Here is a 57,162-nt window from a genome sequence, read left to right as displayed (position 1 = left end):
GAGGCCGTCGGACACGACCTGCCACACCGTCTTCTTCGGGTCGATGCCGCCGCGGCCCTGGTCGACGTACGAGACCTTGACCGTGCCACCGACCCGCAGCTCACCCGCGTCCGGCTGCTCCTCGCCCACGACCATGCGGAACAGCGTGGTCTTGCCGACGCCGTTCGGGCCGATGACACCCACGATGCCGTTCGGGGGCAGGGTGAACGACAGGTCGTCCATCAGCAGCCGGTCGTCGAAGCCCTTCGTCAGCTTGTCGGCGACGATCACCGTGTTGCCCAGACGGGGACCCGGCGGGATCTGGATCTCCTCGAAGTCCAGCTTGCGGTACTTGGCGGCCTCGGCGGCCATCTCCTCGTACCGCTCCAGCCGCGCCTTGCTCTTGGTCTGCCGCGCCTTCGGGTTCGACCGGACCCACTCCAGCTCGTCCTGCAGGCGCTTCTTGCGCTTGGCGTCCTTGTTGCCCTCGACCTTCAGCCGGTCGGCCTTCTTCTCCAGGTAGACGGAGTAGTTGCCCTCGTACGGGTAGCAGCGCCCCCGGTCGAGCTCCAGAATCCACGTGGCCACGTTGTCGAGGAAGTACCGGTCGTGCGTGACGGCCAGGACGGTGCCCTCGTACTTGGCGAGGAACTGCTCCAGCCACTGCACGCTCTCCGCGTCCAGGTGGTTGGTCGGCTCGTCCAGCAGCAGCAGGTCGGGGGCTTCCAGGAGCAGCTTGCACAGCGCGACGCGCCGGCGCTCACCACCCGACAGGGTCGTCACCTCGGCGTCCCCCGGCGGGCAGCGGAGCGCGTCCATCGCCTGCTCCAGCTGGCTGTCGAGATCCCACGCGTTGCGGTGGTCGAGCTTGTCCTGGAGCTTGCCCATCTCCTCCATCAGCTCGTCGGAGTAGTCCGTCGCCATCTTCTCGGCGATCTCGTTGAATCGGTCGACCATCGCCTTGGTCTCGGCGACGCCCTCCTGCACGTTCCCGAGGACGGTCTTCTCCTCGTTCAGCGGGGGCTCCTGCTGCAGCATGCCGACGGTGAACCCGGGCATGAGGCGCGCATCGCCGTTGGAGGGCTGTTCCAGACCGGCCATCATGCGCAGCAGCGTCGACTTACCGGTGCCATTCGGCCCCAGAACACCGATCTTGGCGCCCGGAAGAAAGTGCAGGGTGACGTCGTCGAGGACGACCTTGTCGCCATGTGCTTTGCGCACACGCTGCATCGTGTAGATGTACTCGGCCATATCGTCAAGCCTAGAGGGTCCCGAGGGGTGTTTATTGCAGTGCTCGCCGGCTTCAGCCCGAAGGCCACCACCGCCGAACCGCATGCGATCACCACAGCCCTCACCGCAGCCCTCGCCGCAGCACCCCTCCTTCGAGGCCTGACGGCCCACCACCGTCGGCCACCGCATGCGATCACCGCAGTGCTCACTGCAGCGCACACCTCTTTCAGGCCTCGACGGCCCTCCACCGTCGGGCGCTGAGTCCGATCGCTGAATCGCTGCGGCTCGCCTTGACAGCTCGCTGCGCGGTCGGTTCTCGGAAGCTTGAAACCGGCGTCGGGCGCGATCGCGACGGTTGGAGTCGTGGCTGAGGCGGTGGCTGAGGTTTGCGCGATGGCAATTACGTTGATCTCTCGGCGGGCACCGTTCAGCCGCCGGACGGCTTCGGGCGGCCCTCCAGGGCGGGGAGGCAGACGCGGTCGCGGCCGGAGGACTTGGCCCGGTAGAGGGCCAGGTCGGCGGACGCCAGGAGTTCCAGCAGGTCCTGGCCGTGCGTACGGAAAAGCGCGACGCCCACCGACACCGTGACCGTCACCGTGCCTTCCTCGGCGGGGACCGCCAGCCGGCGGACGCGGCCGCGCAGGCGCTCGGCCACCCGGCACGCCTCGACGGTGTCGGCGCCCGGCAGGAGCACCACGAACTCCTCGCCGCCGAACCTGCCCACCACGTCGTAGTCGCGCAGCTGGTGGCACAGCGTGCTGGCCACCCCGACCAGTACCTGGTCGCCCATCAGATGCCCGTGGGTGTCGTTGACCCTCTTGAAGTGGTCGATGTCGATCAGCAGCAGCGCCACGGCGTCATGCGTGCGCTGCGCCCGGGACAGCTCGGTGTCGGCCTCGCGCTGCCAGGCCGCCGCGTTGAGCAGCCCCGTCTTGGCGTCCGTCCGCGCCGCCGCCTGCAACTGCTGGTGCAGCAGGCTGCGTTGCAGCAGCATCACCGGCGGCAGCGCCAGGAGGAGCATCCCCAGCGACAGCGCGCTCGTGATCGCGACGATGGTGCCGACGCACAGCTCGACCACGTCCAGGAGCAGGCTCTCCCGCGTCCACAGGACGTCCCGCCAGCGGCTCTCGGGGTTCGCCGCGTGCGCCGCGACCGCGACTATCGCGGTGTTCACCACGGTGAACAGCGCGGCGCACGCCACGGCCGCCGGGATGCCCGGGTACGCCTGGACGACCCACTCCGGGGCCCCCTCCAGCGGCTCGGGCACCACCAGGTGGAACATCAGGGACGCGCACGCGCCGGCGATGCCGTAAGCGGCGGAGACCAGCGCCCGCCGGTAGATCAGCGTGCGGCGCACCCGGAACTGGAGCAGCGCCTGCAGCGGTATCGGCATCAGCAGCGAGTACACCGGGGGCAGCAGCAGCGCGACCGGCAGCCACCACGCCGACAGCAGGTCGCGCGCGACCCCGGCCGGCATCCCGAGCCGCCGCGACGCCTCGATGCACACCGCCCCGCACGCCAGCAGGGCGGCGAACGTCGCCACGTCGCCGCCCTGGAACGGCGTCTCGAGCAGCCCCGCGACGGTGAGCCCCATATGAACGGCCACGACCACCGGCACATAGATCACGAGCAGGGACGGACGCCCCAGTAGCGCCCGTCGCCCGGGCCGGCGGGCCAGCTCCCCACCGCGGTCCTCGGCGGACGACTGCACTGCCGTCATCCTTCCCCCTTACGTGCATCACCTTCTGTAACACGATAGTTGCAACGTGTGCGGAAGGGGCGTGAAACAGGTACGTTCGGGAACGCACATGCGGGTGGCCGTTGGGACCACCGGCATCAGGGCCCGCGGATTCGCGGTCCCGGCACATCCTGAGGGGGATACGACCATGCGCGGCATTTCCTGGATCTGACGCCGCAGAAACCGTTCCTGAACAGTGTCCGGGAGTGAGTCTTGGGCCCACGTCCTGGTACCACGCGCATCCCGAGCGGTGTTGGATGCGGGCGCATGGGAAGGCCATGGTCGCCGGCGGTGGCCTGATCGAGACTGTCAGGCGGCCTTGGGTTCCTTTTCTTCTTCTGTGGGGGCTGCCAGGGCCCATTCGTCGGCGGCGTCGCGGGCCAGTTGGCGGTCCTCCTCGCTGAGGGGGCCGCCACGCTGGACGGGGCGGAAGTCGGCGGTGCCGCGCAGGAGGTCCGGGCCGAGGGTGGTCGCCTCGATTTCGGCGGAGAACCGCCACTGGCCGTCACGCTCGTACTGGCGTATTCGCAGGCGGCCCGTGACCAGGACCGGGGTGCCGCGCGGGAACTCGGACGCGTTGACGTTGTCGGCGAGGCCCCGCCAGCAGTTGACGGTCAGGAACAGCGTCTCCACGTCCTGCCATTGGCCGGTCTGCCGGTCATAGCGGCGGGGCGTGCAGCCGACCCTCAACGAGAGGAACGGGGTTCCGTTGGCCGTCACGGCGTAGCGGGGCTCGGCGGCGACCCAGCCGGTGATCGTGATGTGCGCCTCGTTCACTGCGTCCTCCGTCGTCTCGCGTACGGGTCTGTTCCGCGTACACGTCAACGGTGGCGCAGCGGGCGCCGGCGGCGGAAGCGGCCGCGAAATTGTGGATAACCGGCCGGGCGCGGTGGCCGGTCAGCTTCGGCCGAGAGCCACGTCCACGTTTTCGCGGAAGCGGGCGTAGACCTGCAGATCGTCCTCGATGGGCCCGATCACCTTTTCGTACGCGACGCGCTCGATGCCCACGCGCATGTGGTGCTCCATCTTGTCGCCGTGCTTGGCGGACGACAGGGCCACCAGGTTGCGGCAGGCGGACGAGGTCAGCCAGCCCATGCCGAACGTGCACACCACCAGGACGGCGACGTACGGGATGAGGCCCGCCTCTCCGATGAGGCCCGGGTTGTCGCCGCCGAGGCCGAGCAGGCCGTAGGCGACGAGGAAGCCGATCCACACGATGCTGAGGGCGGCGACCAGGACCAGGAAGTACTGCCAGGTCTTGACCAGCCACCACCAGCGGGGCACCACGTTGAACGTGGGCAGGGCGTTCTTGAGCGACTCGCCGAGGGCCTCGGGGATCTCGGTGGCGTGCGAGCGGGCGGCGGTGCGGACGGAGCGTCCCCAGTGGGTGGGCAGCTCCTGGGACAGGCCCTCGGTGACGTTCTGGAGCGCGTTGTCCACGTCGCCCTGCTGGGCGCCGATCGGGCCGGTGAAGGCGTTGCGGAGTTCCTCGCGCAGCTCGGTGAGGCGCATCCGGCGGAGCGGGTCGGAGCGCAGCCGGGCGACGATGGCGGCGACGGGCCAGCCGACGAAGTCGGAGGCGCGCAGCTCGTAGGCGCTCTCCATGGCTTCGGCGACCGCGGGCGCGCCGGCGGCGTCGGTGAAGGCCTGGACGAGGTCGGTGCGGCGGCCGTCGTCGACGGTGGTGGGCGGCTCGGCGGTGAAGCGGTAGTCCGTGAACCGCTCGGCGACCCGGTCGACGTCGGCGGACAGGCGCTCGGTGCGGGCGCGGCGGGCGGCGACGGTGTCGACGAGGACGTCGCGGAAGCCGTAGGTGCCGTCCTCGGCGACCGCGGAGGTGGTCACGATCCGCGGGTCGGCGAGGCCCTCGGCCTCCAGCAGCCGGCGCAGGTCGGCGACGCAGTCGTCGATCTCGTGCGGGGTGAGCCGGTCGACCTGGTTGAGGACGATGAGGGTGACGCCGGTGTGCCGGGCGAACGGGACGATGTAGTTGCGGTGCAGGGCCGCGTCGGCGTACTTCTGCGGATCGACGACCCAGACGAGCAGGTCGGCGATGGTGACGAACCTGTCGACCTCGGCGCGGTGCATCGCCTGGATGGAGTCGTGGTCGGGCAGGTCGATGAGGACGAGGCCCTGCAGGGAACTGTCGGCGCGCTCCATGTCGAGCGCGCTGGCGCGGGCGTAGCGGTGGCGCTTGTCGACGTCCAGCCAGTCGAGCAGGGGGCCCGCGCCGTCCAGCCCCCAGACGCACGCGTGGGCCTGGGACGTCATGGGGCGGCGCATCCCGGTCGGCGACAGTTCGAGACCGCAGATGGCGTTGAACAGGGACGACTTGCCGCTGCCGGTGCCGCCGGCGAGGGTGACGACGGTGTGCTCGCCGGACAGCCGCAGCCGCTGGCCGGCCCGGTTCAGCAGCGCCGCGGCGTCGTCCAGGACGGGCTGGTCGAGCCGGCCGATGCCCGCGTGGACGAGCCGGTCGAGGCCGTTGAGCCGGTCGGTCAGTCCTGGCGGGTCGGCGGGTCCGCCGTTGCGGGCCATGTCCGGGGCGGCGATCGGGAACCCGCCGGTTCCGGCCGGCGAGTTCGCGGGGAGGGCCGAGGTAGTCATCGGGCGACCTCGAGGTTGTAGGTGGCCTGGTACAGCTGGACGGGGACGGTCTCGTCGGGGATGCCGGCGGAGTCGAGCACCTGCCCGAACCGGATGGCCTCCTCGTCGAACAGCATGCCGATGCGGCTGCGCAGGTCGGCGCGGGCCTTGGCGCCCATGCCGCGCAGCGACTCGGCGCCGAACAGCGCCTTGAGCAGCCGCTGCGGGACGGCGCTGTTGCCGCCCTCGACGGCCACGTCGGACGTGCCGTACCCGAGCAGGCCGATCATCAGGACGAGCGAGACGGCCTCGGTGTCGAACGAGACCAGCTTCGCGACCGAGCGCTTGGTGACGCCCTCGGTGCGGATCAGCTCCTGGACGTGGTCCTGCCAGGAGCTGACGGCCCGGGTGACGCGGCGCGACAGCTCCGGGGAGACGTGCCCGATGTCGGCGCCGGCCCCGGCGAGGACCTGGCGCCCGGACGGGTGGCCGCGCCAGCGGCCGAGGACCTCTTCGGCGCCGTGCTCGGCGGACGCCATGATCAGTGATTCGAGCCCGCTGCGCAGCGCGGCCTTGAGGGCGCGGACGCGGGCGGGGCTGCGGCGGTTCCGGCGGTCGGCGGAGCGGCCGCGCCGGCCCCGCTGGACGTGCAGGGAGCGCAGCAGGTCGCCGGTGCCGGCGAAGTCCTGCCAGCGGGCCAGCACCTCGCCGCGCAGCAGGGAGCCGTTGCGGGTGGCCTCGTCCAGTTCGGCGAGGGCGGTGCCGTAGCCGGCCTCGACCTCCGCGGCCAGCTCGCTGCGCTGCTCGACCTGCGCCTCGACCTGCCGGGCGAGCTCGGGGACGCGGGTGCGGAAGCTGTCCAGGACGGCGGCGAGGGTGTCGCTGATGACGATCTCGCGGTCCTCGGCGTCTTCGGCGACACCGGTGAGCCAGGCGCGGATGTCCTCGACGGTCTCCTCGGGGAGGCGGCTGTTCTCGATGCGCGTTTCGGGGACGGTGAAGCGGCGGGCGTCGCCGACCTCGTGTTCGTCCAGCATCTCGCCGAAGTGCTCGACGACCTCGGCGCCTTGAGGCCCGGCGCCCTGGGGGACGCGGGACAGGACGACGCCGATGGTGGCGCCGTTCTCCTTGGCGCGCTGGAGCATCTGCCACACCTGGGCGTCGGCGTAGCGGGCGGCGGTGGTGACGCACAGCCACAGGTCGGCGGCGGCCATCAGCTTCGTCGCGAACTCGTAGTGGTCTTCGAAGACGGAGTCGAAGTCGGGGCTGTCGAGGAGGGCGAGGCCGGGCGGGAGGACGTCGCTCGCGATGATGACCAACTGGTCACCCGCGATGGCGTCGGGCGCGGGGCCGCGGACCCGTCCCATGCCGGGCAGCAGCGGCCCCTCCATGAACCACTGCACGTGGTCGGGGTGGCACACCAGGATGGGGCTGCTGGTGGTGGGGCGCAGCACGCCGGTGGCGCTCACCCGGGCGCCGACGAGCGTGTTGACCAGCGTTGACTTGCCCGCTCCCGTGGACCCGCCGAGCACCACGAGCATCGGCGCGCCGGCGGCCTGGATGCGCGGGAGGACGTAGTCCTCCAGCTGGCCGCGCAGCTCGTCGCGGGCCTCACGGGCCTCCTCGGCACCCGGGACGTCCAGCAGAAAGTCGAAGGCGCCGAGCTGTTCGCGCAGGCTGGTCAGCGCCCGGGTCAGCTCGCCCTGGCGCACCGTCCCGCCGCCGGGCTTGGCGACCCGCCGGCCGCGCCTCGGCTTGGCGTCCCCGGCGGCGCCGGTCTCCGAACCGGCCCGCGCCTCGTTCCCGGCGCCCTTCCCGGACGTTTCCTTCTTCGGCTTCTCCTTCTCGCGCACCTCGTCCTTTTCGCGCGCATCCTGCCCGCGCGCCTCGTCATCGGGCGCGGCGTCCTCGCCGGGGACCGCGGAGTCCTCGATTCCGCGTCCCGGACCGGCGCCGGCCTCCTCGTCGTGGACCGCGCTTCGCTCTGCCGGGGGTGTCACGGATCCCGTCCCATGTCCGCTCGAATCATGTCGATCTCTCGTGCCACGTTCACCACGTCGCCCACGACCACGATCGCCGGCGGCCGGACTTCACCGGCGGCCATCGCGTCGGCCACCGTGCCCAGGGTCGCCGTCAGGGACCTCTGGCCGGGGAGGGTGCCGTCCTGGATCACGGCGACCGGCGTGTCGGACGACCGACCATAGCGCATGAGGGCCGATGCGATGAGCTTCATCCGTTCCACCGCCATGAGCAGCACGATGGTGCCGTTCGCACGTCCCAGCGCCTCCCAGTCGACGGTCGAGTCCTCGTGGCCGGGAGGGACGTGCGCCGAGACGACGTGGAACTCCTGCGCGACGCCCCGGTGAGTGACCGGGATGCCCGCGGCGGACGGGACGGCGACCGCGCTGGTGATGCCGGGAACGACCGTGACGGGGACGCCGTGGCGGGCGCAGTACAGGGCCTCCTCGCCGCCGCGCCCGAACACGAACGGGTCCCCGCCCTTGAGGCGCACGACGAACCTGCCCTCGCGGGCGTGCTCGACCAGGTACTCGTTGATGACGTCCTGCGTGACCGTCCGGCCGTAGGGGATCTTGGCCGCGTCGATCACCTCGACGTCGGTGGCCAGCTCGTCCAGCAGCCCGCCGGGGGCGAGCCGGTCGGTGACGACGACGTCGGCCATCGCGAGGAGCTGCCGCCCGCGGACGGTGATCAGCCCCGGATCGCCGGGGCCGCCGCCGACGAGGGCGACTCCGGCGGGCTTGCGCCGGGAGTGCCGCGATTCCAGGGCGCCGTCGCGCAGGCCGGCCACCACGGCGTCGCGGATGCCCGCGGCGCGCCGGGGGTCGCCGCCGAGCAGGACGCCGACGGTCGCGTCGCCCGCGTGCCCGCTCGCGGGCGTCCAGGCGGGCGAGGACTCGGCGTCGTCAGCGCGGACGGCCCAGATCCGCGCGGCGTCCGCCTCCGCGACCACGTCGCCGTTGACCTTCGCGTCGTCGGTGACGGCCTGCACCAGCCAGGCCCCCGCGCAGTCGCCGCGCTCGTACGGGCGCCGGTGCCAGGTGATCTTCCCGCGTCCGGCCAGGCCCTCCAGGGAGGCGGTGACCTCCGGTGAGACCAGGACGACCGAGGCGCCCGCGTCCAGCAGGGCGGGCACACGGCGCTGGGCGACCCGTCCCCCGCCGACGACGAGGACGCGTCGCCCGCCGAGTCGCAGGCCTAGCAGGTACGGGGGCACGTGGGTGATTCTCTCGATCGGATGTGCGGAGCAGGTTGCGGACGCAGGGGACGGACACGTGTCTTTGTCGAACAAAGGTACTCGGGTTCACAAGTGCATGGAGAGGGCCTCCGCCCAGTCGATAGCCGAGCGTGACTCATTCCGTGATCATTTGGTGACGGGGTCCGGCGTCCTTGCCGCTGACCCCGGCCGAGTCGAATGTGGCGACCTCGTGCAGCACCCGCACCGCGCCCTGGACCAGCGGCAACGCCAGCAGCGCGCCGGTCCCCTCGCCCAGCCGCAGTTCCAGGTCGACGAGGGGGCGCAGGCCCAGCGCGTCGATGGCGGCGGTGTGGCCCGGCTCGGCCGAGCGGTGTCCCGCGACGCACGCGCCGACGGCCCGCGGGCACATCGCGGCGGCGACCAGGGCGGCGGCCCCGGCGATCACCCCGTCGAGGACGACCGGGACGCGCAGCGACGCCGCGCCGAGGATGAACCCGGCGATCGCCGCGTGCTCCAGCCCGCCGACCGCGGCGAGGACCTCCATGGGGTCGGCGTCGTCCCCGGCGGGCAGGCCGTGCAGGTCCAGGGCCGTCCGGACGACCTCGACCTTGCGGGCGTGGGTGGCGTCGTCGATGCCGGTGCCGCGGCCGGTGACCCGCTCGGGCGGCAGGCCGGTGAACGCGGCGACCAGCGCGGCGGACGCGGTGGTGTTGGCGATCCCCATGTCACCGGTGATCAGGCACGCCACACCGGAGGCGGCCAGGTCGCGGGCCACCTCGATGCCGGCCGTCACGGCGCGGCCGGCCTCGCCGGCGGTCATCGCGGGCCCGCGGGTCATGTCGGCCGTGCCGGGCGCGATCTTGCGGAGGAGCAGCCCGGGCGCCGGGTCGAGGTCGGCGGCCACGCCGATGTCGACGACGCTGACCCCGGCGCCGACCTGGGCGGCGAACGCGTTGACCACGGCGCCGCCCGCCAGGAAGTTGGCCACCATCTGCGCGGTGACCTCCTGCGGCCACGGGGTGACGCCCTGGGCGTGGACGCCGTGGTCGGCGGCGAACACGGCGACGGCGGCGGGCTCGGGCAGCGGCGGCGGGCACTGCCCGGCCAGCCCGGCGAGCTTGACCGACACCTCCTCCAGGACGCCGAGTGATCCGGGAGGCTTGGTGAGACGGGCCTGATGGTCGCGGGCGTCCCGCATGGCGGCCTCGTCCGGCGGCGCGATGGAGGCGATGGTCTGCTCGATCAGGTTCACGGTGTCCTTTCTGGGGGCGGCGCTCGGACGAATCGTGCTCAGATGCCCAGCTCGCCGAGCACGTCTAGCAAAGCGTCATTGGACGACCGGTCGCGCACGGCGATGCGTAGCCAGTCTGGGCCGAGTCCCGGGAATGTGTCGCCTCGCCTGACGGCGTAGCCACGCTGCCTCAGCAAGGCCCTGATGCCGAGGGCGTCCGGCACGCACAGGCACAGGAAGGACGCTCGTGCTTCGGGCACGACATAGAGGCCACGCGCGCTCAGTTCCGCCGCAAGCCTGTCGCGCTCGGCGCCGAGTTCCGCTGCCCACGTTTCGGCTTCGGCGACCGCCTCCGGCGTGGAGCACGCTTCGACGGCGACGAGCGCGGGCGTGGACACGGCCCAGAGCGGCTGCGCCTCGCTGATCGTTTTCACCAGATGGGGATCGGCCAGGATGTACCCGGCGCGCAGCCCGGCGAGCCCCCACATCTTGGTCAGCGAGCGGACGACCACGATCCCGGCGGGCAGCCGGGACGCCAGGGACTCCGGCTCGCCGGGGACGCAGTCCATGAAGGCCTCGTCGACCACGACCGTCCGGCCGGGCCTGGCCAGCGCGGCGACGGCGTCGGCCGGATGCAGCACCGACGTGGGATTGGTCGGGTTGCCGATCACGACGAGGTCGGCGTCGGCGGGAATCGATGAGTCCTGCCGGGGGGCCTGGGAGGTCGTCCCCCCGGAGAGGGACACGGGGTCGAGGGTGAAGTCCTTGGTGAGGATCACCCGTTCCACGGCGTGCCCGGCCGCCCTCAGCGCCGCCTCGGGCTCGGTGAACTGCGGATGCACGACCACCGCCTTGCGCGGCGCGAGAACCCGCGCGAGCAGGACGAACGCCTCCGCTGCGCCGGCGGTGAGCAGCACCTCGTCGGCGGACCTGCCGTGCCGCCTCGCGACCGCCCGGCGGGCCGGGCGCGGGTCGGGGTAGGCGGCCAGGTCCGCGATGGACGCCCGGAGCCGCTCGGCCAGCCACTCCGGGGGCGTGCCCGTCCGGACGTTCACGGCGAAGTCGGCGAGCCCGCCGCCGATCTCGGCGTCCCCGTGATGGCGCAGGTCGACCTCGCCGGACTCGAAGGGGGCCGCGGTCACCGGAGCCCCGCCTCGTCCAGGTACAGCAGCGCGTTGACGGCCGCCGCGGCGACGGCGGAGCCGCCCTTCTCCGAGACGTTGCTGAGCTGCGGCAGCCCGCTGGCGCGCAGCGCCTCCTTGGCCTCGCAGGCGCCGACGAAGCCCACCGGCATGCCGATGACCAGCGCCGGGCGCACCCGGCGGGCGATGATCTCGGAGATCGCCTCCGGGGATGAGCCGACCGCCCAGACCGCGCCGGGGCCCACGTCCGCGTACGACAGCCGGACCGCGGCGGCCGACCGGGTGATGCCGGCGGCGCGCGCCATCCGGGCGGCGGCGGGGTCGGAGGCGTGGCAGACCGTCTCCCGGGCGGTGATCCCTGCGGCGACCATCCCCTCGTCGGTGACGATCGGCGCGCCGTCGCGCAGCGCCGCCCAGCCCTGCCGGAGGGACTCCTCCTTGGTGACCAGGTCAACCGCGTACTCCAGATCGGCGGTGGCGTGGATCACCCGCTCGGTGACGGCGCGCCACAGCGGCGGCATCGGGGACAGGTCGACGCGGGACCGCAGGATCTCATACGACCGGACCTCGATCGGGTGGGGTTGACGGACGGTCAACTGCGCCTCCTGCTTCGCTTCCAGGACAGGGCATCAGCGTTTCACGGCTCGCCGGGGGGTTACGCCCCTTGGCCGGGTTCATCCAGGTCGTCCGGCTCGCCGGGAAGGGCGGGGATGGTCTCGATGGGACGGGTGGTCCGGGACGGCCGCCGTCCGGGGACACGGGCGTCCCGCGCACCCCAGACGACGATCACCGGGTCGCCGGGCGGCCCGGAGGAGTTCAGCGGGGTCGCCTGGAGCCGGACGGCATCGGCCGTGAAGCCCTGCTCGGCCAGCACGTCCAGCGTCTTCTGGGCCTCGTCGGCGGCGGCGATGGCGACGAGGCGGGCGGGCTTGAGGCCGGCGCAGGCGCGGACGGTCTCCGGCCCGCCGCGTCCGGCGAACCCGGGACCGATGAACACGGCGTCGGGCCTGGGCAGGTGGCCGGCGGTGGACCGCACGTCCCCGGACGCCATCGCCGCCTTGACGCCGTGGAGGCGGACGTTCTCCCGGATCCGCTCGCATGCCGCGTGGTCGCGGTCGACGGCGATCACGGCCGCGCCGAAGCGTGCGCATTCGATGCCCACGGAGCCGTCGCCGGACTCCACGTCCCACACCATGTCGCCGATTCTCGGGCCGAGCCTGGCCAGGACGAAAGCCCGGACGTCCGGCGGCAATCCCGGGCCGTCGCCGAAGGCGTCCGCAGGCAGCGCCCATCCGGCGGGGGCCGGAGCGGGCCCCGAAATCCAGCTCGTTTCACCCAGTGCGTGACGGTTGTCCAAGACGAGCACCACATCCGGGTCGTTCCAGGGACGGGTGGTGGCCTCAGCCGGCCGGACGTACACGACGCGCTCCCCAGGCCCGTCCAAGTTCTCGCAGACCACGAACGAACGCGGCGTCACAGGAAACAGTGCGCGCGCCAGTTCCGCCGGCCCCGCACCAGGCCCGGTCAGTACCGCGACCTTGGGGTGGGCTCGGCAGGCGTTCACGGCCTGTCGCAGATGTCCGTCCCGGGCCGAGACGACCAGCGCGTCCTCCCAGGGCAGTCCCGCTTGGGCGAAAGCCCGCGCCACCAGGGGCGCGGCAGGCAGGGCCTCCGGCGCATGGCCTTGTTCGAGAAGCAAACGGAGAATCCCGAAGTAGCCGGGATCGCCGTCCACGATGAGCACGACGTCCTGGTCTGACACGTCGACGCCTTTCAGCGCGCCCACGAGATCCTCGGTGGCGACCTTGCGGGCGCCGGGCGCCAATGGGAGACCGTCCAGACGACCGGGTTCTCCCACCACCAGCGCAGCGCTCTCCACAGCCGCCCGGGCCGCCTCGGAAAGCGGCGAACCGTCGCGGCCGACCACCGTCAACATCGCTTGACCCGCCGTCTCCTACCGGGCCATTCGCCCGAACATGCCGACCATGCGCTCTCCTGCCGCGTCGACCAGCACCACCTGCGCGGCGACCGGGCTGACGGCCGAGCCGGCCGTCTCGGCGGCGAGACGCTCCAGTTCACCGGCGGTCCGGCGGCACAGCTCCCGGCCGCACGGGCCGAGTTTGCCGGCGGCCTCCCACAGCTCGTAGGCGTGCCGGGCCGTCGGGGCCCCGGCCACCTCGGCGGTCAGCGCCGCACCTCCGTCCATGTAGAAGGTGATCGATTCCAGGACCCCGGTGTCGTCCAGGAGGGCGAGCTGTTCCTCCATGCCGGCGACCAGGACGACCTGCGCGATCCCGTCCTTGACCGCCGTGCGCAGCTCGCCGCTGCCGGCCGGGACGAAACACGCGTCCGGCAGCTTCGGCAGCATCCGCCGGGCCGCGTCGCGTACACCGTCCCCGTACATCACGAGCGTCCTGTCTTCAGCGGTCACTGGGGCCGTCCCTTCTCGTCCTGGGCGACGAGCCTTCCGGAGTGGCCCTCGGAGCGCCGGTGCGGCACGCCGGGAGGCGGCGATCCGGGGTGCGGGTCGGTCGCGACGCGGCTGAATACGATCATGTCCCGGCTGACGCCGCCGGCGTCGCGTTCCGCGCCCCGCGCGACGCCCTCGCGCACGTAGCCGGCCTTCTCGGCGACGCGGATGGACGCGTGGTTGGTGACCATGGCGCGCAGTTCGACGCGGAAGAGCCCGCAGTCGTGCAGCGCCCAGTCGGACACCAGCGACAGGGCCTCCGTGGCGTGGCCGCGCCCACGCACGCCCGGCCGCATCCCGTAACCGACCTCGCTCGTCAGGTGCTCCCAGTTCACCTTGAACAGCCCGATGGTGCCGAGCAGGTCGCCGGTGTCGCGGTCCGTCGCCGCCAGGTGGATGCCCAGCCCGAAACGCTGCACCTTGTGGACGCCCTCCCGCAGGAACCACGCGATGGGCTCGGCCTCCAGCACGCCCGGAAAATTGGGCGGCAGGAAGTCCTCCCCTGCACGGATCACATCGATCAGCCCGGCCGCGTCGTCGATGCCGAACGGGCGCAGCACGAGCCGTTCACCCTCAAGGCGGACACTTCCCTCGAAGGCGTTCACGCGCGCTCCCCTCTGCAGGCGTTGACCAGCCTGCTCGCGAACCAGGGCGACCCGGCCCAGTGCAGATGAAGGTAGGACGCTACACAGTCGCCCTGCACGAAGCCCACGGGGCCGGACGCGGTCCACTGCCAGGCGGCCGTGTCCCCGTGGACGGGTCGGGTGACCGTGCTGTGGAACTCGTGGCCGCGCACCCGTTCGCCCGCGCGGGCGACGACCGAGTCGGCCACCGCCACCGCGGCACGATAACCCAGCGTCAGCCGCGAGGCCATGGCCGCCCGGACACCGTCCAAGACCCCGCACATGGGCGCACCGTCCAGCTCTTGCGCGAGGTAGAGGAGGCCCGCACATTCGGCGTACACAGGCCGGGACGCCTTGCCGAAGGCCGCCAACTCTTCACGCAAGGGCTCGTTGGCCGACAGGTCCGCCGCGTGCATCTCGGGGAACCCTCCGCCGATGACGACACCCCTCGTCCGTTCGGGGAGCCTCTCGTCCCGCAGGGGGTCGAACCGGACGACTTCGGCGCCCGCGGCCGTGAGCAGCTCCTCGTTCTCCGTGTAGCCGAACGTGAACGCCGGCCCCCCGGCGACCGCGATCCGCGGCCGTTCCGCCGCCTCCGCCCGAACGGCGGCCTCGGACGGGTCCCACGGCTCGGCGTTCAGCGGGGAGGCGGCCCGGGCCAGGGCGAGCACCGCGTCCAGGTCGCAGGACGCGGCGACGAGGTCGCCCAGCCGCCGGACGGTCTCGACCGCCTCCGCCCGCCGTTCGGCCGCCGGCACGAGACCGAGATGGCGTGACGGGGCCGTCGCCTCGTCGTGGTGGCGGAGCGCACCGAGGACCGGCAGGCCCAGTTCCTCGACGGCCTCGCGGCACATGCGCTCGTGACCGTCCGAACCGAGACGGTTGAGGATCACGCCGCCGACCCTGACCGTCCCGAATGAGCTGAATCCGTGGACGAGGGCGGCCACGGACCGTCCCGCCGCCGTCGAGGCGTCCACGACCAGAACGACCGGTGCGTCCAGAAGGGTCGCGACGTGCGCGGTGGACGCGTAGTCGCCGCCACCGTCGGAATCGGACGTTCCCAGCCCTGCGGCGCCGTCGTACAGGCCCATGACGCCTTCGACGACGGCGATGTCCGCCGCCGCGGCGCCGTGCAGAAGCAGCGGGACGACCAGTTCCTCGGACGTCAGCCACGGATCCAGGTTCCGTCCAGGCCGTCCTGTGGCGAGCGCGTGGTAACCAGGGTCGATGTAGTCCGGCCCGACCTTGTGCGGGGAGACCTTCAGGCCACGAGCGGCGAAAGCGGCCATCAGCCCCGTCGCAACGGTCGTCTTGCCGCTTCCCGTGGAAGGCGCGGCTACGACGAGCCGAGGGACACTGGCCACGTCTGCACAGCATAGGCTGTCGCGGTGAGCTACCAGCGCCTGTCCCCGGACGAACGGCGTGCCCAGATCCTGGACGTCGCGCGGCGGATGTTCACCGAGCTGCCCTACGCCGAGGTGTCCACCGCCGCGATCGCGCGTGAGACCGGTGTCCAGCGCGGCCTGATCCACTATTACTTCGGGACGAAACGAGAGCTGTTCCTCAAGGTCGTCCAAGGGCTGACGGCGTCGGCCGCGCTACAGGCCCCGCCGCCGGACGCGAGGATGACGCTGCCCGAGGCGGTCGAGCTGTGCGTGAACCTGTTCCTCGACACGGCGGAGAGGAACGCGACGACCTGGTTCGCGGCCCTGGACGCCGAGGGGTTCGGGCAGGACCCGGAACTGCTGCGGATCGTGAACCGGTTCCGGGACCAGACGGTCGAGCACATGCTCGCCGTCCTGCGGGTGCCGGAGCCGACCGAGACCTTGCGCGCCGTCCTGCGCATCTACTCGGGGCTGGCGGACGCGGCGACGCGGCAGTGGCTCCAGGAGAAGACGCTCGACCGCGATCAGGTGCGCACGCTGCTCGCGCGGTCGCTGCTCAACCTGGTGAGCGACATAGGCCCCGCTCTGGAGAAGCACTAGATCACAACGGGTCAGGCGGGAGCGATGGTCGCTCCGGGCACGGCGAACCAGACGGCCTTGCCGCGGACGGGCGGCCCGAGCCGCGACATCGTCCGCAGCATGCCCCAGCGTTCCCCGGACAGTTCGCGGACGATGCTGAGCCCGCGTCCGCAGTCGCCGGACGTCCACGAGTAGCCGGGCAGCGCCGCGTCCGCGAGCGCGTCGAAGACGGCGCAGCGCACCTCGCCGGCGTCGGCGGCCTCGCCGTCGCCGGTCTCGCCTCCGGCCACGTAGAGCCACAGCTCGTGGGGACCGTGGTCGCCGGCGTGCTGGTGCGCGTTCGTCGCGAGTTCGCTGACCATGAGCTGCGCGTCGGCGATCACCTCGCGCGGCACGCCCAGCGAGGCGAGGGCGTCGCGCAGGACGGCGCGGGCGTGGCCCGCGCATCCGGGCCCGCCCGGGAGGGCCCAGACCCAGCCGGGCCTGGTGCCCGCCGGGGCGCGGGCGTTGTCGGTGGCGTCGGCCATGGCGTCGGCCATGGTCTGCGCCGTAAGGTCGGCTGGCGTGCTCTTCACGGGTTCCTCCCGCGGTCTACGTGCCCGGGCACGGCCGGCCGTCCCGTCACTGTCGGTTTTCGACCGGTCACGGAACCAAGCGTGTCGTGAGATTCTCACGATCGCAACAGTCTTCACAGAATTGCTCGACCCTTCCTGCCGGGTTCGTCAATCGCGTTGTGGCGCGCGTCGAGAGTGGTAAGACTCCACTCCCATGACCTACCGCCCCACCGTCCGTGGCCGCCGTCTGGCGCGGGAGCTCCGCAAGCTGCGAGAGGAGCAGGGCCTGACCCTGCAGGAGGTGGCGGACCGGCTCGACTGGTCGCGAGCCACCGTCTCCCGCCTCGAAACCAGCCAGACCCGCCCGAAGCCCGGCGACATCGCCGACATCCTCGATCTGTACGGGGTGCCGAGCCCGGACCGCGACGCGCTCATCACCCTCGCCCGGCAGGCCGGCCAGCGCGGCTGGTGGACCGCCTACCAGGACGTGTTCGCCGGCAGCTATGTCGCGCTCGAGGACGAGGCGTCGCACATCCGCACCTGGGATCCCCAGCTCGTGCACGGGCTGCTGCAGACCGAGCAGTACTCCCGCTCCGTGATCACGGCGGGTCGGCTCCTGCCCGCCCAGGAGGACATCGAGCGCCGCATCGCCGCCCGCAAGATCCGCCAGGCCCTGCTCGACCGGGCGGACGCGCCGCGCCTGCAGGTCGTGTTCGACGAGGCGGTCCTGCACCGTCCGATCGGCGGCGACGAGGTGATGCGCGCCCAGCTGGACGCCCTCGCGACCGCCGCGGCGACCCGCCCAACCGTGTCGATTCAGGTACTTCCGTATACAGCCAAGGAGCATGCGGGCCTAGACGGACGATTCACCATATTGTCGTATCCAGACCCCGCAGACCCAGATATCGCCTATGTAGAGGGCACCATGGGTGACGTTTACCTTGAGAGTGCGGAGGCAATAGCAAAACATAGGGACCGCTTCGACCGGATCGAGGCGGCCGCACTGTCCACCGAGGAATCCGCGCACCTCATCGCCGAGGCAGCAAGGAGCAGCCCGTGACCAACCTGCAGTGCGAACTCACCGGTGCCCCCTGGCGCAAGTCGTCCCACAGCGGGAGCGGCGACCAGTGCGTCGAGGTGGCGCCACTGTCCAGCGACCTTCGCGCGGTACGCGACTCCAAGGACCCGTCCGGACCGGCGCTGGTGCTGACGCCGTCCGCCTGGCGGGGCCTGCTGGGCGCGATCAAGGAGGTCTAGCGACCGTTCGATCCGGGGGCCGCGGCGGGGGCGCCGCGACCCCCGGCCCTTCCACGGAACTAGAACGTGTTCTAGTATCGCCTGCGTCGGCAACCGGAGGGGTGCAACGTGACCGCGGAACTCAAGCTCGGCATCAACGTCGGCTACTGGCAGCGCGACGTCGACGACCAGACCGAGACGGTCCTGGCCGCCGAACGCTGCGGCTACGACTCGGTGTTCACCGCCGAGGCGTACGGCTCGGACGCCTTCACCCCGCTGGCCTGGTACGCCGCCCGCACGTCCCGGATCAAACTGGGAACCGCCGTCGTCCAGATCTCCGCGCGCACGCCCGCGGCGACCGCGATGCACGCCCTCACCCTGGACGCGCTGTCGGGCGGGCGGATGATCCTCGGGCTCGGCGCGTCCGGGCCGCAGGTCGTCGAGGGCTGGTACGGGCAGCCGTTCCCCAAGCCGCTCGCCCGCACCCGCGAGTACCTCGACATCGTCCGGCAGGTGTGGCGCCGCGACGCACCGGTGACCAGCGAGGGCCCGCACTACCCGCTGCCGCTCCCCGGCGGTGCGGGCCTCGGCAAGCCGCTGAAGTCGATCGTCCACCCGGTCCGCCCGGAGATCCCCGTCTACCTGGGCGCCGAGGGCCCGAAGAACGTCGCGATGTCCACCGAGATCGCGCAGGGTTGGCTGCCGCTGTTCGTCGACCCGCAGCAGATCGAGCCGGTGTTCGGCGCGTCGCTCGCGGGCCGCCCGGACGGCTTCGAGATCGCCGCGACCGTCACCACGATCGTCACCGACGACCTGGAGTCCGCGCTGCAGTTCGCCAAGATCCCGCTCGCGTTCTACATCGGCGGGATGGGCGCCCGGGACCGCAACTTCCACCTCGACCTGATCGGCCGGCTCGGCTACGCGGAGCAGGCCGCACGCGTCCAGGAACTCTTCCTCGACGGCCGCCGCGACGAGGCGATCAAGGCCGTGCCGGACGAGCTGGCCGACTCCATCTCCCTCCTCGGCCCCATCGGGCGGATCAAGGAGCGGCTCCAGCTCTGGCGCGACAGCCCCGTCACCACCGTGCTGATCGCCGGCGTCCGGGACGAGCCGACCCTGCGCGCGATCAAGGACCTGGCCGACTCCTGACGAGATCGATCCCACATCGACGCGTGGAATGCAGGTACCTGCCCGGGTGCTGCACGAGACAGCACCCGGCGATACCCCGGACTGGAGATGGGACTCGCGATGTCCACGCAGGAAGACGCCGCCCGCCTGCTCGTCAGGACCCTTGAGGCGGAGGGCGTCGAATACGTCTTCGGCATTCCCGGCGAGGAGAACATCCACTTCGTCCACGCCCTGAACGACTCCCCGATCCGCTACGTCCTCGTCCGGCACGAGCAGGGCGCCGCGTTCATGGCGGAGATCTACGGGCGCCTCACCGGCAAGGCTGGCGTGGCCTCGGCGACGCTCGGCCCCGGCGCGATCAACATGCAGCTCGGCGTGGCGGACGCCACCACCAACAGCACCCCCGTCGTCGCGATCTCCGCGCAGGTCGGCCTTGACCGCATCTACAAGGAATCGCACCAGATCGTCGACCTGGTCTCCCTCTTCCGCCCGATCACCAAGTGGTCGGAGCTGGCCCCCCGGGCCGAGGCCCTGCCGGAGATGGTGCGCAAGGCGTTCAAGACCGCGCAGACCGAACGTCCCGGCGCCGTCTACCTGGCGATCCCCGAGGACGTCGAGGCCGCGAAGGTCTCCTCGGACCTGAAGCCGCTGCCGGTCAACGTCGTCCGCACCCAGGAGCCGTCGCCCTCGCAGATCGCCCGCGCCGCCGACGTCCTCGCCGTCGCCCGGCGGCCGATCGTCCTCGCCGGCCACGGCGCGACCCGGGCCGGCGCGAGCACCGCGCTGAGGCACTTCTCCGAGCATCTCGGCCTGCCGGTCGCGACGACCTTCAACGGCAAGGGCGTCTTCCCGGACGACCACCGCAACGCGCTCGGCGCGGTCGGCTTCATGCGCCACGACTACGTCAACTTCGGGTTCGACGAGGCGGACGTCCTCATCACGGTGGGCTACGAGCTCCAGGAGTTCGACCCCGTCAAGATCAACCCGGCCGCCGACAAGAAGATCGTCCACATTCACCAGTTCCCCGCCGAGGTCGACGAGCACTACTCCGTGGAGGTCGGCATCCAGGGCGACATCTCCAGGTCGCTCCACGCCCTGGCCGACAGCGTCCACCGCCGCTTCGACGTCAACGGCACCGGCCGGAAGATCCGCCAGATGCTGCACGACGAGCTGACGGAGGGCGCCGCCGAGGACGGCCATCCGCTCTCGCCACGCCGCATCGTCACCGACATCCGCGCCGCCATGGGCCGCAGCGACATCGTCCTCGCCGACACCGGCGCGGTGAAGATGTGGATGGCGCGCATGTACCCGACCTACGAGCCGAACACCCTGCTGGTGTCCAACGGGCTGTCGTCCATGGGCTTCTCCGTCCCGGGCGCGATCGCCGCGAAGCTCGCCCACCCCGACCGCAGGGTCCTCGCCGCCACCGGCGACGGCGCGTTCCTGATGAACTCGCAGGAACTGGAGACCGCCGTCCGCGAGAACGTTCCGATCACTGTGCTGATCTGGGACGACTCCGCCTACGGCCTGATCGGGTGGAAGATGGACCTCGACCTCGGCGAGAGCTCCAACATCAAGTTCGGCAACCCGGACTTCGTCCGGTACGCGGAGAGCTTCGGCGCCCGCGGCTACCGCATAACGACCGCCGACGAGCTGCTCCCGACCCTCCGCAAGGCCCTCGCCGAGGACACGGTCTCCGTCATCACCGTCCCCGTCGACTACTCCCACAACCTCCAGCTGACAGACAAATTGGGCGACTTGACCGACCCCTTCTAGAACCGGAGGGACGGCCGGGCGCCACCCCTCCGCCTGCACGGGCATAAACGCTCCAGTTGATCAACGGGAGCGTTTTTGTCATATTGTGCTGTTAAGTGTCGGATGATCAGGATTGGACGAAAGGTCCGTCCATGGGTGAGAACGTTTCCGGTCCGCCGTCGGACGTCGATGTCTCGGTGCCCAATGTCGCCCGGATGTACGACTACTACCTGGGCGGAAAGGACAACTACGTCGCCGACCGGGAGGCCGCGGAGAGGGTCATCGAGGTGATGCCGGGGTCGCAGGCGGGGGCGCGGGCGAACCGGGCGTTTCTCGTGCGCGCGGTCCGCCATCTGGTCGCGGAGGCGGGGATCGCACAGTTCCTCGATCTCGGCGCGGGGCTGCCCACCCAGAACAACGTGCACGAGGTGGCGCTGTCGCTGAACCCGGACGCCCGGGTGGTCTACGTGGACTGGGACCCGGTGGTCTGCTCCCACAGCCGCGCGCTGCTGCGGGCCCCGGACAGCGTCGGCGTGGTCGAGGCGGACCTGCGGGACGCGGACGCGATCCTGCGGCACGAGACGGTCCGGGCGCTGCTGGACTTCGACCGGCCCATCGCGGTGATGACGGTGTCGATCCTGCACTTCGTCGCCGGCTCCGATGACCCGCAGGGCATCGTGGCGCGGTACCGGGACGCCACCGCGCCGGGGAGTCACCTGGTCGTCTCCCATCTGACCGGGGACCTGATGGCGAAGGCCCGCCCGGAGGAGACCGAGCGGGCCAAGGAGATCTACCGCCGCACCGCAACCCCCGTCCACCTGCGCACCCACGGGGAGCTCGGGGACCTCTTCAAGGGCTATGACCTGGTGGACCCGGGCCTGGTGTGGCTGACCGACTGGCGTCCCGACGAGCCCGTCCCGGACGGGCCGGCGGTCGTGCGGCTCGGTGCGGGACGCGGCGGGGCGCCCGAGGAGGCGCCCGGTTACGGAGGCCGGATCCCCGCGTACGCGGGCGTCGGCCGCAAACTCTGACGATGCGAGGAGACGGTGTGACCGGTCTGGGCGACATCGACCTGTCCAAGGGCGGTTTCTGGGCCGCGCCGTACGCCGATCGCGCGGCGGCGTTCGAGGTGCTGCGGCGCGAGAAGCCGATCGGCTTCTTCGCGGAACCGCGCGTCCGGTGGGCGAGGCCCGGCCCCGGTTTCTACGCGGTGACCCGGTACGCCGACGTGGTGGAGGCCAGCCGGAGGCCGGAGGACTTCTCCAACGCCGAAGGCGTGATGGTGTTCGAGCGGCCGCCGGAGTCGGTCGAGTTCTTCGACTCGATGATCAACATGGACGATCCGCGGCACGCCCGGCTGCGCCGGATCGTCTCCCGGGCGTTCACCCCGAGCATGATCGAGCGGCTGGACGGCGAGATCCGGCAGGTGGCCGCCGAGATCGTGGACGACCTGCTGGAGCGCGGGGGGTGCGACTTCGTCACCGAGGTCGCCGAGCGGCTGCCGCTGACCATCATCTGCCGGATGATGGGCGTCCCGGAGAGCCGGCACCGGTTCGTCGCCGAACGCACCAACATCATTCTCGGTGCGGGCGACTCCGAGTACACCCCGGAGGAGGACCAGCCCGTCACCATTCTCACCGCGGCGGCCGAGCTGGCCGGCATGGTCAGGGAACTCGCCGCCGAACGCGTCGAGTCGCCCGGCGACGACCTGACGTCCAAGCTCGTCAACGCCAACATCGACGGCGAGAAGCTGACCGCCCGGGAACTCGGCTCCTTCTTCGGCATCCTGCTGCAGGCGGGCAACGAGACGACTCGCACCGCCATCTCGCACGGGCTCCTCCTGCTCACCGAGCACCCGGACCAGAAGCGGCTGTGGGCCGGCGACTTCGAACGGTACGCCGCGACCGCGACCGAGGAGATCGTCCGCTTGGCGTCGCCCATCATCTACATGAGGCGCACCGCGACCCGGGACTGCGAGCTGAACGGCCACCACTTCAGCAAGGGAGACAAGCTGCTCCTGTACTACTGGTCGGCCAACCGCGACGAGACGGTCTTCGACGCCCCGGACCGGTTCGACGTCACCCGCTCACCCAACCCGCACCTCGGCTTCGGCGCCCCCGGACCGCACTACTGCCTGGGCGCCCACCTCGCCCGGAGCGAGGTCACCGCCGTCTTCCGGGAACTGCTCGCCCGCGCGCCCGGCATCCACGCCGCAGGGGAGCCGGACCGGCTGCGCTCGAACTTCCTCAACGGCATCAAGCACCTGCCCTGCTCCCTTTCCTGAACCGGCCGCGGCGAGGCGGGGAGCGATTGCCGGGCGGGTGTCCGGGTACGGGCGGCGGGTGACGTCCGGCAAGGGATTCGACGCCGTTCCGTCCACGTTGCGCAACACGGCGGCGGTGGCCGCGTGCTTTCTGGTCATCGTGGCGGCCGTCGGCGTGCTGGTCTACCTCTTCACGAAGGTCGCGTCTCTGGTGATGGCGGTGATCGCCGCCCTCCTGCTGACCGCGCTGGTGTCGCCGGTCGCGCGCCAGGTGCGGCGGCTGCGCGCACCCGCCTGGGTCGCCGCGCTCTCCGGGCTGCTCACCGTGCTCATCGCCATCGGCGGGTCGGTCGCGCTGGTCGGCAACCGGATCGCCAACCAGTGGGAGGAGATGCGCCGGAGCCTGACCGAAGGGCTGCAGCAGACCCAGGACCAGATCGTGAGCGCGCTGCCGATCAGCGAGCCGCGGCTCGACGCCCTGATCGACGGCGCCGTGAGCGCCCTCCGGCGGTCGTCGCCCGACCCGGTCGCGAGTGCCGGCATGGCGACGCGGGTGGGCGCCGCCGTGCTGATCTGCCTGTTCCTGCTGTTCTTCATGCTGAAGGACGGAAGGAGCATGTGGGAGTGGATCCTGCGGCTGGCGCCCGAGCGGCTCCGCCCGAAGGTCGACGTCGCGGGACGCGCGGGATGGCGGGCGCTGGGGCAGTACGTGCACGGGATCATCCTGGTCGCGCTGGTGGACGCCGCCGGGATCGGGCTGGCGCTCCTGCTGATCGGGGTCCCGTTCGTCCTGCCGCTGACGCTGCTGACGTTCATCGCCGCGTTCGTCCCCATCCTCGGGGCGATCCTCGCGGGCGCCGCCGCCGTGCTCATCGCGTTCGTCAGCGGCGGTGCGACGGACGCGCTGCTCGTGCTGGCCGCCGTCCTCGCCGTCCAGCAGGCCGAGAGCCACCTGCTGCAACCCCTGATCATGGGCCGGACGCTGCATCTGCACCCGGTCGTGGTCGTCGTCGCCGTCGCCGCCGGGACGCTGGCGGCGGGCATCCCGGGAGCCATCGTCGCCGTCCCGCTTGTCGCGGTCGTGTACCGCGTCGCGTCCGTGCTGGCCAACGACGACGACGGCGGCGCCCCGGAAGCGGATGCCCGGCTCGCGCCGGAGGGGCCGCCCGGCTCACGCTGACGGGCGGCGGGTCAGGCGCGGCAGAGGATCTCGCCGTGGGTCACGGAGTACCAGCCGTCTTCGGCGGCGGCCCACGCCTTCCAGCCCTCGTAGACGCGCCGGAGTTCGTCGCGGGTGGCGTGGCCGCCGGCGACGGCGTGGTCGGCGACCGATGACCTGATCATCCGGCCTCCCCACGATTCGCTCCACCACTCGCGTTCCGCGGGCGTGGAGTAGCACCAGGCCGAGGAGGAGGCGGTGACGTCGGTGAAGCCGGCGGCGCGGGCCCAGGAGACCAGGCGGCGGCCGGCGTCGGGTTCGCCTCCGTTGCCGCGGGCCACCCCGTAGTAGATCGGCAGCCAGGCGTCCATGCCGGGCGGGTCCGGGTACCAGATCATGGCGCCGAAGTCGGCGTCGCGTGCGGCGACGATGCCGCCGGGCCTGGTGACGCGGCGCATCTCGCGGAGGGCCTGGACGGGGTCGGCGACGTGCTGCAGGACCTGGTGGGCGTGGACCAAGTCGAACGTGGCGTCGTCGTAGTCCAGGGCGTGGACGTCGGCGACGGCGAATTCGACGTTGTCCAGGCCGGCGGTGTTCGCGCGGGCCTCGTCCACGACGTTCTCGGCGGAGTCGGCCGCGACGACGCGGCCCGGGGCGACACGTTCGGCCAGGCCGGCGGTGATCGTGCCCGGGCCGCAGCCCACGTCCAGCACCGAGTTCCCGGGGCGCAGATGCCCGATCAGATAGGCGGCGGAGTTCTCGGCCGTGCGCCACCGGTGCGAGCTCAGCACGCTCGCGTGGTGGCCGTGCGTGTAGGTCGGGGCCATCGGGATCACCTCTCTGTCCGGTGCCCTCACCCTACGATTGCTTCTCACATTCTGGGAACTCTGTATCAATATATGAGACGAGCGGTGCGGGAAAAGGGGACCGAGATCGCTCGGTCCCCTTTCCGTCGCCGGTCAGGCCGCCACGGCGATGCGGGCGGGCACCGGCCGGGTGGACGGCGCCTGCCGCATGGGCAGTGCCTCCACCGGGGCCAGCGCGGGCGAGGTCTCGGCGTAGGCGTTCAGCGTCGCGTGCGGAAGCTCGGTGAGCCACGGCTCCACGACGGTCCGCTCGGCGGGGCCGTCAAGCCGCAGGTGGGAGAGATGGAACGTGCCGGTCGCTGCACTCACTGCCAACACCCCTTCCTTAGCCCGGTGGGCCGCGCCTGTGCGGAAGCCACCGACTGTCACATACCCCTTGGTACGTCATTACAAGCCACTCGGTTCGACTCCTGTTCCCGGGTGTCGCCCGAATCACAAGGTCAACAGTACGAAGCACCTACGACATTCTCGAACCTTTATTCGACCCGGCCGGGCCGGGCGGTGGACGGATCAGCCGAATGGCCGATCCGCGCCCGGCCGATCGGCCGTACCCTGCGTGAGCGTGAGCGACACCGGGGCGGGGCTGGACCGCATCCATTCGGCGGGCGGCTGCCTCGCGCGCGTCGCGTACGGCGGGTTCGCCTCCCTGTACCTGCTGGTCTGCCTGTTCGCCGTCATCCAGGACGCGGCCTCCGTGTGGATGGTCGTCGTCGCGGCCGTGGCCAACGCCGCGGTCGTGTTCAGGCGCCGCTTCCTCATGTGGGCGATCGCCGCCGGCGGCCTGTCGGTGCTCAGCACCACCTACCTCGGGATGGTGCTCACCCCCGAATACGTGCCGAGCATGTTCGCCGAGATCGGCGCCCTGCTGATCCTCATCACGCGGACGGTGTGGAAGGCCGAGCGGCCGCTGCTCGTCCCGATGACGGTGCTGCTCGGCGCGGCGATCCTCGCGAGCCCGCTGCGCTGGTCGGTGCTCGCGGCGGCGGCGTTCACCGCGCCGCTCGGCATCACCGTCGCGATCGCGATCGGCATCGGGCTCTACCTGCGGGCGCTGGAGACGCGGCGGTCCCGGACGCTGGCGGCGGCGCGGCGGGACGAGCGGCTGGAACTGGCCCGCGACCTGCACGACTTCGTCGCCCACCATGTGACGGGCATCGTCGTCCAGGCGCAGGCGGCACGGTTCTCGGCCCAGTCGGGGTCGGCGCAGTCGCCCGAGCAGCTCGACCGGATGTTCGGCGGGATCGAGAAGGCCGGCACCGAGGCGCTGACGTCGATGCGCCGCATGGTCGGGCTGCTGCGGGACGCCCAGAACGGCGACGCGCCCGACGGGGACGCCGGCCTGGACGGCGGCGCCTCCGCGACACGTCCCGTCGGCGACCTCGGGCGGCTCCGCGACCTCGTCGCCGCGTTCACCCATCCGCCCGCCTCGCTGACGCTCGCACCCGATCTCGGCACGCTGCCGCCCGAGGTGGCGGCATCTGCGCACCGCGTCGTTCAGGAGGCGCTGACCAACATCCGCAAGCACGCCGCCGACGCGGCGTCCGTGCGGGTGACGGTCACGCGGACGGGCGGCGCGGTCGAGGTGGCGGTACGCGACGACGGGAGGGGACGCGGCCGGCCCCTCCCGTCCGGCGGGTTCGGGCTCACCGGGCTGGCGGAACGGGTCGGGGCGCTCGGCGGGCGGCTGGACGCGGGCCCGCGTCCCGACGGCGGCTGGGAGGTCGTCGCCGTGCTGCCCACGGGGGACCGATAGCCGCAATACCGACAGAAACGCAATGCTGACAGAATTCATCTCGTGGCCATCCGCGTACTGATCGCCGACGACCAGGAGATGGTCCGGACCGGGTTCCGGATGATCGTCGACTCGCAGCCCGACATGGAGGTGGTCGGGGAGGCCGCCGACGGCGCCGAGGCCGTCGCGCGGGCCCGCCGCCTCCGCCCGGACGTGTGCCTGTTCGACATCCGGATGCCGAAGATGGACGGCCTGGAGGCCACCCGCGCGCTGGCCGGCCCGGACGTCCCCGACCCGCCGCGCGTGGTGATCGTCACGACGTTCGACATGGACGAATACGTGTACGGGGCGCTGCGCGGCGGCGCGGCCGGGTTCCTGCTCAAGGACAGCGGGCCCGCGCTGCTCGTGGAGGCGGTCCGGGCCGCGGCGAACGGCGGGTCGCTGGTCTCGCCGTCCATCACCGTCCGGCTGCTGGAGCGGCTGGCGCGGCCGACCGCGGCGCCGGTTCCGCCCCGCGAGCCGCTCACCGACCGGGAACTGGACGTGGTGCGGCTCGCCGCACGCGGCCGGACGAACGAGGAGATCGCCGGGGATCTGTTCGTGTCGCTGTCCACGGTCAAGACGCACCTCGGCAGCGTCCACCGCAAGCTCGGCACCCGGAACCGGGTCGAGACGGCAGCCTGGGCGTGGGAGTCGGGCCTGATGACCTGACCGGAGGGGCACGACGGGCACGGTGGGGATGATGACGGGGACGACGGGGACGCGGGGGAAGGACGAGGCACTGGCACCGGAGTCGATGAACGGCCTGCCCGTGACGGTCGTGGCCCTCTGGGTGCTGTGCGCCGCCGGATGGGGCGCCGTCTTCGCCGGCCTGCGCGGCGGTGTGCACGGACCGGCCCGCGGCCCCGCGCTGTTCGCGCACATCGCGACGCCCGCGGGCATCGTCCTGACGTTCTCGCTGATCGGCTTCGGGTCCCTGTACGCGACGATCGCGCTGACCGCCGAATGGTGGGCGCTGCTGATCGTGACCGGGTTCCGTCCCGAACGGCTGCTGTCCACCGGCGGCCTCGGCCGCCTCGCCGCGTGGGCCGCCGTCACCGCCGCCGCGACGATCGCCGCCGCGCGGCTCGTCTTCCACATCTGAAGATCCGGTCCGCGGACCCGAACCCACGATGGGCCGCGTAAGTCAAACGTACGTAGTATCCAATGCAGCGAACCGCAAAACCCGTCGGAGGTGAATCATGCCGTGTGCGTTGTGCGGCGACATCATCCCGACCGAGGTCGACCGGTGCCCGGCATGCGGCGCGTGGGCGCGGCGCCGCGACTTCCGCGCCGTCGGCGTCGCCGTTTTCATGCTCCTCGGGTTCAACGCGTTCGTCGCCCTCGGCTCCGGAATCAGCCTGCTGCGCTTCTCCGACCCGCTCCGCAACGCCACGCACGGCACCTATGACGCGAAGGCCACCGGCGAAGCCCTCGCGCCCTACGCGGACGTGTTCACGATCAGCGCCATCATGGCCGCCGTCACCGGCGTGCTGTACCTCACCTGGCTTTGGCGCGCCTACCGGCAGTCGCCGGGCCCGCACCAGTACCACCGGGCCTGGGTCCTCCTCGGCTGGTTCTGCCCGATCGTCAACCTGTGGCTCCCCCCGCGGATGGTCTACGAGGTCTGGGTGAACAGTGGCCGGTACCGGACGACCGAACGCCAGGCCGCCGGGCTCGTCGTCGCCGGCTGGTGGGCCTGCGCCCTCCTCGGCATCGTGCTCGCCTACGCGTTCACCCACGGCAGCGTCGACACCCTCGCCGACGCCCGCTTCGACGTCCACGTCGGCGTCGCCGCCGCCGCCCTCCAGGCCCTCGCCGCCGCCCTCTCCATGGCCACCGTCTTCCAGATCACCAGGCTCCAGATCGCCCCGGGAGAGCTAGCGCGGGGCCGGGCCTGAGCTGCCCTGGCTGGTGTGCCAGAGAGCGGCCCTCGGTGGACGTTTGACCGCCGGGCCGGCGTGGCCGATGTCCGAGTACGGGGACATCGCGAACCCCGTGGGGTGGACGACGCGGTCGCCGACCGGCCGGCCCCGCGGGGCGGGGGCCGCCATGGCGGCGCGGAGGGCGTCCGGGCCTCCCCGGCGCCACTCCCCGTGCAGGGTGTTCAGGTCCCAGCAGGCGTAGGCGGTGATCGAGACGGCGCGGTCCCCGGCGCGGCGGACGCGGCCGCGCGCGACCAGGAGCCAGGAGCCGAAGACGGTGGCGGCGCACCTGTCCTGCACCGACTCGAAGAACGTGAGGTCGATGGGGCCGGTCGCGTCGTCAAGTGTGGCGAAGATGACGCGCTGCCCCGACCTGACCGCCGGGGTCTGCGTGGCGACCTTGACGCCGGCGACCAGGACCTCGCTTCCGTCGGGACGTCCCGGGAGGTCGGCGGCGCGGACGACGCCGAGGCCGGCGAGCAGACCGTCGTAGAAGGTCATGACGTGGCGGCTGACGTCCATGCCGAGGATGTCCAGTTCCGCCTCGACGATCTCGGCGGGCGTCATCGGGGGAAGCTCGCCCGCCGGGATGTCCTCGGTGAGCTGGAGTTCCAGGGCGCCGTCGCCGTCCTCGTGGCCCAGGGGCAGCTGGCCTTCGACGACGGGGGCGCGGGCGGTGCCGCGGTTCAGGGCGCCCACGCGGCAGAGCAGGTCGCGGCGCGCGACCTCCTCCCCGTCGTAGACGCCGTCGAACGCCCCGGCCAGGACGAGGCGCTCGGCGGTCGGGCGGGAGACCCTGGCGCGGCGCCAGAAGTCGGTCAGCGACGCGTAGGGCCGTTCGGTGACGATCGCGGTGATCTCGGCGTCGTTGATGCCTCTGACCTCGCTCAGCGCGACGCGGATACCGGCCGGGCCGCCCTCGGAGACGGGTTCGACATGCCAGTCCACGGCGGAGCGGTTGACGTCCAGGGGAAGGATCGGGACGCCGAAGTGCCGCGCGTCGTCCAGGATGACCCGCTTGGGGTACATGCCGGGGTCGTGGGTGAGGACGCCCGCATAGAACGCGGCCGTGTGGTGGCGTTTCAGCCAGGCGGACTGGTAGGTGGGCAGCGCGAACGACGCGGCGTGGGCCTTGCAGAAGCCGAACGCGCCGAACGCGGTCAGCATCCGCCAGACCCGTTCGACGGTCGGCTCGTCATAGCCCCGGGCGAGGGCGCGTTCACGGAACCAGGCGCCGACCACGGCCTGCCCGCGCTCGTGGTTCAGGCTCCGCCGCGCCGCCTCCGCCTTCGACAGGCCGCAGCCGGTCATCACGTCGAACACGCGCAGCACCTGCTCGTGGAAGACGACCACGCCGAGGCTCTCCCGCAGCACCGGCTCAAGGTCGGGATGCGGGTACGCGGGCTCCCTGGTCCCGGCGCGCGACTCCAGGAAAGGCGACACCATGTCGGAGTTGACCGGGCCCGGGCGGAACAGCGAGATGTCGATGACCAGGTCGTCCAGGTCGCGCGGCTGGAGCTTGCCGATCAGCTCCCGCTGGCCGGGCGACTCGATCTGGAAGCAGCCGAGCGTCCGGGACGTGCGGACCATCTCGTAGGTCGCGGGATCGTCGCGCGGGACGTCCTCCAGCGTGATCCGCTCCCCCGACACCCGCGCGACCTCCGCCACCGCGTGCGCCATCGCCGACTGCATCCGGACGCCGATGACGTCGAGCTTGAGCAGGCCCATCGTCTCGACGTCGTCCTTGTCGAACTGGCTCATCGGGAACCCGGCGGCGGCCTGCTCGACCGGCGTCCGGTCCCGCAGCCCCGGATCGGACAGCAGGACGCCGCACGGGTGCATGGCGATGTGCCGGGGAAGCCCGTCCAGGCGTTCGGCGATCCGGAACAGCACCTCCAGGCGCCCGGCCGCCAGGTTGCTCTGCCGCAGCTCGGGCAGGTCGTCCAGCGCCGCGCGGATCTGGTTCGCCCTGATCTGCGGGAACGCCTTGGCGATCGCGTCGATCTCCAGCGGCGGGAGCCCGACGGCGTTGCCGACGTCGCGGATCGCGCTGCGCGCCCGGTAGGTCTCCATCATCGACACGCACGCCGTGCTCTCCGCCCCGAACCGGTCGAACAGCGCCTCGTACGCCTCGAGCCGGCGGGCGGACTCCACGTCGAGGTCGATGTCGGGCAGCCCCTCGCGGCTGTCGGCGAGGAACCGCTCCATGACCAGGTCGTGCCGCAGCGGGTCGAGGTCGCCGATCCCGAGCAGGTAGTTGACCAGGCTGCCGGCGCCGGAGCCGCGGATCGCGCAACGGATGCCGCGCGACCTGATCAGCGCGGCGGCGTCGGCGACCGTGAGGAAGTAGGAGGCCAGCCCCTTGCGGGCGATCACGCCGAGTTCGTCGTCGAGCCGGGCGGCGGCCTTGCGCGATCCGCCGAGCCCGCGCCGCGTCATTCCGGCCGCGCAGCGGGCGACGAGCCGCGCGTGCGGGTCGCCGCCGACGGCCGGCAGGTGCACGTCGTCCATGCCGAGGTCGCGGCCCGGGTCCAGGACGCAGCGTTCGGAGAGCCGGCGTGTGGCGCTCAGCAGCACGTCCGCCTCGTCCGGGCCGCAGCTCAGCTCCGCGACACGGCGCATCTCGGGGATCGACTTCAGGTAGGCGTGCCCGGTCCGGTCGTCGAGATGCCTCCGGTCCAGCGGGACGAGGCGGCGCGTCACGTCCAGCACCTGCGCGACCGGGTGGTCGGCCGGCTCCAGGTACCGGACGGCGTTGCCCAGCACGGCGGGGACCCCGGCCTCGCGGGCGAGCGCGAGCATCCGTGCCGCCCGGTGCCCCTCGCCCCGGTCATGGTGGTCGACGATCTCGACGGCGGTCTCGGCGGTGGCGCGCCACGCGCCGAGCAGCCGCGCCGCCACGTCGGGCCGCCGCCCGGTGATGGCGCGGCCCACGTCCGACCACGGCCCGAGCAGCACGATGAGGCCCTCGGCGTGCGCACCGACCATCTGCCGTGTCACCAGCGGGTTGCCGCGTTCGCCGGCCGCGTGCGCCGCCGTCACCAGCCGGCAGAGCGACCGCCACCCGGCCCGCCCCTCGGCGAGCACGACGATCCGTTCCTCACCCGTGGAGGCGACCTTGAGGTCGGCGCCGACGACGGCCCCGATCCCCGCGTCGTGACATGACCGAACGTGACGGACCGCGCCGTACAGGCCGTCACGGTCGGTCAGCGCGAGCGTCTCCATGCCGAGGCCCGCCGCGCGCTCGGCGAGCGCTGCGGGCGGCGCGACCCCGTACCGCAGTGAATACCCCGAAGCGACATGAATGTGCACGTCAGTCCCATACCCGGGAAAGCAGCCAGCTGTCAGCGGCCACGTCGAAACGCAGCTCGTAGACGCCGATCTCCCTGTCCGGGGTCGCCTCGACCCGCCAGAACTCCCGCTCGCCGGTGGCCTCGCCGTCGGGCTGCTGCTCCCGCCACCAGTCACGGGTCGTGACCCAATGCTCCAGCACCCGCCGGACGGTGTAGAGCCGGTCACGCCAGACGAACCGGACAGGACGTCCATCGCTCACCCAGACGTCCACCGGGTCGCCGAACACGCGTGTCATCTGCCTCCCCCTCGCGCGCACCGCACGGGGGAAGAGCATGCGGATATTCGAACAAACGTTCGCACCCGAGTCTAGAGACCCCGGGGATGAGAGGGCAAGACGGAGGTCTACTCCAGCAGGTGGGTCAGGCGGTCGGCCACGTTGGGGGCCTCGGCCACGTCGGCCATGCCGCCGCCCGGCCAGAGGTAGTACCAGCCGTCACCGGACAGGGTCGCGACGACCATGATCTGGCGCCGGCTCCGCGGGCCCGTCACGCTCAGCAGGGACTCCTCGGGCCCGGCGAGCCGCCAGGACAGGCCCCGCGCCTCCACCTCTTTCGCGAGCACCGCGAGGTGACGCCGCCGCGCCTCGGCGATCTCCCGCCCACCGATTACAGACATCAGCCGCCTCAGCATGGTCCGAACCGCCGGGGAACCACCTTGGGCGATCATCCGGCGACAACTGGTGACCGAACCTCAGCATGACCCTAATCCCCGGGCTGCGCAGGGAAAATCCGGAGAGTGGGACGGGTCTTTCACGATCCTCCGGGGATGGTCCGCAAGCGGCGGCGCGACGCGCCGGGCGCATGTACGCCAATCACGGAGCCGGTTGCGTCCCGATGATGGAGATCCGGCGCGCATACGGAGGCCCTGTCCGTGATAGAAGCCTCTGTGAGCCGGGCGTCCAGTGCCCGCGTCAAGCGGATAGAAGGAGCGAGCCGATGAGCGCCGTCCCCGCCGGCGACCCGTCAGGCCCCACAGACGAGCGCGCCCCCGCGCCCGCTCTGGCCGGGCTCCGCGAGCGCAAGAAACAGCGGACCCGGTTCGCGCTCCTCGACGCGGCGCTGGAGCTGTTCCTGGCCCAGGGGTACGAGGAGACGACGATCGACGAGATCGTGGCGGCCGTGGACGTGTCACAGCGGACGTTCTTCCGCTACTTCGCCACCAAGGAGGACGTCGTCACGAGCTTCCTCGCCGAGCACGACGACGTCCTGACAGAGGCGCTGGCGACGCGTCCGCGCGGGGAACGGCCGTTCACCGCGCTGCTGGAGTCGCTGCGCGTGATGCTGCGGACGATCGCCGAAGGCGACCCGGCCGACGGCACCCGGTTCCGCCGCGTCCGGCAGGTGATCGAGGCGACGCCGTCGCTGATGGCGGCGCAGATGGCGCGGCACTCGGCGTCGGCGGAGACGCTGGCCGCCGAGATCGCGCGGCGCGAGGGCGTGGACCTTGAGCACGACCTGCGGCCGCGGATCGTCGTCGCGTTCTTCCTCGCGGCGGTCAAGGTCGCGTTCGAGGACTGCGCCCGGCACGATATCTGGGACGCCGGGACCGTCGCGTCCCGCGTGGAGGAGGCCGTCGCGCTGGTCGCCCAGACGATGCGCGACTGGATTTGAACACTCCGGCGGAGGAATGTCCGTCGGCGACGCCGGGTTTCCGAGGTCGGCATCCGACCGGCAGGAGGACGACATGCGCGCGATCGTCACAACCGAGAACGGCGGCCCCGAGGTCCTGGCGGCCGGGGAGCGTCCCGACCCGGAACCGGGCCCCGGGGAGGTGCTGATCGACGTGGCGGCGGCGGGCGTCAACTTCATCGACGTGTACTTCCGGACGGGCGCCTACCCGCAGAGTCTCCCGTACACGCCGGGCGTGGAGGCGGCGGGGACGGTCGCGGCGGCCGGGGACGGCGTCACCGAGTTCTCGGTGGGTGACCGCGTGGCCTGGGCCAACGTGCAGGGCGCCTACGCGGAGCGGGCCGTCGTCCCGGCGGACAAGGTCGTCCCCGTCCCCCGCGGCGTCGGGCTGGAGGACGCGGCGGCGTCGCTGCTGCAGGGCATGACCGCGCACTACCTGACGCGGTCGACCTATCCGATCCAGGCGGGCGACACCGTCCTGGTCCACGCGGCGGCGGGCGGGATGGGGCTGCTGCTCACCCAGGCGGCCAAGGCCCTCGGCGCCAGGGTCGTCGGGACGGCCTCCACGCCGGAGAAGGAACAGCTCGCCAAGGACGCGGGCGCGGACGTCACGATGGGCTACGACGGTTTCCCCGAAAAGGTGCGGGAGCTGACCGGCGGCGAAGGCGTCGCGGCCGTGTACGACGGTGTCGGGGCGCCCACGTTCGACGGGAGCCTGGCGAGCCTGCGCCGGCGCGGCGTCCTCGCGCTGTACGGGGCGGCCGGCGGGAAGGTGCCGCCGTTCGACCCGCAGCGGCTCAACGCCGCCGGATCGGTGTACCTCACGCGCCCGTCGCTCGCCCATTTCACCGAGGTCCGCGAGGAGCTGCTGGAACGCGCCGCCGCGATCTACGGGTGGGTGGAGTCGGGTGCCGTGCGGCTCCATGTCGGGCACCGCTACGACCTCGCCGAGGCCGGTGCCGCGCACGCCGACCTGGAGGCGAGGCGGAGCACGGGCAAGCTCCTGCTGATCCCCTGACCGGCGCGCCGGTGATGCCCCGCTCCCTTAGGGTGGGCACGGAGAGACGATCTTCCGAGGAGCGCCGCCCCCCATGACGACGACCGCCGCCGGACCGCTGGAGCAGGACGAACCCCGCGTCCTCGGGCCCTACCGCCTGCTCGGACGCCTGGGCCGCGGCGGGATGGGCACCGTCTACCTCGGCGCCGAGCCCGACGGGCGCCGGGTCGCGGTGAAGGTCGTCAACCGGGAGCTGGCCGGGGAACCGGACTTCCTCGACCGGTTCCGCCGGGAGGTGACCGCCGCGCGGCGCGTCCACCGGTTCTGCACCGCGCCCGTCCTGGACGCCGAACTCGACCAGGACCCGCCCTACATCGTCACCGAGTACATCGACGGGCCGAGCCTGGAGAAGGCCGTCCGGGACAAGGGGCCGCTGCCCGGCTCCGACCTGGAGGGCCTCGCGGTCGGCGTCGCCACCGCCCTCGCCGCCATCCACGGCGCCGGCATCGTCCACCGCGACCTCAAACCCGCCAACGTGCTGCTGTCGTCCACCGGCCCCCGCGTCATCGACTTCGGCATCGCCCGCGCCCTGGACGCCCCCGGCGGCCCCACCCGCACCGGCCAGTTCGTCGGGACGCCGTCCTACATCGCGCCGGAGGTGCTGCGGGGCGAACCCGTCGAACAGGCGTCGGACGTGTTCTCGTGGGGCTGCGTCGTCGCCTACGCCGGGACGGGACGCCCCCCGTTCCAGGGCAGGACGGTGGCCGAGACGTTCCAGCGCATCGGCAGCGAGGAGCCGGACCTCACCGGCCTCGACCCGCGGCTGCGTGAGATCGCCGCCGCCGCGCTCGGCAAGGACCCGCGCGGCCGGCCCACCGCACGGCAGCTCCTCACCCGGCTCGTCGGGCAGGAGAAGGCCGACCCGGAACGCGCCGCGGAGACGATCTCGGCGGCCTGGCGGCGGCCGGACCCGGCCCCGGACCCAGGCCCGGAGGGCGTGTCGGGGGCAGGCCCGGAGGGCGTGTCGGGGGCAGGCCCGGAGGGCGTGTCGGGGGCCGGCCCGGAGGGCGTGTCGGGGGCCGGCCCGGAAGCAACCTCGGCGGCCGGTCCGGAGGCCGCGGCGAACGGCGAGCACCCGGCGGCCGCGGCGAACGCGGAGGTCCCGCGGCCGCGACCCGTCCCCGAGGCGGACGAGCCCGCACCCGCCGCCCCGCCCGCTCCCCGGGACCACGCCCGGCGCGAACCGGCCGCGCCCGGCGCGGACGAGCAGACCGTCGTGGTCGACCTGCCCTTCCCCGCGGCGTGGCGGGGGCCGCGGCGCTGGTTCACCCTCCTGCGGGGTCTGCTGGTGATCCCGCACCTGGTCGTGATGCTGGTCATGTACACGGCGCTGGTGGTCGTGATGCTGCTCAGCTGGTTCGTCATCCCGTTCACCGGCCGCTATCCCCGCGCGCTCTACAGGCTCGTCGTGGGCTGCCAGCGCTGGTCCGGCCGGGTCGTGGCGTACGCGTTCGGCCTCACCGGCGAGAAACTGCCGCCGTTCCGGACTCTCCCGCGGGCGCGCCGAACGCGCTGACGGCTTCGCGCGTCCACCGCCCTCCAGCCACCGTCCTCCAGCCCCCACCCGCCACCATCCAAAGGACGAGCTTCGCGCGTCCAAATTATTGTGGGCCGCTAGGGTTCTACGGAAAGACTCCCGATTTCCCGTCCAGTTCAGGATCACGATGACCACGCACGCAGGAGAGAACGGCGAGGCCCTGCGCCCGGAGGACCCCCGGGAACTCGGCCCCTACCGGCTGGTCGGGCGGCTCGGCCGCGGCGGCATGGGGACGGTCTACCTGGGTGAGGACAGCACGGGACGCCGCGTCGCCGTCAAGGTGATCAACCGGGAACTCGCCGGGGAGACCACCTTCCGGGACCGGTTCCGGCGCGAGGTCACCGCCGCCCGGCAGGTCCGCCGGTTCTGCACCGCGCCGGTGATGGACGCCGAACTGGACACCGACCCCCTGTACGTCGTCACCGAGTACATCGAGGGCCCCAGCCTGGAGAGCGCCGTCGCCGAACGCGGCCCGCTGCCCGGCTCCGACCTGGAGGGCCTCGCGGTCGGCGTCGCCACCGCCCTCGCCGCCATCCACGGCGCCGGCATCGTCCACCGCGACCTCAAACCCGCCAACGTGCTGCTGTCGTCCACCGGCCCCCGCGTCATCGACTTCGGCATCGCCCGCGCCCTGGACGCCGCCGACGGCCCCACCCGCACCGGCCAGTTCGTCGGGACCCCGAACTACCTGCCGCCCGAACTGCTGCGCGGCGAACAGGTGACGCCCGCGTCCGACGTGTTCTCGTGGGGCTGCGTCGTCGCCTACGCCGGGACGGGCAGCCCGCCGTTCGCGGGCAACACCGTCCCGGAGATCTTCTACCGGGTCGCGCACGACGAGCCGAAGCTCGACCGGCTGGACCCGGGCCTGCGCGACATCGTCGCCGCCGCGCTCGACAAGGACCCGCGCAACCGCCCGTCCGTCCAGGATCTGCTCGCGCGGCTCGTCGGCAACGGCACGACCGACCCGGCGACGCTCGCCGAGACCGTGCAGGCCGGCTGGCACGGCCCCGCGGCCGACCCGACCGTGCAGGCGCGGACCGGCCAGGCCGCCTTCACTCCCCCGGCGGCCCCACCGGGCGCCGACACCACGCGCCGCGACGGCGCCCGTCCCGGCGGCTCCGGCTCCGGCTCCGGTCCCGGCTCCGGCAGGACGGCGGGGCTCCCCCGCCCCCCGCTGATGATCGGCGCCGCGGTCGCCGCCGCGCTGGCCGTGCTCACCGTGGTCGGTTTCACCCTGCTGCGGCCGAGCGGCCCGCCCGACGACCTGGCCACCGCGTTCAGCGACGCGTTCTCCAACACCGACTCCGGCTGGGGCGACAGCTACGACGGCAAGTACGGCTACGGGCAGGGCAAGTACCGGATGAAGACCGACAAGTTCAACGGCGCGGTCGCGCGCTGGGTGCCCAAGGACAAGGTGGAGGACTTCCCCGACCCGATGCTCACGACCGTCACGGTGACGGTCGACCAGGGCTCCCCTGACAGCATGTTCGGCATCCTCTGCCGGGCCAACGACGACGGCAAGAAGCAGTACATGTTCCTCGTCCGCAACGACGGCAAGGGCGCGGTGCTCCGCAAGGTCAACGGGAACCTCGGCACCAAGGAACTCGCCAACCCGGACTCGGTCCCCGGTTTCGACGCCGAGGGTCCGAACAAGGTGCAGGTCGCCTGCGAGGGTCAGGAGAGGGAGGCGCCGCAGGTCCGGCTGCGGCTCTGGGTGAACGGCGAGCAGGTCCTCGACACGACCGACACCGACCAGCCGCTCCCCAACGGCTGGGTCGGGTTGCAGATCATGCGGGGCGGCAACGCGGCCCAGCAGATCGTCGCCGACTTCGACGACTTCGACATGTCGAAGATCCTCGGCTAGCCGCCCGCCGGCCGTCCGCGGGCGGGCAGGTAGCCGTTCGTCCAGCGGGTCAGCTCCTCGAAGACCCGGGTGCGGGCGGGCTCGGCCGACAGCACCAGGTCGTGCAGGCCGCCGTCGATCCGGACGAGCGTCACATGCCGCCCGATCCTGGGCGCCCACCGCGCCATGTGCTCGACGTCCAGGACGGCGTCGGCTCCGGTCACGTCCAGCACTTTGCGGGTGGGACGGACACTGCGCGTCGACGCCATGACCAGCACCGGGACGTCGACGTCCAGGCCCTTGTGCAGCCGGAGCTGGCCGCGGCGCACGGCCGCCAGCCACGCCGCCCGCACCGGGAACCCGAGGATCGGCTTCCACTCCAGGTCGAATTCCCACTCGCCCTCGTGGTCTCGGTGGATGCTCCGCGGATACCGGTCCGACACGCCCGCCGGCAGCTTCGCCTTCGGGAACCGGGGCCGCAGCACCCGCGCGAGCCCGGCGCCGGCCTTGCGCATCACGAGCGGCTCGGCGATGTCGAGGAACGGGCTGTTCAGGAACACCGCGTCGACCAGGCCCTCGCCCTTCGCCTTGTCGGCCCACAGGGCGGCGATCAGGCCGCCGGTCGAGTGGCCGTTCAGCAGGAGCGTGTCATGCCCGTCGACGTCCCGGACGATCCGGACGGCCTCGTCGATCTCCGGAAAGTAGTCCGACAGGCTCTCGACATAGTTCGGGGTCTGGTGCGGGCGCAGCGACCGACCGCACTTGCGCAGGTCGAGCGCGTAGAAGTCGAAGCCGAGCTCGACGTAGAAGTCGGCCAGATGCTTCTGGAAGAAGTAGTCGATGAACCCATGCAGATACAGGACCGCCCTGCGGGACCGGCCGGTGGCAGCGGGCACGGTGCCTTTTCGCCGCACGAGCGTCGCCACGACCTCGCCCTCGGCGTCCGTGCCCATCGGCAGCTCGATCGCCTCGTACCCGGGGCCGAGCACGTCCACCGTCACGTCCACGTTTTCCTCCCGAACCCGCCCGTCGATACCGGCATCTAAGCGTATGGGCGAGACGTTCACGGCCGCACGCGGGAACGAACCGGCCTTGTTCCGACGTCAGACAACAAGACCCTCCGGCTCCGGGAGACCCCCATGCAGGCCCCCCTTCGTGACCGTGATCCGCGGCAGCTCGGCCCGTACCGGCTGCTCGGACGGCTCGGCCGCGGCGGGATGGGCACGGTCTTCCTCGGCGAGGACGAATCCGGCCGGCAGGTTGCGGTCAAGGTCATCAACGCGGAGCTGGCCGACGACGAGGCGTTCCACGAGCGGTTCCGCAGCGAGGTGACGGCGGCGCGGCAGGTCCGCCGGTTCTGTACCGCGGCGGTGCTGGACGCCCGGCTGGACGGCGACCCGCTGTACGTGGTCACCGAGTACGTCACCGGCCCGGCGCTGGACGCGGCCGTCAAGGAGGGCGGGCCGCTGCGCGGCGGCGACCTGGAGGCCCTCGCGGTCAACATCGCGACCGCGCTGAGCGCGATCCACCGCGCCGGGATCGTGCACCGCGACCTGAAGCCGTCCAACGTGCTGCTGTCCCCGGCCGGCCCGCGCGTGATCGACTTCGGTATCGCCCGCGCCCTGGACGCCCCGGACGGGCCGACCCGGACCGGCCAGTTCATCGGCACCCCCGCCTACATGGCGCCGGAGCTGATGCACGGCGAGGAGATCACGCCCGCAGCGGACGTGTTCTCCTGGGGCTGCGTCGTCGCGTACGCGGGCACGGGACGCGCCCCGTTCGGCGGCGGCACGCTCCCGGAGACGATCAACCGGGTGACGGGCGGCGAACCCGACCTGGACGGGCTCGGCGACCCGGCGCTGCGCGCCATCGTCGCCCGGTCGCTGGCGAAGGACCCCGCCGAACGTCCCGCGGTCAAGCAGCTCATCCAGGCGCTGACCGGCGAGGAGGAACCGCCGTCGACACCGCCCACCGTCGCGCTGCCGGCCGCCGCGCCGACGGTGTCGGAGGCGACGCCCGAACCGGTGCCGGAGGCACCGGAGGCCGCGGCGGTGCCCACCAGTGTCGAGTCCGTGCCGGCGACGCATCCGGTGGACGCGCCGGCGCCGCCCGCCGCAACGGCTTCGCGGATGCCGCCGCATGCGCAACCGCCGCCCACGATGCCGTCGTCGCTACCGCCGAAGTCGATGCCGCCGAAGCCGCCGCACCCGTGGCGGCGCCATGGCATGGCCGTCGGCGCCGTCGCGGCCGTCGTCGGGGTGTCCTCCGTGTTCGGCGTGCTGAACCTGACGTCCGACGATGGAGGCACCCCGGCCGGCTCCGAGACCACCCGGGCCGCCGCCGACCTCGGCGACCAGCCCCCGGAGGTCGACGACAAGATCTTCGACGACGACTTCGACGACGAGACCTCCGGCTGGAAGACGGCCGCCACGCCCATCTGGGACGCGTCCTACCGCGACCGCAAGTACGAGCTTCACGTCCTCCCCACGACGACCCGGACCACCGTCGACGCGCCCGTGGACGGCATCCCCGACTCGCAACTCATCGAGGTGAAGGTCGAGCACAAGGAGGGCGGAGGCGGCGAGGCGGGTGTCTACTGCCGCGGGCAGGGCACCGGCTTCGCGTTCCTCCTCCGCGAGGACGGGCGGGCCCGCATCGCCAAGATGGACGGTTTCACGCTGACGGACCTGGCGACCGGCACCGCCACCGACCTCCGCAGCAACGACGACCGGATCCAGGCCGCATGCGTGGAGGACGGGTCGAGCGTGGAACTCGGCATGTGGGTCAACGGCGAACACGTCACGAGCACCACCGCGGAGGCTCCCGCCGAAGACCCCGGACCCAGCGGGCTGATCGCGTACCGTCCCGAGGACGCCACCGGGCACCCCGAGGCGACGTTCGACGACTTCGCCCTCTGCTCGGTCTAGTCCCCGGCTACTCCTTGCGGCCGGTCGCGGCGACGGTGACGCCGAGGCCGATCATCATCAGCCCGCCGGTGCCGCCGATCGCCGCGAGGCGGCGCGGCGAGCGGGCGAACCAGGCACGGGCCGTCCCGGCGGCGATGCCCCACACGCTGTCGCACAGCAGCGCGATGATCGCGAAGATCAGCCCGAAGACCATCATCTGCAGGGCCGCATGACCGTGCCCCCGCACGACGAACTGCGGCAGGACCGCCGCGAAGAACACCGTCGTCTTCGGGTTGGTGAGGCCCACGATGAAGCCCTGCAGGAGAGCCCGGCCGCCGCGGCCCCCATCGTCACGGCCGACCGCCTCCTGAAGTGAGCGGCGATGCCGGACGGCCTGCACCCCGAGATAGACGATGTAGACCGCGCCAACGATCTTCAACGCCGTGAACACGACCGCGGAACGTTCCACGATCGAGCCGATCCCGACCGCGACGGCGGCGGTCAGCACCAGCACGGCCAGCACACCGCCGACGACGCCCGCGAGGGCGGTGCGGCGGCCGTGCGCCAGCGCCCGCCCGACGACGAACAGCACGGACGGGCCGGGGATCACGACGATGACCAACGCCATCGCGGAGAAGGCGAGCATCTGATGAGTCGACACCATGACCGCACGGTATGCCGCGGCCCCCCTCCCGTCCCACCGGTTTTCCGGCCCCCGGTTCCGACCACCGGTTTCCGACCACGGGTTTTGCGACCACGGGACGGTGCCCGGTCACGCCGGGCGGTGTCCGGCTGTGGACGAAACGAAGATCGTGACTCCGTCCGAACCTCGCATAAAGTTCGATCATGTCCGCCCCGGCCCCCGCGGCCTCCGATCCCGTCGAGACCACCCCCGCACCGGATCCCCCCGTCATCGCCTGGCGGCCCGTCCTGCTGATCGCCGGGGTGCTCGGCGTGGTGCTGCTCGCCGTCAGCGCCCGCTACGGCTACCACCGCGACGAGCTCTACTTCCGGGTCGCCGGACGGCACCCGATGTGGGGGTATCCGGACCAGCCGCCGCTGGTGCCACTGATCGGCCGGGCGGTCACCGCGCTGTTCGGCGACACGCTCGTCGCGCCGCGCGTCCTCTCCGCGCTCTTGTCCGCCGCCGGCGTGGTCGTCGCCGCGCTGACGGCCCGGGAGATGGGCGGCGCGCGGCGGGCGCAGCTCCTCACCGCCGGCGCGTACGCGGTGTGCCCCTTCTTCGTCGCCGCCGGCCACATCTTCTCCACCGCGACGCTCGATCTGCTGCTGTCGACGACGATCGTGTGGCTCGTCGTCAGATGGGTGCGGACCCGCGACCAGCGGCTGCTGCTCGCCGTCGGGGCCGCGTCCGCCCTGGCACTGAACGTCAAGTACCTGGCCGCGTTCCTGCTGGCCGCGCTCGTCGCGGGGCTGCTGATCTCGGGGCCGCGGGAGTTCCTGCGGCGTCCCATGCTCGCGGCCGCCGTGCTCGTCGTGGCCGCCGCGGCCTTCCCCGGGCTGATGTGGCAGGCCGACCACGACTGGCCGCAGCTCGACATGGCGGACGCGATCGCCGGCAACGGCGACTTCGCCGGACGCCCCGGGTTCATCCCGTTCCAGATCCTGCTGACGGGCGTCGTCCTGTCCTGGCTGTGGATCTACGGGCTGTGGCGGACGTACCGGTCCCCCGACCTGCGGCCGTTCCGGTTCCTCGGCCACGCGTACGTTCTGCTGACCGTCCTGTTCCTCGTCACCGCCGGGAAGCCGTACTACCTCAGCGGCCTCTGGGCGGCGCTGTTCGCGGCCGGGGCCGTCGAGATCGAGCGGAACGGCGCGCCGCGCGGCTGGGGCTGGGTGCCGACCGTGCCCGTCTACGTGATCACCGGCATCACGACCGCCCTGCTCACCCTGCCCGTCTACCCGGTGAAATGGCTGGCCGACACCCCGCAGCCCGTCATCAACGCCGACTCCGCCGAGACGGTCGGCTGGCCCCGGTTCGCCGCCCGGGTCGCGGAGGTCTACGGCTCGCTGCCGCCGGACGAGCGGTCCAAGGCGACGATCATCGTGAGCAACTACGGCGAGGCCGGGGCGCTCGACAAGTACGGGCCGGAACACGGCCTGCCCCGCGCCTACAGCGGGCACAACGGCTACTGGTACTTCGGACGTCCTCCGGACACCGGCGGCCCCGCGATCGTCGTCGGGCCCGAAACCGAAGCCGGCGCGCCCTACCTGCGGCGGTTCTGGACGGACGTGCGCGCCGTCAGCCGCATCGACAACGGCGTCGGCCTCGACAACCAGGAACAGGGCAAGCCGGTGTGGATCTGCCGCGGGCAGCGCGCCCCGTGGCCGGAGCTGTGGCCGCGGCTGAAGACCCTGTCATAACCCGCCCCCGGGGCGGTCCAGTGCGTCGGGCGGTTCAGTGCGTCAGGACGTCCCAGACGCCGCCGCGGCGCACCATCAGGTTGTGGGTGAGCAGGCTCCCGGCCGGCACGTCCCACGCCGGATCGCCGCCGCCGCCGTCGCCGCGGTCCTCGGCCCACACCTGCGCGACCGCCCAGCGGAGCTTGTCGACACCGTCCGGGTGACCGGTACCGGACGCGACGAACACGTCCCGCGCCGGAGCCGCCACGACGAGGTCGCCCTCCACGTCCTGCCCGAGCTTCTCCAGGAACCCGTCGTCCAGCAGCAGGCCCGACTCCAGGCTCCCCAGCCGCGCCGGCGCGCCCGTCCCGGACAGCGACACCGTCACGGCGCGCACGTCCGGGTACCAGCTGAGGCTCAGCTCGGGACGCAGATCACGCAGGTTGATCACCGCGCGGCGGCGCAGCTCACCGGGCGCCACGCCCAGCTCGGCGCAGTGCCGGCGCGCCACATGCTCGTAGCGGCGGCCTCCCGGGGCGGCCTCGTCGGCGATCTCCAGCGCGTAGCTCACATACAGGTCGCCGGCGAACGGGTCGCGGATCGGCTCCTCGTCCAGCGGCAGCGGAAACTCCAGCTGGACCTCGGCCGGCACCCGCGCCTTCATCAGCGGGACGATCAGACTGGACCGCGGGTCGGTCACGGGACGTTCCTCCTGATGCCTGTTTGCGGCCGGTGCCATCGAAGGGATCACCCTACCGTCGTGGCGGGGCCCGGCTCATCGGCACGCGCCTTCGGCGGCCCGCCCGGCGGGACGACGGAAAGGTTCCGCGGTGCCCCCTTCTCGATGATCCGCCACACGGCGTCGGTGTCCAGATGCTCCTCGACGAGGTCGCCGAGCGCGTCCAGTGTCGCCTCCCGCAGGCCCTCGAACGACACATCCGGGGCGGGCGTGAAATCGCGGCCGCCCTCCCTCGCCACATCCCGGAGAAAGGCGCGCCTGAACCCGTCGTTCTCCATTGCGCCATGCCAGGTCGTCCCCCAGACGGCCCCCCGCCGGCATCCGTCGAGGAATGGCTCCCCCCTTGCGACCACGGCGCCATGGTGGATTTCATAGCCGCGGACGTCTTCGCCGTAGGCACTCCCCCGTGGCCGCCCGAGCGTCTTCTCCAGCCCGAATTCGACCCGCGCGGGCAGCAGCCCGAGCCCCTCGACTCGTCCCGTCCCCGACTCGACGTGATCCACGATCTCTTCGGCGAGCATCTGATAGCCGCCGCAGATGCCGAGCACGGGCCGCCCCGCGCGGGCACGCCTGCTGATCTCGTCGGCCATCCCCCGCTCACGCAGCCACGCCAGATCACTCACCGTGGCCCGGGTCCCCGGCAGCACGACCAGATCGGCCTCCGCCAGATCCCCGGCGCTCGCCGCGTAACGGACGACGACACCCGGTTCGCAGGCCAGGGCGTCCAGATCCGTGAAATTCGAGATCCGCGGAAACCGCACCACGACGACCCTCAAGGTCTCGTTCCCGACCGGCGCCCTCGCGTCCGGCCGAGGCGCTTCCAACGCCAGAGTGTCCTCGGAATCCAGATACAGCCCGGCCTTCCACGGCAGCACACCCAGCGTCGGCCGCCCCGTGAGCGTCTCAAGCTGCTCAAGCCCCGGCTCCAGCAATTCCCTGGCGCCCCGGAACTTGTTGATGACGAACCCCGCGACCAGCGCCTGATCCGCGGGCTCCAGCAGCGCCACCGTCCCGTACAAGGACGCGAAAACACCACCCCGGTCGATGTCCCCCACCACGATGACCGGCAATTCCGCGGCCCGGGCGAGCCCCATGTTCACGATGTCGCCGGCCCGCAGGTTGATCTCGGCGGGGCTCCCTGCCCCCTCACAGACCACCACGTCGTACTCGTCCCGCAACTCCTCGAGACTCTCCCGCACGACGCCCCTGAGCCACTCCTTGTGCTCCCCGTACTGCAGCGCGTCGACCTCCGCCACAGGCCGTCCCAGCACCACGACCTGACTACGCCGATCACTGCCCGGCTTGAGCAGAACCGGATTCATCACGGCCCTCGGCTCGACCCCCGCCGCCTGCGCCTGCATGTACTGCGCCCGCCCGATCTCCGCCCCGTCACCGGTCACCATCGAATTCAGCGACATGTTCTGGGCCTTGAACGGCGCGACCTTCACGCCCTTTCTCGCGAGCCACCGGCACAACCCCGCCGTGACCACGCTCTTCCCCGCGTCCGACGTCGTCCCCGCGACAAGAAGCCCGCTCACCGCACACCCCAGATCACGGCCGCCGCCGCGAACGTCACCACCGCCGAAAGCCGCACGGCCCGCCCGATGTCCCGCACCTCCGGGGCCCTGCCGTCCCCCATCTCGGGACGCCGCTCGACCCGTCCCCCATACTCGTTGACGCCCCCGAGCCGCACTCCGAGCGCCCCGGCGAACGCGGCCTCACACCGTCCCGCATTGGGACTCGGATGCTTCTTCCCGTCCCGCAGAAACACCCGCCACGCAGTACGCCCGGAACAAACCGCGACCAAACCACCGGTCACCCGAGCCGGAACCCAATTCACGACATCATCCAGCCTCGCCGCGGCCCACCCGAACCGCTCATACCTCGGGTTCCGGTACCCGACCATCGCATCAAGCGTGTTGACGGCCCGATACATCAGCAACCCCGGAATACCCGCCGCGGCCCCCCACACCAGCGGAGCAACCGACGCATCCGACGTATTCTCCGCCACCGACTCGACAACGGCCCGCGCCAACCCGTCCGCATCGAGCTCACTCGGATCCCGCGCACACAAATGCGAGAGGCGCCCCCTCGCCGCTTCCAAATCCCCCCGCTCCAACACCCGGGCCATGACAAGCCCTTCACGCCCCAGCGACGTCCCCCCAAGCACGACCCACGTGACTCCGGCCGTCACCAAGGCATGCGCCACCCGTCCCCGGGCAACCGCCTCAAGCCCAACTCCGAGCGCCCCCGCACCCCCGACAAGAACCCCGGTGTGGACAACCCCGCGCCACCGCGAATCCCCGTACAAAGACCGCTCCACCACCGAAGCGACACGCCCGAACCCGGCCACCGGATGCCATTTCTTCGGATCCCCGAGAAACGCGTCCAACGCCACCCCGAGAACCAGGCCCTCACCAGAGACGCGCATCAAGTTCATCCCAGTACCGCTCCAGCCAGTCCTGCGCCCGCCGTATCCGCTGCCCGGCGCCGCCACGCCACATCCGTGCCCAAACCCCGCCGCCTTCCGCCCGAACCTGCATCGCCCGATACGACCGCTCGAACCTCACCCGAGCCGCCGGCAGCACCTCCCGCCGCTCCCGGGCGTCCAGCCCGTACGCATCACAGAAGACCCGCAGCCGCCGCCCCACATCGACCCGGTACAGCAACGCGTCCCGATCCGCCGGATCGGCGATCGGCCCCCAATGCCGCAACGCCGTCACCACATCGAACAACCGCGTCGTGGGCCGGGCCAAATCGAAATCGATCAACGCCACCGGCGTCCCGCCCCGGAAGACCACGTTCTCCGGCGTCACATCACAATGCCCGATGACCTCCGGCTCCCCGTCCAGGTTCGACGTCTCCCCGTCCCACGGCGCCCCCTCCGGCGCCTCATAGGACGCCGCCGCCTCGTGATACCGCCGCAGCAACCGCCCAACGCCCCGCAACGCCTCATCGGAGACCACGAAACCCGCCAGCGGCCGCCGCGGCACCTCCCCCGGCACCCAACTCAGAACCTCCCGGCCCCGCCCGTCCACGCCCAGCACCCGCGGCGCCCCGTCGAACGCCACCGCCTCCAGATGCCGCAGCAACCCGTGCACGGCCGGACTGTGCGCCCCGAGCGGCCTCCGCACCGTGTCCCCGACCCGCACCACGCCCTCCGACACGTCCCCACCGGAGAGCGGTACCTCAAAGTTCACCGCCACAGCACCCAAAGATAAGACCCCGACCGCCCGCTTCCGCACGGTAAGGCCGATATAGATGTGGAGCCGGAAGACCCTCACCCTTACACTGTGTCCCGGCGTCCCGCCGGGCGCCGGGCGCCCGTAGCTCAGCTGGACAGAGCATCGGACTTCTAATCCGACGGTCGCGGGTTCGAATCCTGCCGGGCGCGCCACCCCCACCAGCACAACCAGGCTTTGACCTGCGGAGACGCTTGTTGATCTCAGTGCCCCAGATGCAGCCATGTGCCACAAAACGCAGCCGCGAAGCACCGTTCCCGGAATATACGCGGAATGACGCGGCCCACGTTTGCCCAGGTCAGCACACAAGAGAAGAGAGGCCCCGGAACGCTCCGGAGCCTCTCCACGGTGGATGACGATCATGCCAACGCGTCCTCTATGCGCTGGTTGGCGACATCCCGTTGCCCGTCTATGCACTTAGCGTAAACACGCAACATCACATCGACCCCGTGCCCCGCGCGCTCAGCCGCTTCGGGAGCATGGACGCCCGCGTTCAGCCAGAGCGACACCGCCGCGTGCCGCAGGTCGTACGGCCGGGCCGCCAACGGCGACTCGACTTGATCGGGAGTCAGCGCCAGGGGGCGAGCCCGCTTCCAGACTTGCGCGTACGCCGAGCCGGAGAACGACCGGCCGCCACTGGTGACGAAGAGCCGCCCGTCCTCGGCCGTCCCGAAGGCGTCGAGGTGTTCCCGGAGGATCGCCACCAGCTCAGGCGGTATCGGGACCGGCCGCACGATGTCGTCCTCCCGATGCTTGAGGCCCCGATCATCGAAGGTCTCCCCCGAATCGGTGTACCGCTTGTTCGTCTGAGGCCGGGTCTTCTTGAGCGTGATCAGCCCCCAGCCGGTTGCCGGAAGTTCGCAGTCCTGCCGACGCAGGCCCGCCGCCTCAGCCGGACGAAGGCCGGCGAAATACATGCACGCGAACATCGCCCGCAGCCGAGGCCCACGCGACCGGCCGACATAGGAGACCGCCGTCAGCAGCTCCCGGGCCTGAGACGGGTTCACGACGACGCGCCGATCAACCGCCCCGTTCTGCTTGGGCGGACGCCACTTCACACGGTCGAGAGGATTGGCCGCCAAGTCGCCCAGTTCGACGGCGTAGCCGAGCGCATGCTTGAACACCGCCCGCTTGCGCCGGAACGTCGAGGCCGCCGCCGATTGTCCGTCGAGTTGGAGCGCGAGAGTCTCCAGAGCCGCCCGCGCCAACCGTGGTTCGTCCAAATCCGTGATCGGCATGGAGGCCGCCTCCAGCCAGCGCAGCGCCGCGCCGAGGTCAGACGAGATCTCCGGGGCGCGATCGTCCGGGACGAAGACGTGTTGGCGCAGAAGGACCCGCAGGAGCGACGCGTCCGGACGTCCCGGCATGTTCTTGACGAACACGAGCGTCACGGCCGTCATTGTGTCGGTGAGGCCCTCACGGGACTTGGCCGCCGCATGTGGCCAACGCGCCTTGACGTAGGCACGGGCGAACTCCAGCCACGTCCGAGCCGTCGCCGCCTTGAGCATGGACAGCGGGAGGCCAGTGTCCGTGTCGAATGCCTCACCGTTCTTCGCAGCCTGCCGCAGGTCAGACAGGAAGCTCTTTGCTTGTGAGGAGCGTTCGAATGTCCGGGACTTCTCACGGCTGCCGACCGTCCAACGCGCCGTGTAGGAGATGACCTTGCCGAGCTTGCTCGACCTCGGCCCCGCCTTGTTCGGTCGGGTCGCCCAGAACTTTGACCTTGTAGGACGTGTTCACGCCGCCTCCCGCAGCGACCAGAGCCAGGCGTCGAGATCGCTGCGATAGATGCGAATCTCGCCGTTCGGGAGCTTGAAACCAGACGGAGCCCGGCCGATCTCTCGCCACCGGTAGAAGGTCCGCCGAGAAATCCCGCCGAGTTCTTCGAGCACCTGGTCGACAGTGAGAAGTTCGTCCCGCTTGCCGCTCACGCTGCCTCCCGTGTTGCCGAAAGTTCGGACGAGGTCGCTTGGTCGAGTTGCCGACGTCGTTGGATGCGTTCGTTGATCAGCAGCAGGAGCCGTTGCTCTGCCGGTTTCACGTCCGGGTCACCAGGCCCAGCCCGTTCCCAGACGTGCACGGCGTTCGGGTCGGTCGGGTTGCTCACCGGGACACCGGCCTCAGCCAGCCGGGCCAGGACCCACGCCTTTCGGTCGGCTTTGTGGTCGGCGAGGGTCTTGCCGGACCATTTGCGGGACACCAGGACCCGGCGGCCGCCGTAGCCGAGGTGTTCGCGTCGGTGTGCTTTGCCCTTGCAGTAGCCCGGCGTGAGGCCTTTGCGGGGGTTTTTGGGCTGGACGCCGTAGCGCAGCCAGTTCGCGCACGTGGGCGAGCACGGCTCGTAGCGGAGGGTCTCGGCCATCCGGTCGACATGTTCACGTTGTGCGCTTGTCTCGGCGTTGTGGCATTCGGCGACGCCTTTGACGAGGTACTTGGTCAGGTAGCCGATGCAGCGCCGCGAATCGGGGGAGTCGGCCAGGACGCCTTGTGCGTCGATCTGCCGCCCGAACTTGACCACGTGCAAGGGTTCGGCGTCCTCGGCCTGGCCGAGGGCATCCAGTGCCTCATCCCAGGTGGGGAGCACTTCACCGGTTGCCGGGTCGAGGTATCCGCCCTCTGGTCCGGCCGCTTCGTCCCAGACCGGGAGCCGCTCCCCCTCGAAGACGACACGGTCGGTGGAGGGCCACCACACCTGGTGATACGTGGCCGCCACGACCTGGCGCAGTTCGGTGCGGGAGATGGTTCCGCGGATGGCCATGTGCAGGTGCGGAGCCAGACGGCGTTGTGGTTCGACGGCCGCGAAGTACTGCACGTCGTGGCCGACGAAGCGGCGCAGGTTCTGCACGAAGCGGTCTATGAGCTTGGAGAAGTGCAATGCGTCCCGCGCGGCCCGCGTGTAGTCGTAGGTGTCCAGGTCGACGGGTGTTCCGTCCGTGCGGACCCGCCCGTAGGAGTCCAGGGTGAGCGTGAGGAACAGCGAGGGCCGGAACGTCTTCCCGTCATGGCCTCGGAACACCTTGCCGACCGTGCGGGAGTCGACTGGACGGCGAGGCAAATCTGGGGCGTCCTGCCGCCGCCGGGTCGACCGGGTGCGCCGGCCTTTGCTGTCCTCTCCCGTCTTAAGGGCACCGCGGACCCCGGAGCGTTCAAGTTCATGGTCGAGATCCCGCACGACCGCGTCCCAGAACCCCGGCCCTTCCCCGTCCGCCGTACCGTCCTCGGCCGCACGGTCGCGGGCCGCTTGGGCTTGTGCCCGCAGTTGCATCCACGCGCGTTGCTCGTTATCGGGATCAGCGCGCGTGATCACCGGTTCCTCGGTCAGGTGCCAGCCTTGACGGCACTGCACCGCCCGTAGCTTGCGCTTGCGTTCGGCGCACGAGGGGCAGACCGAGGCCAGGGTGTGCCCGCACGGGACGTAGACGACCTCGGCCGCGCCGGTGTTCAGGTCGACGCGCCGCATGGGCACCGGCCGGATGCAGACGCCGTGTTCGACCGCGACCGCTTCCAGCACGCCGCGTGCCAGCGGAGCCAGCGTCTTGACGACCGGTTCCGGTGCGGGTTCGGACGGGGAGGCGTCGACCTCGGAGCCGTCGAGGGTGGGTTGCCTCACGCTGCCCCCTCGATGTCGAGGTCGGGCAGGGCGAGCGCGACCATTGCCCGGATATCGGCATCGGAGACGAACGCGGCCCGCACCCGCACCGGATCTGGCGAGGTCTCCAGCCGGACGAACCCGACCCCCGCGCCGATCTCGGGAACGGAGGAGATTTGATCGGCCAGGGCGCCACGGTCGCGGGCACCGTCGCCGAGCACCATGTCGACCTGTTCGTCTTCGTCCAGCCGCAGCGCGATCCGGTCCGGGAACAGGTTGCGCAGGTTGTTGACCTCTTTGCGCGCGTCCTGCTGCGCGCCGATCACGCAGTACCCCACCGACCGGCCCTGTGTGGTGAGCACGGCAAGCGCGGACTCGGCCCGCTTGCGTAGGTCGCGTTCGGGGCAGTAGGCGGTCAGGAACGCCAGCTCATCCACCACGATCACCCGGAACGGGAACTCATGGCTGGGCGTGAACGACCGGGTCACACCGGCGAAGCGTTCGGCGCGTGCGTTCATGTCCTCGGCCGCGGTCTCCAGGAGGGCGACCATGCCGCCGGACGGGTCGGAGGAGTACCGGCCGTACCGTTCGAACAGCGCCCGCCCAAAGGACAGTTCCATGCGTTTGGGGTCGATGGCCCACACCTCCACCAGCCCGCCCAGCAGCAGCGGCAGCAGCGCCCGAATGGTCGACCAGATGACCGAGCCCTTGCCGGCCCCTGTCGCCCCCGCGATGAGGACATGGGTGCCGAGGAGCCGCAGCCGCCACGGGGAGCCGTCCTCGGCCCGTCCGACCGGCAGCGCCCGTAGGTCGACGTCGGAGGCGTCCGGGACGGGCAGTGCCGGTATCGGTTCGGCGAGGGCATCGCGGCGGACGAACTCCAGCCAGATCCGGCCTGGACGGTCGCCGTCCCGGACGCGGGCCAGGGTTGCGCCGAAGCCGTGCGCCAGGTTGACCGCCACCCGCTCCCACGCATCCGGAGCCTGCCCCTTGAGCATGCGGACCAGGACCCGATCCGATGTCGGACCGCAGCGGACCCGGACCAGCGAGGGCAGGTACTCACGGCCCTTGTGCACCTTGGTCAGTCCGGCCGTGACCAGGACCGGTTGCCAGTCCCGCCGGTACACCCACACCAGCCGCCACCGGGCACGCGCCGGACGGACCGCCCAGCGGACGAAGGACGGACGGTCCACCCCCGCCCACACGCCCAGGACAACGAGGGCGAGCGCGAGGACGAGGACGAGGACCGTCCACCCGAACCGGTACCCCAGCCAGCCGAGCCCGGCCGCAGCCGAGACCGGGACGATGTTGCGGACCAGGAAGACGACCGTGCGGACCAGCGCGCGGACGGCGTTGACCAGGAGCACGAGCCCTTCGGGCATGTGCCACACCGGGGGCGCCCACTTCGGGGCGGCGAACGGGTCACGCTGCGCTTCAACGGCGACGTTCTCACCGGGGCCGAGCTTGCGGAACTCCCATGCCATGATGGGTTTCACCTCTTCACTTGCGTTGCTTGAGGGGAGAGAAGCGGGGCGGCCGGAGGTACCAGCTCCAGCCGCCCCACCTTGATCAGGCCGCCGTGTTCTCGGCCGGAGGGTTGTTCACGGCGTAGAGGCGCTCCACCTCGGCCGTGAACTTCGAGACGACCTCCAGCAGCCGCCGCGCGTTCTCCACGTCGCTGGCCTCCACCGCGCCGCGCGCACCGTTGGACAACGAGACCGACAAGCCCGGCGTGTTGATCGACACAATCGGCCCCGCTTCGGGCTTGTGCGGGTAGGTGTGGCACAGGAAGAAGGCGTCCTCACCGAGGCTGACCCCGAGCGAGCCGTAGGACTCCTTCATGCCGCCCTCCCCTTGCGCGAGGACCGGCCGGAGCGGTAGAGCCGCTCCACCTCCACCGCGTACGCCGCCGCCTGCTCAGCCAGCCCCCGCGCGAACTCCACATCCGAGGCGCCCAGCCGCTCAGGAAGGGTGAGGGTGACCAGCACCCGACCCGCCGACACGGTGAACAGCGGGGTACGCGCCCGGAAGGACCGGAACTCGGTCGAGGCCGCGCCGTCGATCGGCAGCGACAGCGCCGACATGCGCCCGCCCGCCATCAGGCAGCGTCCTTGGCCGCCGCGCCGTCCTTGCCCGAGGTACGGGACGAGCCGCCCCGGGAGTTGGCCGGACGCGCCGCCGCCGCCTTCAGCGAGTAGGCCAGCCGCCCGGTACCGGAGTTGACGTACGGCGTCACCGCCAGCCCATCGAACTCCACCGGCACGAACGGGAACCCCGCCGGAGCTTCCGGCATGATCGGCTGCACCGGTGCCATCAGCTTGACCTTGAACGTGCCCTTGGACTGCGGGTCGGCGTCCAGGACCTCGACGGCCCAGACCAGTTCGCCGGTGTCCTTGTCCCGCGCCTGGACGAAGTTCTCCTTGGTCGAGCGGTCGAAGTCGCGCACCGGTTCGACACCGCCCTTGATGAACGCCCCGAACGGGAACACGTCCCCGAACGCGACCTTGAACGGACCCTGCACCGCCATCGCGGCCACCTCCAGACATTCACCCGTCCGCTTGTCCGGACGAGTACATGCCTTGAAGATACCTCGCACACTCGACCGAACAACCGGTTAAGCGAGTGATGTACGTCACACTTGATAGACGGGCCGGTCAGCCGGACGAGCCGGTTCAGCCGGGGGTCAATCCGGGACGCTGTAGACGTCCTCCAGCTCATGCAGCGACCCCGGCATCACAACCTCGGCCACGAACCGCACCACATCGGAGGCGTCATGCAGACTCGCCAGCGTCGACAACACCGGCTCACTCTTTTTGATCTTCAACAGCCGGGTCTCGTCGCCGGCCGGAAGCCGCGCGGTCAGCCGCTCCACAATGTGGTCGATGCGCAGGCCCTTGACCGTGCGCAGGTGATCCCGCAGCCCCACCGGAAGCGCCGAGTCCTTGTCCAGGTCGGTGCCGAAGGTCAGCTCAGGCGGGAACCAGCACGTCACCACCTCCGAGGCGATGCCGTCCCGCTCGGTCATCCAGCGGCGCGCCAGCACCCGGCCGCCGTCCAGGCCCAGCAGCCCAGCCACCGCCGCAGGCGCCTCCACCGTCCCGACGTCGATCGGCGTCACACCCGGGGATGTCTCAGGCTGATCGAGCACGGCCAGGCCGGGGCGTGAAGGCCGCGCGGCCGAGGAGGGGCGTCCCTTGACGAACGAGCCGCGCCCGTGTTCCCGGATGATCCACCCGTCCTGCTGGAGCATCTGCAACGCCCGCACCACCGTGGTACGCCCAACGGCGAACTCGCGGACGAGCTGTGATTCCGAGGGCAGCAGCGAGCCGGGCGGGTAGTCCCCGTTCTCGATCCGGCGCCGCACCTCCAGCACCACGCGCGCGTACTTGGGAGGCTCGAACTCCAAGCTCGACATGACGACCACCTGACTACTAGGACGCTTGACCGCATAAGCGCATCTCACGGCACTGTAGCGCCCACGTGCGCAGACGTCACGCCCCCGACCAGCCGCGGGCAGCACCGGCACCGCCACAGCCCCTCCGGCGACGAGGATGCAGCGGCCCGGAAATGTCAGGGCCCGTAGTGCGGGACCGGGAAGCCAGCCGCAACCAGCGCCGTGCGGACCTCACCGACCCGCCGAGACCCGATGTTGCGCACCTCGGCCAGCTCATGCGACCGCAGCAACGCCAGCACATCCCCCACCGTCGCCGTCCTGCCCCGATCGTTGCGCAGCGCGTTCAGCACATGCGCCGACAACCCCAGGCACTCCACCGGACACGCCGCCATCACCCTGTCATGCTCATGCGGGACCTCGGCCACCGTCGCCGCGAACGCCGCATGCAACCCCGACATCCGTCCCGCCGTGACCAGCAGCCGCAGCAGGTCACCGACCGTCCGCACTCCCATACACGACACCGGGCATTCCAGCCCGATCCCCTCATGCCCCGCCGCATGCATGCGGTGTGCCGCGCTGATCACCTCGGCCACGGCCACCCCCGCGCGTGTGTGATCGCGTCCCGTAGCTCACGCGGGTTGACCGCCTCCACCAGCCGCACATCACGGCGAACCCGCACCATCGCCCACCACGCCCCGGTGGCCTGCCCGTACCAGGCCACCACCCCGGAGAACTCCCGCTCAATCTGAGCCGCCACCGGCCGCCGACTCGTCTCCTCCGACGCCGACACCCACGAAACGCCCATCACCCGCACCCACCCGACGAGCCCGGCGCGCCGGCGAACGGAACCGCCAGGACCCGCGCGAGCGCCTCGGCCGCCGTCACCGTGTCCTCCACCGGGCACAACGGCTCCAACTCCGGCACAGCGTCGCGGGTCGGCCCCGACCACACCCACAGCCACCACAACACGCCCTGATGGTGACGGCACAGCACCTCTTGCCGCAGCCCAGGAGCGAACGCCTGCCCCTGCGGGTCATCGGTGTCCGGTTCCCCGGCCGGGTTACGCACCCGCACCGCGCCATGACCCCACACCTCCGCCACCAGGCCCCGCGCCTCCAGCGCATCCACCAGCGCCAAAGCCGACGCCCGCCAGGACACACCCAGCGCCATCCGATTCACCACTTCACCCACGACCACCACTCCCGGAAAGAAGAGAAAGCGGGACCGGCAGGGCGACGACCCGCGGGGAGACCCACCACCCCGGAGGCGCGGTCAACACCGGACGCCAACCCAACCGCGCCCCGGCCGCCGCAACACCCCACCGGCCCCGCAGCCCGCTACGCCGCGCGCACCCCACGCACCGGCACGCACCAACGGCACGGCACCCGCTCCACCTCAGGGCCGGAGTCACTCGGCATCCCCACCAGCACCGCCCGACGAGGGTGGACGAACTTCCATCCCCGTCCGTTGCACTGGGAGCAGTCCGCGTTGCCTGTTCCTTGCTGCTGCGTCATGGCGACCACGATCGAAGAATTTCGGTCCGGTGCCCATTCCCAGGCGGTATCCCGCGGCGGGATATACGCTCAGCAATGACGAGTCACGCGGAGGGAGACCCGATGTCGGGACGGGCGTCAGACCCGATCGTCATCCCCGCCTCACTGTGGACACGCCCGCAGATGACCGAGGCCCTGGCCTCCCGAGACATCCGAACCGTCTTCCACCTGTTGCGCCAGTACGCAGGTGCCAGCCAGACTCAAATAGCGATCGCATGCGGCATGACCCAAGCCAAGGTCAGCGAGACCATGAAGAAGGGCGGCCGCCAGATCCTCACGCTGGAAGTCTTCGAGCGCATCGCCGACGGCCTCCAGATGCCCGACGCCGCCCGCATGACACTCGGCCTGGCACCCCGCAACCTCACTCCGTCGACCACCACGAACGCGACGGTCATCACACCGCGGGATGATTCCGTGGGGTTGGTTCCGCCCTCATTCCTGGGTTCCCTGGACGTAGATCCCGACGTCGAGGAAGGGGACCCCGTGCGCCGCAGGACCTTCACCAAGCTGGCGGGGGCAAGCCTGTTCAGCGCCATCCTGGCCGACCTACCCGACGACGGCGCGCCCCTCGAAGGCGTCGAGGCATTCGCCGCCGCCCTAGCCGGCTACCCCGCCTTCACCGGCGACCCCAGCCCGGCCGCGCTCAGCATGCCCCGCCTGACCAAGGCCGTAGCCGCAGCCAAACGCACGTACCAAGACTGCCAATACTCCACCGTCATCAGCTCCCTGCCCCAACTCCTGGCAGACCTGCGCACCGCTTGCGCCACCCACGAGGGAGACATCCGACTCCAGGCCGAAGCGCTCTCGGCCGAGGCCCACCACGTCGCCGCAAGCATCCTGCTCAAGCTCGACGAGGAAGGCTTGGCATGGGTTGCCGCTGACCGCAGCATGCAGGCCGCCCGCAACAGCCAGGACCTCACGATCATCGGGTCAAGCGCCCGCATCATCACGCACGCCCTGATGAACGACGGCCACCACGGTGCAGCAACCCACACCGCCAGCACCTACGCCGAACGCATCGGCCACGACACCGACGAGCGCACCCCCGATTTCCTGTCGGTCTACGGCGCCCTCTTGCTACGCGGAGCCGTAGCCGCCGGACACCGCACCGACCGCCAC

The 57,162-nt window shown here is 71.5% G+C and carries 55 protein-coding genes and 1 tRNA gene (2 of these 56 only partly in view); 20 read left to right on the top strand and 36 right to left on the bottom strand.

The window, feature by feature from the left end; translation table 11 throughout:
- From ettA to ACTWPP_RS12930, 13 genes are all read right to left on the bottom strand, one after another.
- Positions 1-1,230, bottom strand: partial view of an energy-dependent translational throttle protein EttA gene (gene ettA / locus ACTWPP_RS12990; RefSeq protein ID WP_443104458.1) — the 5' portion only. It extends 432 nt beyond the left edge of the window; only the first 1,230 of its 1,662 coding nucleotides appear in the window; its start codon is at positions 1,228-1,230; its stop codon lies beyond the left edge, outside the window.
- Between the two features lie 406 nt (positions 1,231-1,636).
- Entirely contained in the window at positions 1,637-2,929 is a 1,293-nt protein-coding gene (locus ACTWPP_RS12985) for a GGDEF domain-containing protein (RefSeq protein WP_443104457.1), read from the bottom strand.
- Positions 2,930-3,256: 327 nt separating this feature from the next.
- A complete protein-coding gene (locus ACTWPP_RS12980) occupies positions 3,257-3,724 on the bottom strand; it encodes a single-stranded DNA-binding protein (protein ID WP_443104456.1) in 468 nt (155 codons plus the stop codon).
- A gap of 120 nt (positions 3,725-3,844) precedes the next feature.
- Positions 3,845-5,554, bottom strand: a complete 1,710-nt coding sequence (locus tag ACTWPP_RS12975; protein WP_443104455.1) for a GTPase family protein — start codon at positions 5,552-5,554, stop codon at positions 3,845-3,847.
- Positions 5,551-7,533 carry an AAA family ATPase gene (locus ACTWPP_RS12970; protein ID WP_443104454.1) on the bottom strand — a complete coding sequence of 661 codons (1,983 nt, stop codon included), beginning with the start codon at positions 7,531-7,533 and terminating at the stop codon, positions 5,551-5,553. Before ACTWPP_RS12970 ends, ACTWPP_RS12975 begins: the two co-directional genes overlap by 4 nt.
- Positions 7,530-8,768, bottom strand: a complete 1,239-nt coding sequence (gene cobA / locus ACTWPP_RS12965; RefSeq protein WP_443104453.1) for a uroporphyrinogen-III C-methyltransferase — start codon at positions 8,766-8,768, stop codon at positions 7,530-7,532. Before cobA ends, ACTWPP_RS12970 begins: the two co-directional genes overlap by 4 nt.
- Before the next feature lie 136 nt (positions 8,769-8,904).
- A complete protein-coding gene (cobT, locus tag ACTWPP_RS12960) occupies positions 8,905-10,002 on the bottom strand; it encodes a nicotinate-nucleotide--dimethylbenzimidazole phosphoribosyltransferase (RefSeq protein ID WP_443104452.1) in 1,098 nt (365 codons plus the stop codon).
- Positions 10,003-10,040: 38 nt separating this feature from the next.
- Positions 10,041-11,123 (bottom strand): Rv2231c family pyridoxal phosphate-dependent protein CobC, encoded by a 1,083-nt coding sequence (cobC, locus tag ACTWPP_RS12955; RefSeq protein WP_443104451.1) that lies wholly within the window; start codon positions 11,121-11,123, stop codon positions 10,041-10,043.
- Positions 11,120-11,719 (bottom strand): precorrin-8X methylmutase, encoded by a 600-nt coding sequence (locus tag ACTWPP_RS12950; RefSeq protein WP_443104450.1) that lies wholly within the window; start codon positions 11,717-11,719, stop codon positions 11,120-11,122. The genes cobC and ACTWPP_RS12950 overlap by 4 nt, the downstream gene beginning before the upstream one ends.
- Positions 11,720-11,778: 59 nt before the next feature.
- Positions 11,779-13,059: a bifunctional cobalt-precorrin-7 (C(5))-methyltransferase/cobalt-precorrin-6B (C(15))-methyltransferase gene (locus ACTWPP_RS12945; RefSeq protein WP_443104449.1), complete on the bottom strand. Its 1,281-nt coding sequence runs from the start codon at positions 13,057-13,059 to the stop codon at positions 11,779-11,781.
- An 18-nt stretch (positions 13,060-13,077) separates the two neighbouring features.
- On the bottom strand, positions 13,078-13,554 hold the full coding sequence (locus tag ACTWPP_RS12940; protein WP_443104448.1) for a hypothetical protein: 477 nt from the start codon (positions 13,552-13,554) through the stop codon (positions 13,078-13,080).
- Positions 13,551-14,198, bottom strand: coding sequence for a GNAT family N-acetyltransferase (locus ACTWPP_RS12935; RefSeq protein WP_443104447.1), 648 nt, complete (start codon positions 14,196-14,198; stop codon positions 13,551-13,553). The genes ACTWPP_RS12940 and ACTWPP_RS12935 overlap by 4 nt, the downstream gene beginning before the upstream one ends.
- The gene (locus ACTWPP_RS12930; protein ID WP_443104446.1) at positions 14,195-15,580 is read right to left on the bottom strand and encodes a cobyrinate a,c-diamide synthase; all 1,386 of its coding nucleotides are present in this window, start codon (positions 15,578-15,580) and stop codon (positions 14,195-14,197) included. The genes ACTWPP_RS12935 and ACTWPP_RS12930 overlap by 4 nt, the downstream gene beginning before the upstream one ends.
- Before the next feature lie 24 nt (positions 15,581-15,604).
- On the opposite strand from ACTWPP_RS12930, the gene ACTWPP_RS12925 reads away from it, so the two are divergent.
- Entirely contained in the window at positions 15,605-16,201 is a 597-nt protein-coding gene (locus ACTWPP_RS12925; RefSeq protein WP_443104445.1) for a TetR/AcrR family transcriptional regulator, read from the top strand.
- Between the two features lie 11 nt (positions 16,202-16,212).
- Here the strand turns inward: ACTWPP_RS12925 and ACTWPP_RS12920 are convergent, their stop codons facing one another.
- Complete coding sequence (locus ACTWPP_RS12920) at positions 16,213-16,755, bottom strand: ATP-binding protein (protein WP_443104444.1); 543 nt, start codon at positions 16,753-16,755, stop codon at positions 16,213-16,215.
- A gap of 193 nt (positions 16,756-16,948) precedes the next feature.
- Between ACTWPP_RS12920 and ACTWPP_RS12915 the strand changes: the two genes are divergently transcribed.
- From ACTWPP_RS12915 to ACTWPP_RS12885, 7 genes are all read left to right on the top strand, one after another.
- Complete coding sequence (locus ACTWPP_RS12915) at positions 16,949-17,794, top strand: helix-turn-helix domain-containing protein (RefSeq protein WP_443104443.1); 846 nt, start codon at positions 16,949-16,951, stop codon at positions 17,792-17,794.
- The gene (locus ACTWPP_RS12910; RefSeq protein ID WP_443104442.1) at positions 17,791-17,991 is read left to right on the top strand and encodes a DUF397 domain-containing protein; all 201 of its coding nucleotides are present in this window, start codon (positions 17,791-17,793) and stop codon (positions 17,989-17,991) included. The genes ACTWPP_RS12915 and ACTWPP_RS12910 overlap by 4 nt, the downstream gene beginning before the upstream one ends.
- 108 nt (positions 17,992-18,099) lie before the next feature.
- Positions 18,100-19,119: an LLM class F420-dependent oxidoreductase gene (locus ACTWPP_RS12905; protein ID WP_443104441.1), complete on the top strand. Its 1,020-nt coding sequence runs from the start codon at positions 18,100-18,102 to the stop codon at positions 19,117-19,119.
- 99 nt (positions 19,120-19,218) lie between these two features.
- Positions 19,219-20,874 (top strand): acetolactate synthase large subunit, encoded by a 1,656-nt coding sequence (locus tag ACTWPP_RS12900; protein ID WP_443104440.1) that lies wholly within the window; start codon positions 19,219-19,221, stop codon positions 20,872-20,874.
- Between the two features lie 131 nt (positions 20,875-21,005).
- The gene (locus tag ACTWPP_RS12895) at positions 21,006-21,884 is read left to right on the top strand and encodes an SAM-dependent methyltransferase (protein ID WP_443104439.1); all 879 of its coding nucleotides are present in this window, start codon (positions 21,006-21,008) and stop codon (positions 21,882-21,884) included.
- A 2-nt stretch (positions 21,885-21,886) separates the two neighbouring features.
- Entirely contained in the window at positions 21,887-23,137 is a 1,251-nt protein-coding gene (locus ACTWPP_RS12890) for a cytochrome P450 (RefSeq protein ID WP_443104438.1), read from the top strand.
- Positions 23,138-23,174: 37 nt separating this feature from the next.
- On the top strand, positions 23,175-24,296 hold the full coding sequence (locus ACTWPP_RS12885; protein WP_443104437.1) for an AI-2E family transporter: 1,122 nt from the start codon (positions 23,175-23,177) through the stop codon (positions 24,294-24,296).
- Between the two features lie 11 nt (positions 24,297-24,307).
- Here the strand turns inward: ACTWPP_RS12885 and ACTWPP_RS12880 are convergent, their stop codons facing one another.
- A complete protein-coding gene (locus ACTWPP_RS12880) occupies positions 24,308-25,102 on the bottom strand; it encodes a methyltransferase domain-containing protein (protein WP_443104436.1) in 795 nt (264 codons plus the stop codon).
- A 132-nt stretch (positions 25,103-25,234) separates the two neighbouring features.
- Complete coding sequence (locus tag ACTWPP_RS12875; RefSeq protein ID WP_443104435.1) at positions 25,235-25,450, bottom strand: hypothetical protein; 216 nt, start codon at positions 25,448-25,450, stop codon at positions 25,235-25,237.
- Positions 25,451-25,703: 253 nt separating this feature from the next.
- Between ACTWPP_RS12875 and ACTWPP_RS12870 the strand changes: the two genes are divergently transcribed.
- The 4 genes from ACTWPP_RS12870 to ACTWPP_RS12855 all read left to right on the top strand — a co-directional run bounded on the left by ACTWPP_RS12870 (position 25,704) and on the right by ACTWPP_RS12855 (position 28,813).
- Positions 25,704-26,894 (top strand): sensor histidine kinase, encoded by a 1,191-nt coding sequence (locus tag ACTWPP_RS12870; protein ID WP_443104434.1) that lies wholly within the window; start codon positions 25,704-25,706, stop codon positions 26,892-26,894.
- A gap of 42 nt (positions 26,895-26,936) precedes the next feature.
- On the top strand, positions 26,937-27,584 hold the full coding sequence (locus ACTWPP_RS12865) for a response regulator (protein WP_443104433.1): 648 nt from the start codon (positions 26,937-26,939) through the stop codon (positions 27,582-27,584).
- 31 nt (positions 27,585-27,615) lie between these two features.
- Positions 27,616-28,017, top strand: a complete 402-nt coding sequence (locus ACTWPP_RS12860) for a hypothetical protein (RefSeq protein WP_443104432.1) — start codon at positions 27,616-27,618, stop codon at positions 28,015-28,017.
- Positions 28,018-28,114: 97 nt separating this feature from the next.
- Positions 28,115-28,813, top strand: coding sequence for a DUF4328 domain-containing protein (locus ACTWPP_RS12855; RefSeq protein WP_443104431.1), 699 nt, complete (start codon positions 28,115-28,117; stop codon positions 28,811-28,813).
- On the opposite strand, the gene ACTWPP_RS12850 is transcribed toward ACTWPP_RS12855, so the two are convergent.
- The 3 genes from ACTWPP_RS12850 to ACTWPP_RS12840 form a co-directional block, all read right to left on the bottom strand.
- Positions 28,793-32,149, bottom strand: a complete 3,357-nt coding sequence (locus ACTWPP_RS12850; RefSeq protein WP_443104430.1) for a DNA polymerase III subunit alpha — start codon at positions 32,147-32,149, stop codon at positions 28,793-28,795. The genes ACTWPP_RS12855 and ACTWPP_RS12850 overlap by 21 nt on opposite strands.
- A gap of 1 nt (position 32,150) precedes the next feature.
- The gene (locus tag ACTWPP_RS12845; protein WP_358465365.1) at positions 32,151-32,426 is read right to left on the bottom strand and encodes a DUF6504 family protein; all 276 of its coding nucleotides are present in this window, start codon (positions 32,424-32,426) and stop codon (positions 32,151-32,153) included.
- A 107-nt stretch (positions 32,427-32,533) separates the two neighbouring features.
- Positions 32,534-32,806: a hypothetical protein gene (locus ACTWPP_RS12840; RefSeq protein ID WP_443104429.1), complete on the bottom strand. Its 273-nt coding sequence runs from the start codon at positions 32,804-32,806 to the stop codon at positions 32,534-32,536.
- A 320-nt stretch (positions 32,807-33,126) separates the two neighbouring features.
- On the opposite strand from ACTWPP_RS12840, the gene ACTWPP_RS12835 reads away from it, so the two are divergent.
- The 4 genes from ACTWPP_RS12835 (at position 33,127) to ACTWPP_RS12820 (ending at position 38,277) form a co-directional block, all read left to right on the top strand.
- On the top strand, positions 33,127-33,801 hold the full coding sequence (locus ACTWPP_RS12835) for a TetR family transcriptional regulator (RefSeq protein WP_443104428.1): 675 nt from the start codon (positions 33,127-33,129) through the stop codon (positions 33,799-33,801).
- A gap of 73 nt (positions 33,802-33,874) precedes the next feature.
- Positions 33,875-34,837 (top strand): quinone oxidoreductase family protein, encoded by a 963-nt coding sequence (locus ACTWPP_RS12830; RefSeq protein WP_443104427.1) that lies wholly within the window; start codon positions 33,875-33,877, stop codon positions 34,835-34,837.
- Positions 34,838-34,910: 73 nt separating this feature from the next.
- Positions 34,911-36,392 (top strand): DUF4389 domain-containing protein, encoded by a 1,482-nt coding sequence (locus ACTWPP_RS12825; RefSeq protein ID WP_443104426.1) that lies wholly within the window; start codon positions 34,911-34,913, stop codon positions 36,390-36,392.
- Between the two features lie 148 nt (positions 36,393-36,540).
- Positions 36,541-38,277 carry a serine/threonine-protein kinase gene (locus ACTWPP_RS12820; RefSeq protein WP_443104425.1) on the top strand — a complete coding sequence of 579 codons (1,737 nt, stop codon included), beginning with the start codon at positions 36,541-36,543 and terminating at the stop codon, positions 38,275-38,277.
- On the opposite strand, the gene ACTWPP_RS12815 is transcribed toward ACTWPP_RS12820, so the two are convergent.
- The gene (locus ACTWPP_RS12815; protein WP_443104424.1) at positions 38,274-39,263 is read right to left on the bottom strand and encodes an alpha/beta hydrolase; all 990 of its coding nucleotides are present in this window, start codon (positions 39,261-39,263) and stop codon (positions 38,274-38,276) included. The genes ACTWPP_RS12820 and ACTWPP_RS12815 overlap by 4 nt on opposite strands.
- 132 nt (positions 39,264-39,395) lie before the next feature.
- Between ACTWPP_RS12815 and ACTWPP_RS12810 the strand changes: the two genes are divergently transcribed.
- Positions 39,396-41,183, top strand: coding sequence for a protein kinase domain-containing protein (locus ACTWPP_RS12810; RefSeq protein WP_443104423.1), 1,788 nt, complete (start codon positions 39,396-39,398; stop codon positions 41,181-41,183).
- Between the two features lie 7 nt (positions 41,184-41,190).
- Here ACTWPP_RS12810 and ACTWPP_RS12805 read toward each other — a convergent pair whose 3' ends face one another.
- On the bottom strand, positions 41,191-41,826 hold the full coding sequence (locus ACTWPP_RS12805; protein WP_443104422.1) for a LysE family translocator: 636 nt from the start codon (positions 41,824-41,826) through the stop codon (positions 41,191-41,193).
- 182 nt (positions 41,827-42,008) lie between these two features.
- Here ACTWPP_RS12805 and ACTWPP_RS12800 point away from each other — a divergent pair, with 182 nt between their 5' ends.
- Positions 42,009-43,547, top strand: a complete 1,539-nt coding sequence (locus ACTWPP_RS12800; protein ID WP_443104421.1) for an ArnT family glycosyltransferase — start codon at positions 42,009-42,011, stop codon at positions 43,545-43,547.
- A 34-nt stretch (positions 43,548-43,581) separates the two neighbouring features.
- On the opposite strand, the gene ACTWPP_RS12795 is transcribed toward ACTWPP_RS12800, so the two are convergent.
- From ACTWPP_RS12795 to ACTWPP_RS12780, 4 genes are read right to left on the bottom strand one after another with little or no spacing between them, the layout of a single operon-like run.
- On the bottom strand, positions 43,582-44,226 hold the full coding sequence (locus ACTWPP_RS12795) for a DUF1444 family protein (protein WP_443104420.1): 645 nt from the start codon (positions 44,224-44,226) through the stop codon (positions 43,582-43,584).
- A 47-nt stretch (positions 44,227-44,273) separates the two neighbouring features.
- Positions 44,274-45,803 carry a cobyric acid synthase gene (locus ACTWPP_RS12790; RefSeq protein WP_443104419.1) on the bottom strand — a complete coding sequence of 510 codons (1,530 nt, stop codon included), beginning with the start codon at positions 45,801-45,803 and terminating at the stop codon, positions 44,274-44,276.
- Positions 45,800-46,696, bottom strand: coding sequence for a cobalamin biosynthesis protein (locus ACTWPP_RS12785; RefSeq protein WP_443104574.1), 897 nt, complete (start codon positions 46,694-46,696; stop codon positions 45,800-45,802). The genes ACTWPP_RS12790 and ACTWPP_RS12785 overlap by 4 nt, the downstream gene beginning before the upstream one ends.
- The gene (locus ACTWPP_RS12780; protein WP_443104418.1) at positions 46,680-47,471 is read right to left on the bottom strand and encodes a phosphotransferase enzyme family protein; all 792 of its coding nucleotides are present in this window, start codon (positions 47,469-47,471) and stop codon (positions 46,680-46,682) included. The genes ACTWPP_RS12785 and ACTWPP_RS12780 overlap by 17 nt, the downstream gene beginning before the upstream one ends.
- Positions 47,472-47,585: 114 nt before the next feature.
- Here ACTWPP_RS12780 and ACTWPP_RS12775 point away from each other — a divergent pair.
- Positions 47,586-47,662, top strand: a tRNA-Arg gene (locus tag ACTWPP_RS12775).
- A gap of 204 nt (positions 47,663-47,866) precedes the next feature.
- Here the strand turns inward: ACTWPP_RS12775 and ACTWPP_RS12770 are convergent.
- From ACTWPP_RS12770 to ACTWPP_RS12720, 11 genes are all read right to left on the bottom strand, one after another.
- Positions 47,867-48,898: a tyrosine-type recombinase/integrase gene (locus tag ACTWPP_RS12770; protein ID WP_443104417.1), complete on the bottom strand. Its 1,032-nt coding sequence runs from the start codon at positions 48,896-48,898 to the stop codon at positions 47,867-47,869.
- A 345-nt stretch (positions 48,899-49,243) separates the two neighbouring features.
- Complete coding sequence (locus tag ACTWPP_RS12765; protein WP_443104416.1) at positions 49,244-49,438, bottom strand: helix-turn-helix transcriptional regulator; 195 nt, start codon at positions 49,436-49,438, stop codon at positions 49,244-49,246.
- Entirely contained in the window at positions 49,435-51,117 is a 1,683-nt protein-coding gene (locus tag ACTWPP_RS12760) for a replication initiator (protein ID WP_443104415.1), read from the bottom strand. Before ACTWPP_RS12760 ends, ACTWPP_RS12765 begins: the two co-directional genes overlap by 4 nt.
- The gene (locus tag ACTWPP_RS12755; protein WP_443104414.1) at positions 51,114-52,580 is read right to left on the bottom strand and encodes an FtsK/SpoIIIE domain-containing protein; all 1,467 of its coding nucleotides are present in this window, start codon (positions 52,578-52,580) and stop codon (positions 51,114-51,116) included. Before ACTWPP_RS12755 ends, ACTWPP_RS12760 begins: the two co-directional genes overlap by 4 nt.
- Positions 52,581-52,665: 85 nt before the next feature.
- A complete protein-coding gene (locus tag ACTWPP_RS12750; protein WP_443104413.1) occupies positions 52,666-52,938 on the bottom strand; it encodes a hypothetical protein in 273 nt (90 codons plus the stop codon).
- Positions 52,935-53,195 carry a hypothetical protein gene (locus tag ACTWPP_RS12745; protein ID WP_443104412.1) on the bottom strand — a complete coding sequence of 87 codons (261 nt, stop codon included), beginning with the start codon at positions 53,193-53,195 and terminating at the stop codon, positions 52,935-52,937. The genes ACTWPP_RS12750 and ACTWPP_RS12745 overlap by 4 nt, the downstream gene beginning before the upstream one ends.
- Positions 53,195-53,623 (bottom strand): plasmid replication, integration and excision activator, encoded by a 429-nt coding sequence (locus ACTWPP_RS12740; RefSeq protein WP_443104411.1) that lies wholly within the window; start codon positions 53,621-53,623, stop codon positions 53,195-53,197. Before ACTWPP_RS12740 ends, ACTWPP_RS12745 begins: the two co-directional genes overlap by 1 nt.
- 156 nt (positions 53,624-53,779) lie before the next feature.
- Complete coding sequence (locus ACTWPP_RS12735) at positions 53,780-54,511, bottom strand: GntR family transcriptional regulator (protein WP_443104410.1); 732 nt, start codon at positions 54,509-54,511, stop codon at positions 53,780-53,782.
- Between the two features lie 155 nt (positions 54,512-54,666).
- Complete coding sequence (locus ACTWPP_RS12730; protein WP_443104409.1) at positions 54,667-55,083, bottom strand: DNA-directed RNA polymerase subunit alpha C-terminal domain-containing protein; 417 nt, start codon at positions 55,081-55,083, stop codon at positions 54,667-54,669.
- Complete coding sequence (locus ACTWPP_RS12725) at positions 55,071-55,247, bottom strand: hypothetical protein (protein ID WP_443104408.1); 177 nt, start codon at positions 55,245-55,247, stop codon at positions 55,071-55,073. Before ACTWPP_RS12725 ends, ACTWPP_RS12730 begins: the two co-directional genes overlap by 13 nt.
- A gap of 47 nt (positions 55,248-55,294) precedes the next feature.
- Positions 55,295-55,660: a hypothetical protein gene (locus tag ACTWPP_RS12720; RefSeq protein WP_443104407.1), complete on the bottom strand. Its 366-nt coding sequence runs from the start codon at positions 55,658-55,660 to the stop codon at positions 55,295-55,297.
- 506 nt (positions 55,661-56,166) lie between these two features.
- Here ACTWPP_RS12720 and ACTWPP_RS12715 point away from each other — a divergent pair.
- A protein-coding gene (locus ACTWPP_RS12715) for a helix-turn-helix domain-containing protein (RefSeq protein WP_443104406.1) crosses the window boundary here: on the top strand, positions 56,167-57,162 show its 5' portion. Its footprint extends 417 nt past the window's final position; only the first 996 of its 1,413 coding nucleotides appear in the window; its start codon is at positions 56,167-56,169; its stop codon lies off the right edge, out of view.

Origin of the sequence: Actinomadura sp. 3N407, assembly GCF_052245875.1 — a bacterium.
In the GTDB taxonomy this organism is placed as follows: domain Bacteria; phylum Actinomycetota; class Actinomycetes; order Streptosporangiales; family Streptosporangiaceae; genus Spirillospora.
The sequence above is the reverse complement of the archived record's forward strand: the minus strand, read 5'-3'. Positions and strand labels throughout refer to the sequence as shown.

What these genes read in the sequence shown, in the direction of transcription:
- ACTWPP_RS12835 (WP_443104428.1), top strand. Translation starts at nt 33,127, where the DNA reads ATGAGCGCCGTCCCCGCCGGCGACCCGTCAGGCCCCACAGACGAGCGC.
- ACTWPP_RS12750 (WP_443104413.1), bottom strand. Translation starts at nt 52,938, where the DNA reads ATGAAGGAGTCCTACGGCTCGCTCGGGGTCAGCCTCGGTGAGGACGCC.
- ACTWPP_RS12860 (WP_443104432.1), top strand. Translation starts at nt 27,616, where the DNA reads ATGACGGGGACGACGGGGACGCGGGGGAAGGACGAGGCACTGGCACCG.
- ACTWPP_RS12785 (WP_443104574.1), bottom strand. Translation starts at nt 46,696, where the DNA reads ATGCGCGTCTCTGGTGAGGGCCTGGTTCTCGGGGTGGCGTTGGACGCG.
- ACTWPP_RS12890 (WP_443104438.1), top strand. Translation starts at nt 21,887, where the DNA reads ATGCGAGGAGACGGTGTGACCGGTCTGGGCGACATCGACCTGTCCAAG.
- ACTWPP_RS12825 (WP_443104426.1), top strand. Translation starts at nt 34,911, where the DNA reads ATGACGACGACCGCCGCCGGACCGCTGGAGCAGGACGAACCCCGCGTC.
- ACTWPP_RS12745 (WP_443104412.1), bottom strand. Translation starts at nt 53,195, where the DNA reads ATGGCGGGCGGGCGCATGTCGGCGCTGTCGCTGCCGATCGACGGCGCG.
- ACTWPP_RS12800 (WP_443104421.1), top strand. Translation starts at nt 42,009, where the DNA reads ATGTCCGCCCCGGCCCCCGCGGCCTCCGATCCCGTCGAGACCACCCCC.
- ACTWPP_RS12945 (WP_443104449.1), bottom strand. Translation starts at nt 13,059, where the DNA reads ATGTTGACGGTGGTCGGCCGCGACGGTTCGCCGCTTTCCGAGGCGGCC.
- ACTWPP_RS12735 (WP_443104410.1), bottom strand. Translation starts at nt 54,511, where the DNA reads ATGTCGAGCTTGGAGTTCGAGCCTCCCAAGTACGCGCGCGTGGTGCTG.
- ACTWPP_RS12805 (WP_443104422.1), bottom strand. Translation starts at nt 41,826, where the DNA reads ATGGTGTCGACTCATCAGATGCTCGCCTTCTCCGCGATGGCGTTGGTC.
- ACTWPP_RS12755 (WP_443104414.1), bottom strand. Translation starts at nt 52,580, where the DNA reads ATGGCATGGGAGTTCCGCAAGCTCGGCCCCGGTGAGAACGTCGCCGTT.
- ACTWPP_RS12830 (WP_443104427.1), top strand. Translation starts at nt 33,875, where the DNA reads ATGCGCGCGATCGTCACAACCGAGAACGGCGGCCCCGAGGTCCTGGCG.
- ACTWPP_RS12720 (WP_443104407.1), bottom strand. Translation starts at nt 55,660, where the DNA reads ATGGCGCTGGGTGTGTCCTGGCGGGCGTCGGCTTTGGCGCTGGTGGAT.
- ACTWPP_RS12820 (WP_443104425.1), top strand. Translation starts at nt 36,541, where the DNA reads ATGACCACGCACGCAGGAGAGAACGGCGAGGCCCTGCGCCCGGAGGAC.
- ACTWPP_RS12840 (WP_443104429.1), bottom strand. Translation starts at nt 32,806, where the DNA reads ATGTCTGTAATCGGTGGGCGGGAGATCGCCGAGGCGCGGCGGCGTCAC.
- ACTWPP_RS12985 (WP_443104457.1), bottom strand. Translation starts at nt 2,929, where the DNA reads ATGACGGCAGTGCAGTCGTCCGCCGAGGACCGCGGTGGGGAGCTGGCC.
- ACTWPP_RS12880 (WP_443104436.1), bottom strand. Translation starts at nt 25,102, where the DNA reads ATGGCCCCGACCTACACGCACGGCCACCACGCGAGCGTGCTGAGCTCG.
- ACTWPP_RS12895 (WP_443104439.1), top strand. Translation starts at nt 21,006, where the DNA reads ATGGGTGAGAACGTTTCCGGTCCGCCGTCGGACGTCGATGTCTCGGTG.
- ACTWPP_RS12845 (WP_358465365.1), bottom strand. Translation starts at nt 32,426, where the DNA reads ATGACACGCGTGTTCGGCGACCCGGTGGACGTCTGGGTGAGCGATGGA.
- ACTWPP_RS12900 (WP_443104440.1), top strand. Translation starts at nt 19,219, where the DNA reads ATGTCCACGCAGGAAGACGCCGCCCGCCTGCTCGTCAGGACCCTTGAG.
- ACTWPP_RS12915 (WP_443104443.1), top strand. Translation starts at nt 16,949, where the DNA reads ATGACCTACCGCCCCACCGTCCGTGGCCGCCGTCTGGCGCGGGAGCTC.
- ACTWPP_RS12855 (WP_443104431.1), top strand. Translation starts at nt 28,115, where the DNA reads ATGCCGTGTGCGTTGTGCGGCGACATCATCCCGACCGAGGTCGACCGG.
- ACTWPP_RS12740 (WP_443104411.1), bottom strand. Translation starts at nt 53,623, where the DNA reads ATGGCGGTGCAGGGTCCGTTCAAGGTCGCGTTCGGGGACGTGTTCCCG.
- ACTWPP_RS12810 (WP_443104423.1), top strand. Translation starts at nt 39,396, where the DNA reads ATGCAGGCCCCCCTTCGTGACCGTGATCCGCGGCAGCTCGGCCCGTAC.
- ACTWPP_RS12975 (WP_443104455.1), bottom strand. Translation starts at nt 5,554, where the DNA reads ATGACTACCTCGGCCCTCCCCGCGAACTCGCCGGCCGGAACCGGCGGG.